Raw genomic sequence first — 57,671 nt, 5'->3', positions numbered from 1 at the left:
CATCCCCCGCCGCACTGATGATCCGGGAAATAACTCCCCCCGGCGTGATCTTGAACGCATTATCGCTATCTTCCCCAGCGACATACACATTCCCGGAAGCCGTCGCCGCGATATCTTGTGCATCCAGGAGCGGATTCACGCCGTCGCCCGCCGAGTCGATGATCTCGGTGATGACGCCACCGGGCGTAATCTTGAATGCATTGTCAGTTCCGGCCCCCGCGACATACACATTTCCGGCCCCATCCACATCAATCCCGACCGGAGCATCGAGCGTATTCACCCCGCCCGCTCCCGACGCGTCAATGATCTCTGTAATGACGTACTGCCCGCGCGCCTCACCCGCCCCCACCGTAAATACGGCGAGAAGCGCTGTGCATACCACAAGAATAGATCGCCTCGTCGGCAATGGAACACAAATCATGCCGTCCCCCTTTCTTAACTTGTCGCCCTGTCGGCCTCAGCAGCCGCTTCTTCGTCGCCGGATCTCTCTTATCCCCAGCGGTACGACGAGGACGGAGAACATCACGCCCGGCGCGCACACCCCGCACGGTGCCGGCGCGGGAGCATCACACGCATCGCCGATCCCATCTGCATCGCTGTCCGCCTGATCGGCATTAAACGCCGCCGGACAATTATCGCAGCCGTCGCCCTTCCCGTCCCCGTCCCCATCGGCCTGGTCCGCGTTGAATACTGTCGGACAGTTGTCGGCGTCATCAGCCTTGCCGTCGCCGTCCGTATCCGGCGCGATCTTGAAGGCGTTGTCGCTGAACTGCCCCGTCAAATAGGCGTTGCCCGCGGCATCCACGGCGATGCCAAATACTTCATCAAGGCCATGGCCCGCCCTGTCGCCGGCGGCGTCGATGATCTCGGTGATAACTCCGCCGGGCGTGATCTTGAAGGCGTTGTCGCTGAATAATCCCGTCAAATAGACGATGCCCGTGGCATCCACGGCGATGCCATACATTTCATCAAGGCCATGGCCCGCCCCATCGCCGGCCGCGTCAATGATCAGGGTGATGACTCCGGCGGGCGTGATCTTGAAGGCGGTGTCGCTGAACTGTCCCGTCACATAGGCGTTGCCCGCACCGTCCACGGCGATGCCGGCAGGAGAACTAAAGATATTTCCCGCGCCATCCCCGGTCGCATCGATGATCTCGGTAATGACTCCGGCGGGCGTGATCTTGAAGGCGTTGTCGCTGACCAGGCCAATCACATAGGCGTTGCCCGCGGCGTCCACGGCGATACCGAAAGTCTGATCAAGGACGTTTCCCGCGCCGTCGCCGGTCGCGTCGATGATCTGGGTAATCACCCCGGCGGGGGTGATCTTGAAGGCATTGTCGCTGAAGGCTCCGGCCACGTAGACGTTGCCCGCGGCGTCCACGGCGATCGCGCTAGGAGCATCAAGGACATGGCCCCCGCCAGCGCCGGTCGCGTCGATGATCTCGGTAATGACTCCGGCGGGCGTAATCTTGAAGGCGTTATCGCTGACCTCTCCCGTCACGTAGGCGTTGCCCGCGCCGTCGACGGCGATTCCTGTTGCACCATTAAAGACATGACCGCCGTCGCCGGTCGGATCGATGATCTCGGTGATGGCCCCGGCGGGCGTGATCTTGAAGGCGTTGTCGCTGAACAGACTCGCCACGTAGACGTTGCCCGCGGCGTCCACGGCGATGGCGCTCGGACCATCAAGGCCTTGGCCCTCCCCCCCGCTCGCGTCGATAATCTCGGTGATAATGAGCTGCGCGCTCGCCCTCCCCGAAATGATCGCCATGTCGACGAAAGCAAGGACGAACAAGAATTGAAAAACGCGCCGGTTTGAGTACGAGCCGATGAGCATATATATCCCCTGTTCTGGCCTGGCGAATTGTCCGCCTTACCGACGGCTCTTCCGCCGCCGCAGCCGCCAACCGATCAAACACGCCGGCAGTAGCAACCCCACGACCGGAAACACCCCCGGCGCACAGCACCCGACCGCCTGCGGCGCGCAGGCATCGCCCACACCGTCGCCGTTTGCATCCGCCTGATCCGGATTGGAGATCTCGGGGCAATTGTCGGCGATATCGCTCACGCCATCCCCGTCAATATCCGGCGCGATCCTGAAGGCGTTATCGCTGAGGTTGCCGGCCACAAAGACATTGCCCGTGCTATCCACGGCGATGCCGCTGGGAGAATCTAGAACGTGCCCCGCGCCGTCGCCGGCCGCGTCAGCGATCTGCGCGATGACTCCGGCCGGGGTAATTTTGAAGACGTTGTCAGTGTTGAAGCCGCTGACATAGGCGTTGCCCGCGGCGTCCGCGGCGATGCGGTAGGGAAACTCCAAGCCATTCCCCGCGCCGTCGCCGCTCGCGTCAATGATCTGAGTGATAACCCCGCCGGGGGTGATCCTGAAAGCGTTGTCGCTTTCGCCTCCTGTGATAAAAACGTTACCCGCGCCATCCACGACGATGCCTTGGGGACTATCAAGAATATGGCCCGCGCCGTCGCCAGTCGCGTCGATGATCTGAGTGATGGCTCCCCCGGACGCGATCCGGAAGGCATTGTCGCTGACCGCCCCGGCGACGTAGACGTTGCCCGCGGCGTCCGCGGCGACGTTGATGGGAAAATCAAGGGCCTGACCTGCACCCGCGCCGGTGGCGTCGATGATCCGGGTGATAATCCCGGCGGGCGTTATCTTAAAGACGTTGTCGCTGCCGCCGCCCGCCACATACGCGTTGCCCCCGGTATCGACCACGATGCTGATTGCAAAACTAAGGCTATGGCCCGCGCCGTCGCCGGTCGCGTCGATGATTTGAGTGATGACTCCGCCGGGCGTGACCTTAAAGGCGCTGTTGTTGTCGATGTCGGCCACATAGACGTTTCCTGCGGTATCCACGGCGATACCGGCAGGGCCGCTCAGCCCGTGCACGCCGTCGCCGGTCGAGTCGATGATCTGAGTGATGGCCCCGGCGGGGGTGATCCTAAAAGCGTTGTGGCTGGAGAGAGCCGTCGCATAGGCATTGCCCGCGGAATCCACGGCGATCTCTTGAGGGTAAACATAGGCATGGCCCTCGCCGCCGGTAACGTCGATGATCTGCGTAATGATGGACGCGGCACTCGCCCGACCGGCTCCAAGGGCCAATACGGCCAGAATGGCGACAAGCGAAAGAAGGCGGCACGGGTCTGGTAGTCGGCGCCCAAACATACGTATCTCCTCAGAGTTTCGCGCGAAGGCAGGCGCGAACGCGCCGCTGCCGCATCCCCTTGAGCGCCAACGGCACGATCATAACCGACAGCATCACCCCTGGCGCGCAAACGCCGCAGGGCGCCGGCGCGGGAGTATCGCACGCATCCCCGATCCCGTCGGCATCGCTATCCGCCTGATCCACGTTGAACACTGCCGGACAATTGTCGCACGCGTCCCCCTTTCCGTCCCCATCCCCATCGGCCTGGTCCGCATTGAAGACGGTCGGGCAGTTGTCTACTTCACCAGCCTTGCCATCGCCGTCCGTATCCGGCGCGATCTTGAACGCATTATCGCTGACGCCTCCCGTGACGTACGCAATTCCCGTAGCGCTCACAGCAATCCCCTGCGTTATCTTGAGAGGATGGCCGAGTCGATCTCCGGCGCCGTCGATGATCTTCGAAATATCCCCCGCGGGCGTGATTCTGAAGACATTGCTGCTGCCCGATCCTCCCACATACGCATTGTCCGCGCCATCCACGACCACTTCGTAGGGAGTTTCGAGGACGCTCGACCCATCGCCGTTCGCGTCCAGGACCTGAGAAATGCCCCCCGCGGGCGTGATCTTGAACACGTTGGAGCTGTTATTACCCGCAACATATACGTCCCCGGCGGCATCCACCCCCACGCCGGTCGCAACATCCAGCACGTTTCCCGCGCCGTCACCGCTGGCGTCGATGATCTGCGTAATCGCCCCGCCGGGCGTGATCTTGAAGGCGTTGTTGCTGATCGCGCCCGTTACGTAGACATTTTCCGCCCCATCAACTGCAACGAAATTGGGAGCATTGAGCGCATGGCCCTCCCCGCCCGTCGCGTCGATAATCTGAGTAATGGCCCCGGCAGGCGTGATCCTGAAAACGTTGTCGCTCCCCGACCCCGTCACATAGACGTTGCCGGATCCGTCAACTGCCAGGCCGACGGCGCTGTCGAGGGCGTGCGTCCCGTCGCCCGTCGCGTCAATGATCTCGGTGATGGCCCCGGCGGGACTGATCCGGAACACATTGTCGCTCTTGATCCCCGCCACATAGGCATTGCCCGCGGAATCAGCGGCGACCCCCGACGGCAGATCGAGCGCGTTGCCCGTCCCGTCGCCCGTCGCGTCGATGATCTGCGTGATCGCCCCGCCCGGCGTGATCTTGAAGGCATTCTCGAGACCTCCGCTCACGAACACATTACCCGCGCCATCGACCGCGATGTCGAAGGGGTTATCCAGCGCATGGCCCCCGCCGCCGGTCGCGTCGATGATCTCAGTGACGATGAGCTGCCCGCTCGCCCGTCGCACCCCGAGAACACCGATCGAAACGCTGACGACAAATCCGAGCGCAACGCAACCCCGATACGCTGCCGATCGCCTGAACATAGCGTCTCCTGTCGTTACTTCCCGGCACGGGCCCGTCTCGCCCGCCGCAGCCGCCAGCCAATCAACCACGCTGGCAGGACCAGCCCCGCCACCGGGAACACGCCCTGAGCGCAAGTGCCGCAGGCGCTGTCGGCCGGCGGCGGAGTCTCGCACACATCGCCGATGCCGTCTGCATCGCTGTCCGCCTGGTCCGCATTGAACGTCGCCGGACAATTGTCGCACGCGTCGCCTTTGCCATCGCCATCGGGATCGGCTTGGTCGGAATTGGAAACGATAGGGCAATTGTCGGCGCCGTTGGAAACGCCGTCGCCGTCGTTATCGAACGCGACGTTGTCGCACACGTTGCCCACGCCATCGCCCTCGTTGTCGGTCTGATCGGTGTTGGAGACGAACCGGCAGTTGTCGGCGGCGTCGGGCACGCCGTCGCCGTCGCCGTCGTTGTCGAAGATCAGGAATGTCGGCCCATCCAGCCCGCCGGAGGCGGCCGCGACGAAGGCGTCGATGAAGGCGCCGGTCACGCCGTTGTAGCGCAGGATGCTGTCGGTGCTTGCACTGCTGACGTACAGGTTGCCATCCGGGCCGAAGACCAGACCAATGGGGACATCCAGCCCGCCGGAGGCGGCGGAGACGAAAGCATCGATGAAGCCGCCGGTCGTGCCGTTGTAGCGCAGGACACTGGCGGTGAGGCCGCTGCTGACGTACAGGTGGCCGTCCGGGCCAAAGACCAGGCCGATGGGCGCATCCAGCCCGCCGCCGGCCGCGGGGACGAAGGCGTCGATGAAGGCGCCGGTCGCGCCATTGTAGCGCAGGACGCTGTCGGTGCTCTCACTGCTGACGTACAGGTTGCCATCCCGGCCGAAAACCAGGCCGCGGGGGAATGTTAATCCAGCGCTACCAGTCGGGACGAAGGCGTCGATGAAGACACCGGTCGCGCCGTTGTAGCGCAGGATGCTGCCAGTAACGTAACTGCTGACGTACAGGTTGCCGTCCGGGCCGAAGATCAGGCCTTCGGGCCCATCCAGCCCGCCGGCGGCGGTCGGGACGAAGGCGTCGATAAAGGCGCCGGTCGCGCCGTTGTAGCGCAGGACGCTGTCGGTGATGCCACTGCTGACGTACAGATTGCCGTCCGGGCCGAAGACCAGGCCGAATGGCGCATTCAGCCCGCCGCTGGCGGCGGGGACGAAGGCGTCGCTGAAGGTCCCCGTGTCGCCGTTGTAGCGCAGGACCTGGTTGGTGATAGAACTGCCGACGAGCAGCCGGACCGGCTGGGCCGAGGCGCCGGCAGCCGCGCCCAACGCTAGGACTGCCGCCCACGTGAGGGCACACTGGCTACCCATTCCAGAGACGCGATTCTTTGTCATCATGTGATTGGCTCGCTACCGGGTTCGTCTGGCCAGCCGCCGCCGCAGCCGCCAGCCAATCAACCACGCCGGCAGGACCAGCCCCGCCACCGGGAACACGCCCTGAGCGCAGGTGCCGCAGGCGCTGTCGGCCGGCGGAGGTGGCGGTGGCGGCTCGCACGCATCCCCCGTGCCGTTCCCATCCGCATCCGCCTGATCCGCGTTAAACGTCGTCGGGCAATTGTCACAAACATCGCCCTTCCCATCCCCATCCGCGTCGTCGCAGGTCTCGACATTGGGCACGTACGTCCCGCCCATACCCTCGCAGGTCGTCTTGTCGAGCTGCTGACAGGAAGCGTCGGGCAGGCAGCACGCACTGGGGCACGGACTGGGCGAGCAGGTGTAGTTGCCGCCCCAAAAAGAAGTTCCGCCAAGGACGTTGCATTGGCTGGGGAGCTGGTCGGCTACACAGCCGGTACCCGGCACGCAGCAAGAACCGTCGAAGAAGGTGGCCGGCGTGTTGATCGTGAGGAGAACGGCAAAGACCGACTTGCTCCCCGCGGGGATGGTGCGCGTCCACTGAAAACCACCGGTGAAGTCGTCGGGGCCAAAGGGAAGGCCGCTGTTGACGAAGTTATCCACTGCCCCGTCGATGAGTTCGTCCAGGACGGAAGGGCCATTGAAAGGCCTGACGAGATAGGCAGAAGCGCCAAGGGCGCGGTATTCAGCGGCGTTGCTGCCTGACAAATCGGTCAATCGCATGTAGTCGTTGGCGTGGACGAGCACGGCGGTGTCGTTGTTGCTGGTGGGTTGGAGGTCGATATCGGCCATGTGGAAGAGATGGAAGGTGAAGGCGGCGCCAGTGTTGTTGGTGATGATCATTTCAATCTGAACCCTGGCTTCGCCGGATTGGACCTCGGTAATAAAGGTGGATAAAGAGGCGGCGAAGTTCTGCCCGTTGACGTTGTTCCAGGTAATGGTGGCACCGTTGCTGATGTAGACCTCGTTGTTGGGGACCGAAAAAAGGCTCTCGGAGGCGTCCCCTTCAATGCGGTACCAGAAGCCTTGGGCGGCGAGGTGATCGGTGCCGATGGGCACTTCAAAATCGCATACCGGTGCAACACCGAAGGCCGTGTTGCTAAACGTAAACGCGACATTGCCGTCGGTGATCGTGCCGCCGACGGCATAGACGTTGTTCGCCGCGGCCATGACCAATGACGGCCCCAGGAGGGCGCGAAACAGCTTCAAAGCGCGATTCGTCTTCATGGCTCGATCCTCCCACAACAGGAAATGTTCGGAACCGCGAGGTCCGAGCCCGAATTATACCCCCACGCCTTCACGCAACAACCGCCCGCGACGGAGCCTGCGCCGCAGCCGCCAGCCCATCAACCACGCCGGTAGTATCAGACCCGCTACCGGAAACACGCCCTGAGCGCAGGTACCGCAGGCGCTGTCGGCCGGTGGCGGCGCGGCCTCGCAAGCGTCTCCCGTCCCATCGGCATCGGCATCCGCCTGATCGGCGTTAAACGTCGTCGGGCAATTGTCGCACGCGTCGCCCTTGCCATCGCCATCGCCGTCCGCCAGGTCCGCGTTGAACAAGGACGGACAATTGTCGACGCAATCAAATTTGCCATCACCGTCCGCGTCGGTGTCAGCAACGCCGCAGCCGCAGGCGCCGGGCGCGAACTTGTCGGCGTCATCGTCGCAAGACTCGCACGCATTCGCCGCGCCATCGCCGTCGCTGTCGGCGCAGCTCTCGCTATTGGGCACGTAGGTCCCGCCCATGCCCTCACAGGCGAACTGGCTGAGCAACTGACACGACGGGCCGGGCAGACAGCAGGCGCTGGGACACGGACTGGGCGAGCAACTGGCGATGCTGCCGAAACTATCCGTGGCGCCCTGGGCGATACATTCGCTGTAGATCTGGTCGGTCACACAGCCGGTACCCGGGATGCAGCAAGTCGTCATGTTGAAGACCGCCGGCGTGTTGATGGCAATAACAACGACAAAGACCGATTTGCCGCCGGCGGGGATGGTGCGGGTCCATTGAAAGCCGCCGGTGAAGTCGCCGGGCCCGAAGGGCAGGCCGGAGTTGTCGAAATTGGTCACGGAACCGTTGCTGAGTTCGGCACCCACGTCCGTTGCGCCGTTCGCTCGAACGAGAAACGCCGCGGTGTCCAGGGCGCGGTAATCGGCGGTGATGGCGCTCCCGCCCGTGGTCATTTGCATGTGGCCAGCCTGGAGGAGCACCGTGGAATCGTCATTGGCGGTGGGTTGTAGGTCGATATCGGCCATGTGGAAGAGATGGAGAGTGAGAGCGGTGCCGGTGTTGTTGGTGATGGTCATTTCAATCTGTGCGGTGGCGGCACCGGCGGCGACTTCGTGAATAAAGGTGAGCGAAGAAGCGGCGAAGCCCTGTCCATTGACATTGTTCCAGATGAGAGTCGCGCCGTTGCCTGAAGGAAACTCGGTGTTCGGGACGGGAAAAAAAGTCTCGGACAGGGCTCCTTCGATGCGATACCAGAATCCCTGCTCGAAGAGATGGCTCGTAGGAATGGGCACTCGAAAGTCACAGTCAGGGGTGCCATCAAAGGCCGATGCGTTGTAGCTGAAATCGACCATGCCGTCCGTGATCGTGAAAGGGACCGCATAAGCATTCGCCGCGGCCAGGCTCAGGCAGCTTGCGATCACCAAGGTGAGATGCGAATACATACTTTTCAAGATTAGCTCCTTATCGCCGGCCGTCGCCGGCGCAATTTCCACCCCATGATCGTGAGCGGCGTGAACAATCCGACCGTCGGAAACACGCCCGGCGCGCAGGCCCCGCAGCCGCCGTCGGGCGGCGGCGCACCGGCCTCACATGCATCGCCGATACCGTTCCCATCGCTGTCCGTCTGATCCGCGTTAAACGTCGCCGGACAGTTGTCGCACGCGTCTCCCTTGCCGTCGCCATCGCCGTCGGCCTGGTCGGCATTGAACGCGCTGGGACAGTTGTCGCAGACGTCTCCCTTCCCATCCCCGTCGCCGTCCGCCTGATCGTTGTTGGCGACGTCCGGACAGTTGTCGCAGGCACTGCCCCGATTGTCGCCGTCGGGGTTCGCCTGGTCGGCGTTCGACTGATTGGGACAATTGTCCAGATTGTCGCCCGTGCCGTCTTTGTCTTTATCCAACAAGGCGAAATCGATGAACTGGGCACTGAGGTTGAGCAGCTTCGGCTCAACGGCGTGGGTGTTGCGATCAATTTCGAAAATGCCGAAGAGGCCGGTGACCAGCAGATTGCCCGTGGTCAGCTCGTGGACACCATTCGCCGCTATCAGCTGGAAAGGCGTGAAGTGGTTCGTCACGGCAGCGTTCGGGGCATATTCAATAATGCCGCGCTGGTTTCCGGAGTTGGCCGCGGCCAGCAGTCGGCCGTTAGACGCGGTCGCAAGCTCCCGCGGATGCTGGTGAACCAACGCAAAACTACCGAGGGACGCGCCGGTATTGGCGTCGTACCGCAGAATCTCCTGGCCGCCCGAGTCGCTCACCAGGAGTTCGTCCGTATAAAAGCGGAGCTGGTTCGGAAGTCCGAGCCCGCCCGCGCCGTTGGCGACGAAGTTGCCGACGTAAGCTCCATTCGTGTCGAATTCGGCAACTGCGCTCTGGTTCGCCCCGGCGTTGACGCCGACCAGCAGATTTCCGTTGGGGCGCAGGGCCAGGCCCGCCGGCTCGTCCAGAATCATCGTGTCCACGCCGCCCGCCGGCGCGAAGATGCCCACATAGTTGCCGTTCAGATCGTACGCGTGCACCGCGTCGGTATTGATATCGGAAACCAGGATGCGCTGGCCATTCGCCGAGAGTACCGCCGAAACGGCGGTGGAAAGATGGGCCATGTCGGCGGGGACGAAGTTCGGATCGACCAGATTGCCCGTCGCCGGGTCAAATGCCATGATCCGATCGGACGTGCGGTCGGGTATCAGCAGAAGTCCGCGCGTGGCGAGCAGGGCGCGGGCCGGGTCGGCCAGGCCGCAATCCACCGTCCCGTCGCCGTCCACATCAATGTCCGGCTGATCGCACCCGCAAACGCCGGGCGCGGTCTTGAGGTTGGACATGGGGCACGTGTCACAGGCGTCGCCGAAGCCATCGAGGTCCGTGTCAGTCTGGCCGGGAGTATTGGCGGCGGTCGGGCAGTTGTCCCGGTGGTCCGCAAGGTTGTCCGCGTCCTGGTCGGCATACGGCGCACCGATCAACAGTAGGACGAAGCGGTAATTCGTCTGTCCCGCACCTCCGCTGCTGACGCGAACGAAGTACGTACCGTCAGCCGGCGCCGCCGCGGAGCCGGCGGCATTGCCGTTGGCACCGGCGACGTTGTCACCCGTGCCGTTCATAAGGACCGTCATGCCATCCGTGTCCAGGATTTCCAGCCCGGTATCGGTTTCAGTGCCGTCGTTGTCGGGGTCGTCGTCCATGATGACGACAAACGTGTCGTTCATGACGGCCTGAAACTTGTAATAGTCGACGGTGCCACCCACCAGATCGCCGACCACGAGCGCCCGGCTGATCACATTGGCCTGCATGCCGTTGTCGTTGGGTTCCGACTCCACCGTGGTCTGAGCGGGATCAACGATCGCGTGATAGAGACGATAGTCGTCAATGGTCCCGTTGTTTCCAAACTCGGTGACTTCGTAGAACACGTTGCCGGTCGCGGGCACAACGGCACCGGCGACCACGGACGAACTACTAGGGCCGTCGTCGTCGTCCATTTCGATTTCGGCACCCGCATTGTCGAGTACGCGCAGGACCGAATCCCTGTTCGCCGACGCAATCGTGTCCACGTAGGCGAAGACCAAATGGCCGGCCGTCACCCGCGGCACCCGCCAGTTGTCCGCGTCGCCGAGGGCGGGGCCGGGAGGTCCAATGTTGCCCGCGCCGATCTCATAGGGACGGAGGAGAGTGGCCGTGGCGGTCGTGTTGTTCTGCTCCACTTCACTGATGAGGGTGAAGCTGGTACACCCTGCCCAGAAAGGCAGCAAGACCAACAGGAACCCGCCGAGGTGGTGAAAGCGGTGCGAATGGCAGACCCGATTGTGCGCTGTCGACGACATGTTTACGCTCCAGTTCATCCTGCGGAGACGGCGCGCTAACGCACGCGCCGCGTACGCGTCAGATTTAAACCTTGCAGTGAGACGGCTCCGAAACGAGAGGCACCAGATTCGGTAGCGCCGTCCAGCCCGACCGCTTTAGCGGCGCGCCGTACAGTCCCCTCGTGCCCTGACATATTACCTGCTCAATGAATCCGCTGGAAGATATTTGGCCGGCCCGCGAGCGCCCCAGTTGGAGAATCGAGATTTGGAGCGGCCCAGAAAAAGAGGGGAGCCGCCCCCGCAATGCGGTCGAGCGACTCCCCTCGATATTCACCTTCAAAAGGGCCAAGAGAGCCCAGCCCCGCCGTCGATTATCGGCCGGTCCCGAGCCTGCGCCATCGGCGTAAGCGCCAACCGATCAGGCAGGCCGGCAGGAACAGCCCCGCTACCGGGAACACGCCGGGCGCGCAACAGCCACCCCCCGCCGGAGGAGGCCCGGACGTCTCGCAAGCATCGCCGATGCCGTCGTTGTCGGAGTCCGCCTGATCGGCATTGAACGTCATCGGGCAGTTGTCGCAGGCGTCCCCCTTGCCATCTCCATCACCATCAGTCTGATCGGCGTTGAAAGCGCCGGGGCAGTTGTCGCACGCGTCGCCCTTCCCGTCGCCGTCACCGTCCTCCTGACCGGAATTGGAAACGGTCGGGCAATTGTCCACGTTGCCACAATCGCCGTCGCCGTCCGCGTCATTCTCCGCGTCGTTCGGGCAAGAGTCGCAGGCATTCCCGTCCCCATCTCCGTCCGTATCGCCTTGACCGGCGTTGGCGACGGTCGGGCAGTTGTCGACGGGGCAGGTGTTTGCGGCAAATCCTGGGTTGCCGCGGCCGTCGCCGTCCGTGTCCGTGCAGGTATCACATGCGTCTCCCGTGGCATCGACGTCCGCATCCGGCTGCCGACACGTGTTAAGGATCAACGACCACGAACTGAGGTTGCCCGGTTGGGCATTGGTATTGTCATCCGTGATGGTCAGCGTCCAGGTGCCATTGGGGTCTTCCCCCACGAACGCGCCCATCGCCTCCTCGGGCACGAGCGTGGTCTCAACGGCGCCGTCAGCGAAACCGGTGTCCGTTACGGGTCCGGGCGGATTGGTATCACCGGCCGAATCGTCCCAGATCGTTCCGTCAAAGACGCTGTCATTGCTCGTGCCGCCATTGTCCGTGCTGATAGTTACGATCGTACCCGTGGGCGACTCAAGGGTAATATCCAGATCATCGTACGACGTGTGCGTGATGAATGTCCGCATGTTCACATCGCAAAGGAACGTGTCCAGCCCGCTCACCACAATGTCCGACATGATGGTGCTGTTGTCAGCGATGGCCATGCCGGTATTGTTGGTCACCGTGGATTGAGTGTTCGTGGGCGCGCCGGGAATCGTATAGACATTGAGGGACCACGAGGTCAGCGTGCCCGAGAAGCCGTTGGTGTTGTCGTCCGTCACCGTCAGGGTCCAGTCCCCATTGGGGTTTTCGCCGACAAAGGCCGACATCGCTTCCTCGGGAACGAGAGGCGTCGCTACGACGGTGTCAACATAGCCGTTATCCGTCGCCGGCCCCGGCGCGTTCGAATCGCCGCCGTCATCATCCCAAAACGTCCCGTTGAACACGTTGTCGTTCGAGTTGCCGCCGTTGTCGGTGGTCAACGTCACCACCGTCCCCGCCGGGGAGGTCAGCGTGATGTCCAGATCATCATTCGTGAGATGCGCGATGGTCGTGACCACATCCACATCCCAGATCTCAGGATCGACGCCCGAAACCGTGATGACCGACATGATCGTCTGATTGTCCCCCACCGCCGCCATATTGTTGTTGTTGAAGCTCGTTAACAGCGAAGGGCACCCCGGAGGAGGCGGTGGCGCGGCGCCCGCCAATACCGAATCAGGCGTCACCAACCCCCCGATGACCACTACCGCCAAGGTCAATGCGACAACAGCCCGAGCCAATCCGACTTCAAATCCTTTCTTCATCGTAAAAAGCTCCTGAAAATAGAATGTTCAACTGAGCGAGGTCCGAGCCCGGATCATACCCCCGCGCGTCGCCCCGACAAGCACGGGTAAACACGCCGACGCCTCTGAATCACTACGGCGAGCCCCACGATCACCAGCCCCAGAACCCCCGGCTCCGGCACCGGCGGATCGAACGCCACGTTCAGCGACCCGTCCGAATCCGCATACGCGATCGCCGGCCAGCTCGTCCCGAAGTCATCAAACGCCAGCGACGGCCTGCGAATCTTGTTCCCCGGCGCATCCATGGAAATCGTCCCATCGACCGGGCTCACCGGTAGCTGCCACATGACACTGTCGCGATACGCGAACATCAGCTCCTCCGCCCCGCTGCCTGTGTTCTTCCGCTCGTACGCAATCGCCGGCAGACCGTCGGAAAAATCAAACGCCAGGGACACGTCTTCGTAGCGAAACGTGTTGGTCGATGATGCCAATTCCGTCGTCTGCATCGAAAACCCGTTGAACTTCGAGTAATACAGCTTCGAGACCCCGGCGTTGTCCCGCGTCGAGTACGCCACCGCCATCCGCCCGTCCGTCGGGTCCATGGCCAGATCAACGCCCGTCACGTTGTCCGCCGCGACGTGCGTCACCGCCGACCAGCTCCCCCCGCCGAACGGCTCCGACGCCAGCACCAGCCCCTGATTCCCCGCGCTCAAGGTCACCCGCGCCGCGAGTTGCCGCAGCCCCCGATCGTCCGCCAGCATCGCCGCGTCGAGGATGCTCGTCACGCCCGACAATGTCGTCATGCTGGCATTCGAAAACAGCGTCCCGGAATATCCAATGTCAAAGAGATTCCCCGTCGGCGTCGTCCGGCTGTACATCCCCCGCAACGAGCCCGCCAGATCGTGCGACAGCGATACGATCGGGTTCGTCGAGTTCGCCCCCGTCGCCGTCAATTCCTGTGCCGCGCCCAGGTTGAAGCTCGCCTGCACCGACCCGTTCTGATTCACCCACGCCACGCTCGGCCGCTCCGAGCGGTCAAAGCTCAGGCTCGTCCGCAGCCCCGACCCTACGGCACTCGCCAGCTCCCGCGTGTTCCACTGGCCGAATCCCTGGAGCTGCGAGTAGCGCACCGAGTGCGCCCCGCCTACCTGCGACACCGACGACCACGACACGGCCGCCGAGCCGTAATGATCGAACGCCAGCACCGGCGTCGAGACATACGAACTCGCCAGCGGTACGCCGACTTCCGATTCAAACCACGTCGGCGTCCCGTTGATCCCGTACGCCGGACCCGCCAGCGCGATCGCCACCACCAGCGTCCCCGTCCAATTGATTCGATTCATGCTTGTCCTCCTCGCGTGAAACCCGCGCAATGGCCGCATTTATAACAACTTGCGGGGCCCGGAAACAAGCGGGTTGATTTCCCAATTTGTTAGGCTATTGTTAGGTGTTTGTTGGGCGAGCATGGGCCTCTGGCCCGTGCCAACCGGGCGATCCACTAGCTCTGTGGCGCCGGCTTAGCCGCTGCGGATTTCCCAAGGGATAGGTTTCTGAAGGAGGACCCATGTCGACCCGCGCCGCCATTCCCCTCGACGCCCTCTCCGCCCGACAGCGCCGACTCGTCGAATCCCATCTCCCCCTCATCCACCACACGCTCAATCGTCTCGACGAATGGGTCGCCCGCCTCCGCCGCACTGGTCGCTACGCCGAACTCGTCCAGGAAGGCAGCCTCGCCCTCATCGACGCCGTCCGCTCCCATGACCCGACGCGCCACGGCGCCTTCGCCCCCTACGCTATGGCCCGCATCCACTTCGCCGTCAGCCGCTTCGTCCACGAAACCCATTGCGCCATCCGCGTCCCCTACAGCACCCAGCGCCGCCGGCGACGCCGCTTCCGCGACGAAAAATCCCGCCACAACCCCAGCGCCCCGCCCCGCATCGTCCGCCTCTCCGCCCGCCACCACGTCGCCGCCCGCCCCTTCTCCCATCCCGCCGGTCCCGTCAACCCGAGCGCTGACGAGACGCCCACCCTCGGCGAGCGCATCCGCGACCGCATCGATCGCGCCGCCGCCCGCGCCGAACAGCGCCTCGCCCACGCCCCGCGCCTCACCCCCATCGGTCGCGAAGTCGTCGCCCGCTGCGCAAAAAACCGTTGGACCATCCCCGAGCCCGACGAAAAGACCCCCATCCGCGAACTCGCCCGCTCCTTGAATTGCCCGCCCAGCCACGTCCAGCGCTGCGAGGAGCGCTTCGTAAAGCGCGCCCGCGAGATCCTCAAGCGCGACCCCGCCCTCGCTCAACTCCGCGCCCTCACGCGCCGCGCCCCCGAAGGCCTCTCCCACCGCCCCACGCCGCACGAATTGGCAGTGATTAATTCTGATGGTGTGGCACCGGCTAATAGCCGGTGTAGGTTGGGCGAGGCTCCCGCCGAGCCAGCGTAGGGCGGGTTCCACCCGCCGCCCCTCTGAGATTTCTAATCTCAAATTCCGCGGCCCTATCCCACCTTCGCACCTTCTACCCTTCTCACTTGCGTGACAATTCGCTGGTGCGAGAATCCCTTCTCGCATCTTTTCCGTCCCTTCGGTCCCTGTGGTCCCTTCCGTCCCTTACGCCGCCGCGCCTGGCCCAAATGCCGCGCGATCCTCGACTACGGCGCAACCATTCAAATTGAATGCCCTTTCCCACCTTCGCACCTTCTACCCTTCTAACCTTTCTCGATCTCGCTCGTGCCCTTTCCCCGCCCCAAAGCGGGCGGAGGATCTTTCTTCTATTCATCATGTCCCCACACGTTCCCGGCTCACCGCCTCCCCCCGGGCCGCACCCGCCCCCGCTCATCGACTTCCCGCCTGTCCCTCCGGTCTCTTTTGTCCTTTCCGTCCCTTCGGTCCCTCCCTCTTCCCTACGCCAACGGCGTTCCGCCCTCTAGCCCAGGGTCGGTCGCCTCGGCGACCTACCCTGGGTCCGCGCAAAAAAAATCTCCCCCTACCCCAACGGGGTTGCGGCCTTTCCGATCCGCCCCATCGGGGCGATGGAACGTAGCCACGGTCGTAAGACCGTGGAACGGGAGTTCACAAAAAAACACCCCGCCCCGAAGAGGGCGGAGGATTACTCTTCTATTCACCATGTCCCCGAGCGCCACCGCCTCACCGCCTTCCCTCCGCCTCACCCGCCGCCGCTTCCAACACGAGGACCTTTTTTTGCTCCTCTGGAATCAGCGTGCCGCATTCGGGACATCTTCAGGCACGACCACTACCTCGGATGCTGCAACCCAGGCGCAGCGACTACATAATGAGTAGCCGGACTTCTTTGAACACGAACACATGCACATGCACTCGTAACCCACGGGGCACGATTTCGACGCGCGGCTACGGCTGCCGGATGGATCACTGCATGAGCATTGGCGCAATACCACTTGTGCTGGCCGACCCGATGGCTCTCCGGCCGGATCGCGCGCGGTCTCTTGATCCGAACGCGGAGAAGCCACAACAACGGCGTCCTTAAAACCGAATTCCGCCTTGAATGATTGCTTCGCGCCGTGTACATCAATTCTCATCAGCGCTGCCTGTTCGTCGTACTCCAGGTCCAGATAGCCCACGATGTGAAACACGGCGGCGAACTGCTCGGCGTGCGCGACCGGTTCGACTGGGAACCGGTGGACAACGGTGCCCGTTTTGGCCTCCTGGCTGAACGTGACCCGATCGTCCCTCTCCGCCAGAGAAAATCCGGCGAGTTTGCTCCTGAAGCCAACGGTCTTGTTGTCCCCCACTTCGATGATGATCAGGCCATCGGAGCGAATCCACACGACGCCTAGGCCGTCATACGGCAACTCCAGATTGCCCATGAGATCGCTCGACCGCGGTTTCGTCGATGGGTTGTAGGCGGACGCCCGCGGCGACGGCCCTGACAAAAACAGGATTGCAGCGGAGCTTGCAACAACAAAGGCGCCCACAATGGTCTTATGGAAATAGTTCGGATGCATAACGAAGACCTCCGTTGATTGCGTGAGCTAATCTCGTCAGTTCATCGAGGACTGTCCCGAATCACCTGCAAGAGGAGCCGTCTGCCCTGTCAATATAGACCGCTCATTACTTATAGCTTTTGAAATCTGGTTGTTATTTTCGTTCATCGTGACGCAAGGCACAGCTCCGCTTTCCAATCGATGCGATAGAGAAGCGATGAGATGTTCGAGCAAACTTGTCATCGCTTCTCGGCCGGCCCGATTGAGTCTGCCGTTTAGGTCGTGATAGTTCATGACCCAGAGAATAGGAGTCGTCCTACGGGCACTCTCCTCTTGCGAGACGGTAGGTTTTTGGCTGGAGATGTCCCACGCCTCAATTCGGATACTCAGGTGGCCGCGGCTGTAGCCAATCGTAAACGCTTCGTAACTCGCGACATTCGTTACTAGGAGTACCCCACGATGGCCCAGCCCCTTAAGCTGCGAGCAGACGAGCGATGGCTCAAGTTTGGCCTCGGCAGAGAGCTTTAGGTTGAGGCTCGATAACTCAATTAACGCGTTACTCATTCTGCTCGTGAGCGCTTCACTCACGCATTGGTACTCTGGAAAGCTCGGCGCATCCACCGAAGGGGCAGTTTCGTTCAACCTCCAGGTACAGCCGCCAGCGGAGCAGATGCGATCAGCGGTTGCCCAGATAATCGTGTCTTCTCCTATGCTAAAGGGCTTTTTCCCCACTTGAGTCACTGATTGCAAGTTGGTATCGACTGTCGTTGTTGAACATCCGCCACTCAAGAACATGATGTTAAGCAACAGCAGGCCAGAAACTCGAATTGTGAACGACTTGATCATTTCAATCTCCCAAATAATTTCCATCTCCCGTCACACGCTGCCATCCTCCCTGCGCCGATGTGGCGGCGGGGAGGCGGAACTCAACAGCGAAAGCAGCAATTCGCCAACCGTACGCCCGTTTCCCTCGCTCACTCCCGCCAACCGATCGATCGGTCGCGCCGACCCGCGCCAAAACGCCGTTAGCGCCCCGTCTACCGAGACGTCTTCGCTGCATCCAGGATGATCCATGCTTTTCGTGACTATTGATCTTTGCTCACCGAATCGTTTTCGATCACCAAGAACTCAACCGGCCGTTTGGCAGGACGCAGTTCGAGTCCGAGGGACTCGCGGATAGCCCGAATAAGCGAGTCCGGCTCATTGAGTTTCCCTTCCAGACGGATATCGTACCGGCCCTCAAGGCCCGTTTCGTCGATGACAGGTTTCTTAATCTGCGAACCCAGCCCTCGCGTCAGCGTCGCGAGGGGTTCATTGATCAGCTCAATGCGTTTTGGCGAGAATTTTGTAGACGTTCCACCCTCGCCCATGATGCTCGACGCGAGTTTCGCTGGACTGTCCTTTATTTTTTCCAATACGTAAACGTCTGTTTCGCGAGTTTCACGACGCGTCTTGATCCGAAAGGTCAATTCCACTGCTCGGCGAAGTAATTGATAGAGTTGCTCCTCCTGATCATTTGGCGCCGATGCGATGACGTCAAAGGTGCCCTTCGGCAGATCGGCCTTCACATCTATTTGGAATCTGGGGAAATCGTAGATATTGGAAAACAGGAAGCCCGGTTTACACCCCGTCATGGAGAATCTCCCGCCGCCGTGACCGCCACTCCCCATTTTCACTTTCGATGGGCGAATGAGAATCTGAAAGAGGGCGTCCAGTGCTTCTTTTTCGTTCGAATCGATCCGATCGTCTTCAACCTCACGAAACGCTGGCAGATTGAGCGGTTGGCCGGCGAGCAGCGATTCAAGGACCCTTACTGTCACGGCGTCTGGATCTGCCATGGCTATCGTGACGCCTTTGCCATCAACCAATACGGTCAGGGGAATTCCTCGAACGGCGTAATCGCGGAACAGGGAACCATTCGTATCCAAGCCGATCCAGCCCTCAATAGGACGGCGCTTCAGGAAAGGAACGATCTTCTCTTCCGATTGTTCGGTCACGGCTATGAATTCGATTGGACGATCTTTGAAGTGATTGCGAAGATCGTTCAGGTGCGGAATCGACGCCACGCAGGGCGCGCACCAAGTTGCCCAGAACTCCAGTACGACGCATTTTCCTTTGAGCGAAGACCAGGACGGGGCAGCGCCATCGGAAGCCTGAAGGAATTTTTCAATCGACAGCGCAGGAGCCACTTTTCCGATGAGGTCGGCTTGGCGCACTTTCTTGTTCGCTGGGTCTGACGCTACCTTCGCTGGGGGGTCGTCCACCGCACCGACCGCGGCGCACGAAAGGAAAATCGCACCCACCGCGACCCTTGCGATTCCACTGAACTTTGCGGCAGTGTTCATTGAACTATCTCCTTCGAAACTCGGAAGAGTCACCTATTCGTCTTTGGCCGGTCTTGCTGCTTCGCCGCGACGTGCGAAGCCGGAACTCAACAGCAAAAGCAGTATTTCACCAAACGTACGCCCGTCTCTCTCGCTCGCCCCCGCCAACCGATCGATCGGTCGCGCCGACCCGCGCCAAAACGCCCGCATCGCCCTGTCCATCGCCCGCGCTGAGACGTCTTCGCCGCATCCAATATGATCCGTTCGTCTCATGGCACATCCTCCAAAAAGCCGGCGTTGGCGCCGACCACTCGCCGCTCATATCCCGGTCTCAAGCCTCAAGCCCCAAGCCCCAAGCCTCAAGCCTCAAGCCTCAAGCCTTTTACATAGTCCCCCCACCCCCGCCCGCGCAACGGCCGGTTTGCATAATTCTTTTGTTTTTCCCTAACCCCTTGCCCCGCCAGCACTAAGGGTCGCCGATTCCCCGCTCCTGGCTCTTCCTCAAGCCTCAAGCCCCAAGTCTCAAGCCTGTTCTCAGGGTGCGCTGAGCAAGTGTAGTGGTCAGGGGCAAAAGAAAGGGGCGAGGGCGGTGTCGATCATGGCTTGTAACCGAAACCACGATCGTCTCGGTGTCTCTGTGGTGCAATCTTGTTCATCCTCTAAATCCAGTCCATCCACTCCCCGTGTTCCGTTTTTTTCCACTATTTTCCGTCAAAAAAATGGAGGCCCCGATGTCGTCCCTGGCCAAAAAACTCCTTGAGGACCTCCGCCGCCAACTCGACCTCGTCATCGTCCACTCGCCCGCAGGGTCAAGACGCGCGAATTCCGCGCTTCGACGACTCCGCGCCCGAAGAATCTCCGACGTAAGACCCGGTTCTGTTTTAGGAGGCCCGCTTCGCGGTCTGCTCCACCGCCAGCGGATCGCCGAACTTCTGGCGCTGCGAGACCGTCAGCAGGCTCGCGAGCTGCCGCTTCATCCTGTCAAAGGTCTGGGAGATCGGCGCCAGCAGCCGTTGCAACTCCGCCTGCGCCGCCACGAGCTTGGCCCCATCCTTCTCGCCCACGATCCGCCCCTCCCACTGCGCAATCGCCTCCTTCTTGTGCTCGCGGTACGTGATCGCCTCCTTCTTCGACTTCTTGAGGATCGCCTCCGCCTGAACCCGCTGCCGCTCCTCGCACTCGTAGGCATGGCAGAACCACTTCACATACTTGTCCCACGCCGATTCGTCGACCGCGGCCGTTGCCTCGTCCGGCTTCTGGCCCGAGCGCGCCGCTTCGACCAGCGCGTTCTTCTCCGCCTCGCGCGCTCGGTGCTCGGCCATCGAGCCGGCATGAACCGGATCGTTCTGCAAGCCCCAGTCGGCCGGCGACCAGTTCCCCGCCTGCCACTTCTCCACCATCTTCTTCATGTCGTCATGTCGGTGAACAAACGCCCGCAGGTCCGCCTGGAGCAGCTCCCGCTGTTCCGCGGTCATCGATTTGTCCAGCCGCGACGCGACGCGCTGGATCACCTGCATCCCCTCGTCCATCATGGGGCGCATCCGATTGGACCATTCCTGCACCTGCTCCGGCGTGAATGGCTCGTTGTTCGCCCGCGTCTTGGCCACTTCCAGAACGATCGGCACGATGTCCTTGAAATGCCGCATCGCGAACGTCATCGTCTCCTGGCGAAAGGCGCTGTCGAGCTGCGTCCGCTGATCGTGCGTCAGCATGAGCCGCTCCTGCACCGCGTTGAGGAAGACCTCCTGCCGCTGGTGCGGATTCCACGGCGCGATCCGGCCGACGTCGCGCATGAGCTGCCGCGCGAACTGATCCGGCTCGGAATTCCAATTGTGCTGGCTGAAAATCTGGTCCGTCGCGTCTTCGAGCACCTGCGACTGGCTTTCCCACGGGCCGATTTTTTTCGCGGCCTCCATGACTTCGTTGGCCTGCTTCAGTTGATCCGGCGGCAGCGGCAGCGGCCGCGGCTCCTGGCCGCGCAGGGGAATCGCGCCCCACAGCGCCAACGCCAGGACGCATACGGCCCGTCGAATTCCATGCTTCACATCAGAGTCCATGATTGCCTCGATTTCGAGCCCGATGAATCGCCTCGCGCAGCTTCTCATGCACCTCCAGCGGCCGCGACACCATCCGCCACGCCGCCCCGCCCCGCGCGCCCGGCGCGCCGCCCGCCGTCTGAAACAGGATCGTCCCAATCCGCGTCAGACGCTCCAGAAATGAAAGCGTCAACTCCGTATGCTGAATCCGCTCCAGCGAACACTCGAACACCTCGACATTGACGATCCCCCGAATCCGCATCACCCGCCGGTTCGTCAGGATGTAGAGCCGCGACACCCACTCGAGCAGCGCCCACGCCAACCGCAGACCCGCGATCCCAAAGCCAAGCTGGTACAGATACCATCGATAGGTCGACTGAATCGGCAGCGCCCCGCTGGCCGCCAGGAGCGCCAGCAGGAACCCCGTCGCCACCCACCGCAGCGACATGAACACCACGAACCACGGCGACGGCTTGATCGCAAAATGCACGATCTCGTCCCCGTCGAGAAGATGCGCCGGCACCGCCTGTTCCACGGCCAGACCCAACGCGTCCCCCTGCGCATTGGCCACCAGGCTCGGCCGCTTTTTCGGCGGGTCTTCCAGCACAATGCTCACGCGTAAAGCTCCGGTCGCAAGACGCCAATGTCCGGCCAGTTCCGGTAGTGCCCGTCATAGTCCAGTCCATACCCCACCACGAAGACATCGTCGATGTCGAACCCAACGAAGTCCGGCACCAGGTCTTTCGGGGCCTTTCCCGTCTTCCGCAGCAGTACGCAAATCCTCAGGCTCGCCGGCTTCCTTGGCCCCAGTTGATCGCGGACGGAACGCAGCGTCCCGCCGCTATCCAGAATATCGTCCACAATGAGTACATGCCGACCGGCGATGTCCTCGCTGAGGTCCTGCACGAGTTGCGTCCCGGCGGTCGTCGTCGTGGCGCCGCGATAGCTGCTCAGCGTCATCAGACCGATCCGCATCTTGAACGGAAGCCGCCGCATCAGGTCCGCGAGGAAGATGATGGAGCCGGCCAGGATCGGAACGATGATCAGGCCCTCGCTCTCCTCGCCATAGGTCCGGGCGATGCCCTGCGCCAGTTCGGCCACGCGGCGCTCAATCCGTTCTCGCGGGATCAAGATCCGCGCCAAGTCCTGTTCCATTTCGCTATTATAGATCGAAATGAAGGACTCCACCAAACCCGGTCGGAGTGCTTCGGCAGCCGCGTCAGACCCACCGGCTATTCCGCAGGGGCGGCCTCGCGCGCCCGAATTCCCAAAACGGACCCCCTCAGAAACATAAGCTCATCGAATACCAGCTTCGGCGATCCGTCCGCCTTGAACAAGCCGCAGCCCGGCGAGTCCGGCGCGCGATCCGCCGGGGACGCCCACGTCACCGTCTCCACAAACGGCTTCGAAAAGGCGATGCGATACAGCTCGCGCGCCCATTCGGCCTGCACCGCTTCCGACCAGGGCCCGCGCCACTCTCCGCTTTGCGCCGCGCCGGCGGATGATGGCGCCGCCGTGGCGGTGATGTGCAGCGGCTTGCCGAGGTTTCCGAACCGGTCGATCAGCGATGAAATCTGCATGAAATCTCGCACCCAATTGCCCGCCCCGTCGCCGCTGAAGAGCAGCTCCAGGCCGAACGCGTCGAAGTGAATGCCGCTCTGCACGGCGATCTCTGCGTACAACAACGGCAGCGCCGTCTGTGCATCTTCCGCGTAATACTCGCCCCACGGCAGTTGAATCCCCAGCAGGATCGAACTCCGCGGCGACGCCTGCCGCGCCATCGTCGCCGACAGCCGCGTCAACTCCATGAGCTGTTCAAACGTCAGCTTGAACGGATTGTGCGCGTGAATCCCCGTCGCCACTTCCCACGCCTGCACGTACGGACCGAACGTCTTGACCGTATGTCGAACGTGGCGCATGACCATGTCGCGCAGCTTCTCGAACTCTTTGGGGCCGACGCGAACCCAATCCGGCAGATCGCCCAGCGAAAATGAAACCAGAGACGATCCCCAGACGTGCAGCCGCTTTTCCCGCGCCCAGCGCAGCCACGCCTCCATCGCCCCCATCGCGTGCTTGCCTTCGCGCGGCTCGCACGAACCCCACCGAAACGGCACGCTGATGAAATCGAACGCCTCCACCAGTTTCGGCCCGTAGGCCGGAGGAACCGTCCCGCTCTGCCCCCCCGACGGAAAACACTGCGCCGCCTCCAGCCGGATGCCCATCGGGCGTCGCGAGAGCTGGCCCGCCGCGCGCCGCCGCTTGAGGAAAACGTCCGCATGAAACGCCCCGATGGATTCGCCGACCTTCACCCCTGCCGCCAGGGCCTCGTCCGCCTGCCGCGCGGCACTCGCGTCGTCGGCCGCCGTCATCGCCGCCACGAGCTGATCACGCGCCGCATCCACCTCGTCATACAGCGCCTGCCCCTCGTTAAAATCGTAGAGCCCCCAGTCCTCGCGCTTCTGGCTGATCCGCATCAGCTGACCGCGCGCCAGCTCGACGTGCAGGTGATATGGCTCCTTGCGCTCCAGGAGCCGCGGCGTCTCCAGCATCACCCGTCCCAGGCCCTTGACCGGCCATAAGATCGCCAGTGCCGCCGCCCCCCGCGTCTTCGGCTCGCACACCAACTGCCCCCCGGTGAACTTCAAATCCGCCCGGATCGGCGTGCGATCGCTCCCGAGAAGATGGGCCCCCTGAAGGTCCAGACCTTTCGCCGGCGCGCCATCGACAAAGACCCTGAAACGGAGCATGACTTACCTATGATAAGGCGACCGATCGATCCGGTAAATCGACCGCTAAGTGCCGGTGGGATGGGGCGCAGCAACCCGCCATACGCCCGTCGCTCGTGACATAGGCTGCTGGAAAGCCGTCAAACCGCTGGGACCGTGCAGGATTTTACGATCCGCCAATCACGGCGGACACAAGCTCGGTTTCGAAAGCAGCTCCACCACAAACAGATCGACGTCTATGTCGGTGCTCAGCTGCCCGTCGGCATCCATGTCCGCGCAGACGCAGTCGGGCGTAACGGGACCGCCGAAGTAGTTGACGACACAATCGGTGAACTTCTGGATGTCCTGTCCGTTGACCCGGTTGTCGCTGTTCATGTCGCCGAGGCAACGACAATCAGGGATGCAGTCGCAGCAGACGGTGATGCTACCGTCTTGGTTGACGACCCGCTCCTTGTGGCAGACATAACCCTCAGGACAAGCGCTGATGCACTCGACATCGCTGCCCGTGGCAATGCGGATCGTGCCGGTCGTGGACCCGGACTTGCCGGCGAGAGGGCCTCCGGGGTTGCCGACGAAGTCGATTCGATAGGTGATGTCGAAGAAGCTGTCGACGGCCCATTGACCGCCGGGAAGCTGCGTCAGCGTGGTGTGGCCCGGGCTGGGCAGCCCGAAATCGCTGCCCCCTACGATGCGGAGAAGGTCGAAGTCGGGATCCCCGATGATCTGTCCAAACCACCGGAACATGTCCGTGTCGAAGGACTGAACCGGATCGAAGGGCGTTCTCGGCGCGGCGTGAATCTCCAATCCAACGGGTATGTTAATGTTGCGGTTGAAGCCGGCGAGGCCGCCGGTGCCCTGCATGATCAGGTTCAAGGTTGAATTGGCGCAGGATTTCTCACCGCCGAGCGAGCCCCCCGGTGCATAGCAGATCGGACCGATGGGAACCGGGAAGGAACATACGCTGTTGGCGGCGCAAGAAAAGTTGTGAAGCGTCGGCGCGCAGTCGATCGAATCCGGCTCGACGCCGTCGAGGATCTGCATGGGCTGGCCGGTGGGGCTCTTGTACTGGCAGCCGTCCGGCGGAAGATGGACCGTCCCCGTGCCATCCTCGGGAACGACGCACGGATTCACAAACGGGGCGACCACCTCCGCGTGACACGCCTCGCTCGGGCGACATTCACACTCCGTAACGAGGAACTGGCCCGACGAAGGATTGACCCGTATGCAACGCGGAGAGCATCCCTGGAATGGGCCGCAGAACGACTGTTTGCAGGCGGAGCCATCCGGCAGCGGCTCGCAGGGGATCGGCACGCATTCGCAGCAGACATCGAATGTGCCATTAGCGTAGACGATCGTGTCGCGACGGCACTCGAACCCCGGCGGGCAGTCGCCCTGACAGGAAGGCCCGCCGCCCGTCATGATGCGAATCGTCCCGGTGGTGGACCCGGACTTGCCGGCCAGCGGGCCGCCCGGCGCGCCGACAAAGTCGATGCGGTAAGTGATGTCGAAGAAGCTGTCGACAGCCCATTGACCGCCCGGGAGCTGTGTCAACGTTGTATGGCCGGGGCTGGGCAAACCGAAATCGGTACCCGCCACGATGCGGAGCAGGTCGAAGTCGGGATCGCCGATGATCTGGCCGAACAATCGAAACATGTCCGTGTCGAAAGATTGATTCGGCTGACCGATCATCCGCGGTGCGGCGTGAATCTCCAGTTCGACGGGCAGATTGATATTGCGGTTGAATCCGCCGAGGCCACCGGTACCCTGCATGACCCAGTTCAGTACCGAATCGGCGCAGGATTTTTCGCCGCCCAGAGAGCCTCCCGGTGCATAGCAAATCGGACCGATGGGAACAGGGAAGGAACAAACAGTGCTGGCGGCGCACGAGAAATTGGAGAGAGTCGGGGCGCAATTGATCATGTCCGGCTCTAGACCGTTGATGATTTGCATGGGCTGGCCGGTCGGGCTGATGTAAGCGCAGCCCTGCGGCGGAAGATGGACCGTTCCCGTGCCATCCTCCGGAACAATACAAGCGACCGTACCGCCTGGAGCCGGCTCGGCGTGACAAAGATTTTGGCCCGCACAGACGCAATCCAGGATGGTATCTTCGCCCGTGAAGGGATTATGGTGTATGCAGTGAGGCAGGCATGGGCTGCCGGCGTCATCGCAGATGTCGGGCTCGCAGACCCGGCCCGCCGGGTCTGGTATGCAGGGCGGCCCCGCCTGGACATCCCGGTCCGCGACGATGACGCTTGAAAGCATGAGTGACGTGAGAACAATAGACCGCGCGATGAGACGATTCGACGGATGCACGTTAATTCTCCTCAATAAACTAGAAGCAGAACGAAGAACAGTCTGCGTGAGAGAAGGGGGACGCTCCAGAATTCCGCTCCTGCAAGTCCCTTTATGTTACTAAATTGCAGGAGTCCGAGTCAACGACAACCAAGGTCATTTTCAAGGCGAATCCGGAATTCAAAGGCCGAGGTTCTTGAATTCCCAGATATGTTCCGCGAGCCTGATTCGACCTCGCGAATCAACGCTCACGCCCTCTGCCGCCAACCGCCGGGCCTGCAAACGCGGCCCCTCCCCGCCGCGCAAACTGATCCGCCCCGCCGCATTCACCACGCGATGCCACGGCACGCCATCGGCGAGCGGTGACGCGCGGAGCACCCGCCCAACGAGTCGCGCCCGCCGCGGCAGCCCCGCCGCCTCCGCCACCTTTCCGTAGGTAGACACAAATCCCGGCGGTATCCGCCGAATCACGCGGAGGATCTTCAGCTCCGCTGCGCTCGGCGCCTGCTCATCGTCGACAGAACCAGCCGATTTCTTTCGCCGCTTCCGCATGCGCCACCCGCCGATCGCCCGTGCAATTTATCCCTATGACGCGATTGTCACGCCCATTTCACCCCCCATTAAGCTCCTGGGGAAATACTTCCTTAGATTGGCGCGCATCAGACAGGTTTCCTTTTCCGAAATCAGATCGCGACAACAACGGAGATTGATCATGTTCAAAAGGACTTCACAAGACATCAAATGGGTCGTAGCCATCGCCGGGACATTCTCCTTAACCGCCTCCGTCGTCGGCCAAGAGACGGTGACGAAGGTGACAGTGTATCGCTCGGGCGACGATTTCGGGATGGCCACGCGCTGGGAAAAGACATCGAGCGTGGTCGGCCGCAAGGTGGTCACGACCACCCATGAGGACATCGGCAAGGTCGAGGACGTCGTCGTTGATCCGCGTTCGGGTCGTATTCTCTACGGCGTCGTATCATTCCATCCGACCGTCGGCGTCGGCGAGAAACTTTACCCGATTCCCTGGGATTCGCTGGAAATGCCCGCCGACAACTCCACGGTCGTCCTGAAGGTAGAGCGCGACCGGCTCAGGAACGCGCCCAGTTTCGTACGCACTGAATGGCCCAATCTCACCGACGAAAAGTACGTCACGACAACCTACCGGTATTACAACGTGCCGACTTATTGGGAGACCGACAGGCGCACGACTCGTCTCGTATCCGAGCGAACAACGGACGGCGATGTGAAAATCTATCGCGAGCGCTGGTATTCGCCCCCCCGGACTGCGTACAGAACGACGCAGCTCGTCGGCCGTACCGTCCGCAATCGGCAGAATGAAGACCTCGGCAGAGTCACCGATATCTCGATCGACCCCGACACCGGCCGCATCCTGTACGCCGTGATCGATTCGAACGGTCGCTACTATTCGATTCCCTGGCCGGCGTTCATCGAGACGAGCGACAACTCGTACTTGATTCTGGATGCGGACAAGGACCTGTTGACCGAGCAGGTCAGTTTCACAGCGGACCGCTGGCCGAACATGGCCGACGAGCAATGGGCGACGACGACGTACCGGTACTACCGGGTCAAGCCCTATTGGACAAAGGTCGAGTACGACGACGACGAAATCGAGATCAAGCGGAGCGATGGCAAGGAAATCGAGATCGAACGCGACGACGACGATGACGACGATTAGGTCTTAGTGAACCGCTTTAGCCCCCGGTCAATGACCGGGGGCTTTCGGTGCTTATTCCGAATTCCGAGATCCTGTCCACTTAAATCCCCACCGGATTCAGCGGCCCCTCCCCCCGCAACACCGACACCACGTTCGCCGCCGCCGTCTGCGCCATCCGATTCCGCGTCGAGACCGTCGCCGAGCCGATGTGCGGCAGGAGCACGACGTTCTCCAGCGCCATCAATTCCGCCGGAATCATCGGCTCATTCAGGTACACATCCAGCCCCGCCGCCGCGATTCGACCCTGCGCCAGGGCCGTCGCCAGCGCGCCCTGGTCCACGATCGCCCCGCGCGATGTATTGATGAAGATCGCGTCCTTCTTCATCCGCCGAATCGCCCGATCATCGATCAGCCGCCGCGTATCGCGCGTCAGCGACAAGTGCACGCTCACAAAATCGCTCTCCTCCATCACCTCGGCCAGCGTCCGCCGCTCCGCCCCCAGCGCCGCCATCGCCGGCTTGTCGCTCCTCGCGAAATACAGCAGCTTCATGTCGAACCCTCGCGCCCGCCGCGCCACCGCCGTCCCGATCCGCCCCGCCCCGACAATCCCCAGCGTCTTGCCATACACGTCGGCCCCCAGGAAATCGAGCATGTTCCAGCCCCGCCACACCCCCGCACGCACCAGCCGCTCCGCCTCCCCCACGCGCCGCGCCGCCGCCAGCATCAGTGCCCACGTCAAGTCCGCCGTCGCCTCGGTCAAGACGTCCGGCGTATTCGTCACGACGATCCCCAGCCGCCCCGCCGCCGCCAGGTCGATGTTGTCGTACCCCACCGCACAATTGGCAAAGATGCGGCACCGCGGCCGCGACGCTTCCAGGACCGACTCATCGATTCGGTCGGTCGCCTGGCACATGACCGCGTCATACCGGCCGACCTCTCGGCAGAGCTCATCGGGCGTCAGCGCGCGTGGCAACGGGTTCATTCGAATGGTCAGGCCCGCCGACGCGAGCAGCGCGATCCCCGCCTCAGGCACGCTGCGCGTGAGGTAAACTCGATGGCCCCTCGTCGTCGGTTGGTCGATCGCCATCGTCACAGCATACTGGGGCGGATCGGCCCGGCAATTGTGCTGGCTCGGCCCGCGTTGGACCTGTATCCTAACCCCGCAGCGAACACCTCGGGCCCGAAGCGCCCGGAAACAGCCCCGCGAATCGGCGTCATCTATGGAAATGTGGGACCTGCTCAGGGGAATCATCAGCCGGCGCGAGTGGACCGACCTCGTCGAGCTGCTCGTCATCGGACTGGGCGTCTATGCCATCATGCGTTTCCTGCGCGGCACCCGCGGGGCGAGGCTGCTGCGCGGCTTTATTCTTCTCCTGGTCGCGAGCATGTTGCTGGTCTCCTTCATCGCCAACGTCTTCGATCTTCAGCGCATCAAGGTTCTCGGGCCGATCTTTGTGCAGGCCCTCTTCCTCATTGCGCTGGTCGCCTTTCAACCCGAGCTGCGCCGCGCCCTCATTCGCCTCGGTGCGACCACCTGGTTCGGTCCGTCGTCGCACGAATTCGATCGCGTCATCGATGAAGTCGTCGACGCCGCCGCCAATCTCTCCAAGAACAAAATTGGCGCGATCATCGCCTTCGAACGCGCCTCCGAATTCGGCGGTCTCATGGAAACCGCCTGTCGGATGGATGCCGAAGTCTCCAAGCAGCTTATCCAGACAATCTTCTGGCCCGGCTCCGCCCTGCACGACATGGGCGTGGTTATCTCCCAGGGCCGGATCGCCGCAGCCGCGGTACAATTCCCCTTGACCGACTCCGACGACCTCGATCCGTCGATGGGCTCGCGCCACCGCGCCGCCATCGGGCTGTCACAGGAATCGGACGCGCTCGTCGTCGTCGTCAGCGAGGAGACCGGCGTCATCAGCCTGGTCGAAAATGGAAAAATGGAACGCCCCCTGGCGCCGGAACAGCTTCGACAGCGCCTCCGCGATCGGCTCAGTCGCGCCCCCAGCGAGCCGCCCGCCGCGCCGCCCGCATAAGTGCCGAGGGAATTGCCCATGTGGGACCACATCAAATCCTTTACCGCGATCGCGGTGATCACCGTCCTGATCTGGTTTGCCGCCGACCGCAACGTCTCCGAAGAGCAAGCGTTTCAAATCGCCGTCCGCGTCGTGAGCGAGGACCCCGAACGCTACGCCTCCATTGCCGCACCACCCTATCAGACCACCCTCACCGTCACGGTCGTCGGCCGCCGCCGCCTCCTGCAGGAGACGGCCGAACTGATGAACAGTACCGCCGTCTTCGATGCCGTCCTCGATCGCAGTGAGACGCTAGGGACCCAGCCGCGGCCCATCGCCTCACGCGACCTCCTGGAGCGGATCAAGCCCCTCGATGATCTGGCGTGGGTCATCAAAAGCGTCGAGCCCGCCACGGTCGACATCCTCGTGGATGAATTCGAGACCATTCCCAACGTCAAGGTGGAGCCCACTTACGGCGACCTGAAGGTGACGGCCGATCCTTCTCCCGCCGAAGTTTCCGTTCGCCTCCCGAGATTTCGCGCGGGAGAGCTGAGGCGGCGGCCCGTCGCCACGGCCGACGCCGAATCGCGCATCCGCGCCGCCGTCAAACCCGACGGCAGCTTCCAGATCAAGGCGCCGCTCACCTGCGAAGCCCTCAAGGAACTTCCCACCGATTCCCGGATCAAGATCCTCCCCGCCGAAGAAGTCCTCATCACCGGTCAGATCGAATCGCTGACCGCCACTCGGCGCAAAGGGCCCATCCAAATCACCTGGTCGATCCCGCAACAGGTACAAAAGGACTATGTCGTCGTGGTGGATCCCGAGACAAACTTCCGCCCGGATGTCGACGTTACCGGACCCAAGGACGCCATTGACCAACTCGATCCTCGGGACATCCGCGCCTTCGTCGAGGTCCTTACCGCGGACACGGAAAAACCGCGCACCAAAATCCGCCGCGCCGCCCAATTCGTTTTCCCCAAGGGCTTTGAACTGGCCGCCGGCGCACAACCGTATGAAATCGCGTTTGAACTCGAGCCGCGGATCACATCAGACATCGTGGGTTCCGATGAGTAGCTGTGCCGGTAAGTCCGGGGCCGCGTGTGTCCTCACCCGCTCGTTGACGCATCCGGCGCCGCGGCGGAAAACAGCGTGCCGCGCGATCGGCCCGCATTGCAATCTCTAACTCCGGACGGATTCCGTGGTTAGTGAAAATCAACAATCCGACCTCGCTTGTCGCGGCCGTCGCCGACGAATTTTTGTGATTTGTTCGTTGCTAACAACCGCCTTTGGGTATAATGGCACCGTTAAGCAAGTGTGGGGCTGTTGGCGCTTTCCGGACGCGGGAAATGGCTGTCAATGTTTGAGCGGCTGATCTATGCCACTCGAGCGCCGGTCAACGGACCAGTGCTCGGCTGATAATGATCGGTCGCTCAAACGGCAATGGCCGAGGTCGAAGGAAACAAAGCCCTGCTCTTGCTTATTTTTTTTGCGCCCACGGAATGACGCGATGCCGTCGAAGTGGTTTCTTGCCCTGTCGGCGTTCATCCTCCTCGTCGCCTTCGTTTTTCTTCGCCGCTCATTCGGCTCAGTTGCGGGTCGCTGCCCGCACTGCCATTCACCCCTCCCCAACCGCAGCGCCCCCCGCTGCCCGGCCTGCGGGGAGAATACGTAAGAATTACTTCAAAAGGTTTTTTCGCGCGACTGCCACGGAATAGAAAATCAAATCAAAATGAGTAGTGGGCCAACTGCGGCTGTTGCTTTCCATATTTCGGTGATTGAACGCCGCGATGCGGTAAATCATCAAAGCAACATATCAATTACTGCGCAACCGCCGAACCCAATGAAGTAGTGGCTTAATAGCAACCCCATGGTCACGAATCTCATAAACGCGCGGTCTGCTTCGATAGGCTGCGTCCGGCCCGAGCATGCCGCCTTGCTTGCAGCAACCCGCACCGCGAGCCGACGCGAGTTCGCGAAGCTATACATGATCAAAAACAATCCGGACAAAACAAAAAGAGACTCTCCCGCACGGCCGGAAAGTACAGCGGCGGCTGTCGCCGACCAGAAAACAACGGGCGGCCAAAAAGTGTGCAGTATTACTCCCCAGAGGGTGATCGGCCTGAATCCGCCGGTATGTACTTGCGGTAGTCGCGCTGGATCAAAGCCCTTCCCGCACTCCGGGCAGCGATTCTCCGGCAACCCCGTCAGGTTGTAGCCGCAGGTCGGGCAATACAGCGTCGCCATGAAACCGCTCCGGCCCCTCTACATTATACCCGTTACAGGGCCGTTCCTTGACCGCCGGATCGGGCCGCATCATACTTGGCTGCCCCACTCGCCGCTGATCATCGAATGTAGGCGAAAGCGGCCCGAGCGGCCCTCGTTTACCTTATGTCGGAAATATTCGCCCCGCGGCCCGGCAATTCACTCGGCACGGCAAACCGCATCCCACGGAACTTTAGAAAGGAACTTTCATGAGAATGCAACGACTCCTCAGACTGTCACTCTTATCTCTGGCCGCGCTCACGGGCCCGCTCGCCTTGCTGACCGGTTGCGGCGAATCCGGCTCGAAGTGGGGCGGCAGCGCTGTCCCCAAAGACATGGCCAGCACCCCACTGGTTGCCCGCGGCATCCTCTATGGAAACCCCGACAAGGCCAGTCCCCAGATCAGCCCCGACGGCCGCCATCTCGCCTACCTCGCCGAGGTTGACGGCGTCATGAACGTCTGGGTCGCCCCGCTCAATCAGCTCGACGCCGCCAAGCCCGTCACCCAGGACACCAAGCGCGGCATTCGCAACTATCAATGGGCCTATGACAACGAACACATCCTTTACGTTCAGGACGAAGGTGGCGATGAGAACTGGCACGCCTATGCCTCGAATCTCGCGACCGGCAAGACCCGCGACTTGACGCCGCTACCCGGCATACAAGCCCGCCTCAACGGCGCCAGCGAGCGCCTGCCCGGCGAACTGCTCGTCGCCATCAATGATCGCGACAAAGAGCAGCACGACATCTATCGCGTCACCATCGCCACCGGCGAGCGCAAGCTGGTTCAGAAGAATGAAGAGGGCTACGTCGGATTCGTCCCCGATGACGATCTGAACATCCGCCTGGCCTTGAAGATGACGCCCGACGGTGGCATGGACTACTTCAAGCCCGAAGGTGAAAGCTGGACGCTCTTTACTCAGGTCCCGGCCGAAGACGCCCTGTCCACCGAGCCCCATGGTTTCGACAAATCCGGTAAGGTCCTCTATCTCAACGATAGCCGCGGCCGCGACACCGCAGCGCTCGTGGCCTGGAACCTCGACACCGGCGAGAAAAAGGTCCTCGCCGCCGACGAACGCGCCGACATCGACACCGTCATGGCCCACCCCACGGAAAAGACCGTTGAGGCCGCCCGCATCACCTATGACCGCTCGCGCTGGAACATCCTCGATAACCGCATCAAGTCCGACATGCAGTACCTCTCCGGCGTGTCCGCTGGGGACGTCGATGTCATCAGCCGGTCGCTCGACGACAAGACCTGGATTGTGGCCTATCTCATGGACGACGGCCCGGTCCGCTACTACCACTATGACCGGCCGGCAAAGAAGGCGAATTTCCTGTTCACCAATCGCCGCCGCCTCGAGGGGCTACCCCTGGCGAAGATGCACCCCGTCATTATCAAGGCCCGCGACGGTCTCAACCTCGTCTGCTATCTCTCACTGCCGGTCTGGGCCGACAAGGGCGGCAAGGGGCGACCGAGCGCTCCGGTGCCGTTGGTTCTGAATGTCCACGGCGGACCGTGGGCGCGCGATCAATGGGGCCTCAATCCCACGCATCAGTGGCTGACCAACCGCGGCTACGCCGTCCTCAGTGTGAACTTCCGCGGCTCGACCGGTCTCGGCAAGAACTATACCAACGCCGGAAATAACGAATGGGCCGGCAAGATGCACGACGACCTCATCGACGCGGTGAACTGGGCCGTCGCTGAGAAGATCGCCGATCCGGCGAAGGTCGCCATCATGGGCGGCAGCTACGGCGGTTACGCGACGCTGGTCGGTCTCACGTTTACGCCCGACGTCTTCGCGTGCGGGGTGGACATCGTCGGCCCGTCGAACATCATCACCCTGCTCAACTCCATCCCGCCCTACTGGAAGCCCATGCTGGATATGTTCACTTCCCGCGTCGGCGACCATCGCACGGAAGAGGGCAAGAAGTTCCTCGAAGAGCGCTCGCCGCTCACGCACGTGGACAAGATCAAGAAGCCGCTGCTCATTGGTCAGGGAGCCAATGACCCGCGCGTCAAACAGGCCGAAGCCGACCAGATCGTGAAGGCCATGTCGGACAAGAACATCCCTGTGGCGTACGTTTTGTTCCCCGATGAAGGCCACGGCTTTGCCCGGCCAGAGAATCGCCAGGCGTTTTATGCCGTCGCCGAGGCCTTCCTCGCCAAGCACCTGGGCGGTCGATACGAGCCTATTGGTGACGACTTCAAGGGCTCCAGCATCCAGTCTCCGCACGGTTCGACGGAAGTCCCCGGCCTGGCGGAAGCCCTGCCCCAGGGCTAGTTCACGCCCAGCAAGCACAGAAGCAAATTGGGGAAGCCCGCCGAGACGCATCGGCGGGCTTCTTCGCTTTAACACCGTTTGGTTTTATAATGATCCTGTCTGTCTCGCATTCATTTTCGCAAGGTGACGAATGACTTCCCGCTGGTGTCTTGGTCTTGCCTTCGTCCTGGTCGGCGTTGTCTCGAATGCCGGTTCTGCATTTCAACCCACCTCCCGCCCCAATCGCCCCCTGGCGATCATCAAAGTCGAGCAGTCGGTCGCTGAAGTCGGCGCAGCCTGGTGCGGTTCGCGGATCCAGGGGGCCTTCGTCGTCCAGAACCTCGGAACGATCCCCCTTGAAATCTCCGGCTTTTCGTCCCCGGACGGCTGCCAAATGGACCCGAAGTCGCCGCGCCGAATCCCGCCGACCAGCCAGACGGAGCTCGTTCTTTTCGGAGTGGCGCCCTTTAACGACGGCGTTTTTGAAAAACACGCCACGCTGGAAATAAACGACCCCATCACGCCGAAGGTCACCCTCACGCTCCGGGGTATTGCCAAACCCCCGATCGAAGTTTCTCCCGCGATGGCCGGGTTCGGAAAAATCAGTGCCGGCCAACCCCGCGACATGACCATCACCCTCACCAATCACCTTGACGAGCCGGTCAAGATTGAGATGGAAAAAATCGACTCCGACGCCTTCGCGTTTGAACTCACCGAGACCCGGCATGGCGAAGAATACCAACTTAAGGTGAGCCTTAAGCCGCCCTACGATCCCGGCCGGCGCCAGGCGGCGATCAATCTCACGACGGACCTTAATTTCCAACCCAACATCCCCATCCGGGCGATGGCCTATCTCTCTCCGCGCATCGAAATCATCCCCAACAAGATCGAAATTGGCCCGCCCAATCCGGCCGCCGAAACCGCCCGAGTGCTCATGTTCGCCAACAACGGCGAAACGCCCGTTCATGTGCTCGAAGCCAGGACCGATGACCCCGCCATCGTCGTCGACGTCACGGACATCAAACCGGGCCGTTCCTATAAGATCACCGTGTTATTGCCCAAGGGATACGATCCCGGATCGAAGCCCAGAGTCATCACGCTCCATACCGACGACTCCCAACAGCCCACTGTCGAAGTTGCCGTCATCGGCCCGGCGGTTCCGACGTCCCCCTTGGCCGAAGGCGGGCTGCCCACTCCCATCGATAAACTCATCGGAAAGCCCGCGCCCCCATTCGAACTGACCACGATCGAAGGCAAGTCCGTCACCGCGTCGTCCGCGCAATCCAGCGTGCTCGCGCTGAACTTCTTCACCTCGCACAATTTCGACAACACGGAAGTCCTCAAGAAGTGCGAACAACTCCGCCAGCAGTACGAGCCTCGCGGCGTCCGCTTTATCAACGTCGCCGAACAGGGCCCCGCCGCTTCCTTTACGCAGGAGCAGATGGTCAATTCATTACAGGGACTGAAGGCCAGGGCCGAACTGGCCATCGATCTCGGAAACGTCGTCGCCGAAAAATACCATCTGGTCCTCTACCCCACGCTCGTCGTTATCGGCAAATCGGGCAAGATCGAAATCGTGCAGTCCGGCAATCCCCCTGACTTCGTCCCCAGCGTCAAGGCCCGCCTCGAAGCCCTCCTCGAACCGACGACGCTCGTTACTACGACTCCCACGTCCGGACCCACCCCTGAGGAAATTCTCCGACGGCCCGCCCTGGGGATGATCGGTCTCGCCATTCCAGCATTCTCTGCAAAGACGCTTCAGGACAAGCCCGTCGGGGACCAGGAGATCCAGGACGCCCCGGCGACCGTTCTCAATTTCGTCGCCGCCAACTGCGGCTTCTGCCGGCGGCAACTGCCCCTGGTCGAGTCGATCCGCGAGGAATACGAAAAGAAAGGCGTCCGCTTCGTCAACCTCATCCAGACGATGCGCAAGCCGATCGAGAGAGACGCGGCCGTCAAGACGATCGAAGCGACCGGCAGCAAATTGGAACTGGTCTACGAACCGGACAACAAGATCGGGGCTCTGTTCAAGGTCCGCAGCTTTCCCACGCTGGCCGTCGTCCGCCGCGACGGCCGCATCGAGACCGTGATCGTCGGCGCGAAGAAGAACATCGACGCACTGTTACGCACACAACTCGACACTATCCTCGCCGTCGACGGCAAGGCCTCGGGTTCGGCGCCATGACGCCCCATGGACCCAGCGACCGGGACGAGCGACGCGAAGCCATCGCCGCACGCAAAGGAAAAGCCCCGCGGCCGTCCTGGTTCTCCGGCAAGCGTCCCATCCTCCGCTTCGTACTTGTCTTTGCTCTTTTGACCGCGGCATTCAACATTCTCTACTACACGAAGCTCGCCCGCACCGATCTCTTTCGCTCCTACCTCAACGCCAATGCCTTCGCCGGCGCGCTCGTCCTTCGCGGCCTCGGCACGGACGCCACGGCGTCCGCCGGCGTCCTCTCCGGCGGCGCCTTTGTCATGAAAATCGCCGTCGGTTGCGACGGCCTTCAGCCCATCGCGCTGTTTTGTTTCGCGGTCCTGGCCTCGCCGCTCCCGTGGCGCTTCAAGCTGCCGGGCCTAGTCGCGGGAACAGCGGCGTTGCTTGCCCTCAACATCGTGCGCATCGTGACACTTTTTTGGGCGGGCATCCATGCCCCCCGCGTGTTCGAAATGCTCCACATCGATGTCTGGCAGACCATCTTCATCATCGCGGCCCTGTTGTTCTGGATTCTCTGGGCGCTCTGGGCCCTGAAGCGGCGCGCGCCAATCGTCCATGCGGCCTCGTAACGCCATCCTTCGCTTCCTCGCCCTCTTCATCTTGATCTATGCGCTCCTGATCCTCCCGTGGCCCGGTCTCGCGGACGCCTATGTCGCCACCACCAACGCCGTTGGCGCCCGTCTTCTCGGCACAATCGGCAAGGTCGGATCGGTCGCCTATGAAAGAGATCCGTCTCGGCGCTGGACGAGCAAACAGACGATGTACGACCGCAGCGCGAAAGTCGCGATGGCGGTGCGGCGCGGCTACGACAGCCGCCAGGATTACTTGGCGACGGCCTTGGTGGTCGCACTGATTCTGGCCACGCCGATTTCCGGGCGTCGAAAGGCGCTGGCCCTTGCGATGGGCCTCCTGCTGATCAATGTCTTTATTCTCTGGCGAATCTGGATCGGCCTGGTCGACATCTTCAGCGAGAAGCCACTCGAGTTCATCCAGCTCTCGCCGTTCTGGAAAGAGGTGGTCCGACTCGCCGTGCAGATCTTCGTTGGATCGATCGAGGCGACGTTTATCGTGCCGGTTTTCGTGTGGATCGTGGTCAGCCTGCGCCGGGCGGACCTCGATCAATTGACAAGTAAACGGCCCGGCCGCGCCTCACCGGGCACCGCCGGACCGTAATACTCAAGACGATTGGCATCGTCGATTTGCCATCGCCACCGGCATCGCAAAGATACACGGGGCGATATTTGGCGCCGTTCTAGCGAACCGCTCGCGTATACGCGCAAGGATCACAGGGCGAGGTCTCGCTCACGAGGGCCACCGCTGTGCTTGTCGCGCAGGGATCGCAGGGTTCGGCGCAGGCCACCTGGGGCTCCGAACAGGTCCCTGGTTTGAGAACGGCGACCTTGTCCTCTTCCTTGTCAAGGATGGTGCGCTCGCAGCGCTCGACGACTTCCGCCAGGACCCGAAGCCTTTTGCAGTTGATCACGAGGTCGCCGGAGACACACTGGGAAAAGCTGCCTTCGAACTCGATCTCATCGTTGTCATCCGCGTCGAGGGGCGACGGGCAGTCAAGGGGGATCGTGAATGTGGCCAGTTGGCCGCATTTGTCCGAGGGGATACAGTTGCAATCTCTCAACGTCAAGACGAGATCGAATTGCGAATCGCTCGCGGGATCCTCGATTTCCACGTCGTAGGTTCCCGCCAGGGTCCAGTTCGCCCCGTTGCATTGGATCGTCGTCTCGAGACCTTCGACGTCGGCATCGTTGCACGCCGGCTCCGGATCGTCGCCTGCGCGCGCACCCGCACCCAAGAATAGAAGCGCCGATGCGGTCAACAGTGCTAAACCGATGTTTTTCCTAAACATGGTTCTCCCGCCTTTCTGCCACATTTTTTCCGAGCCGTGGCCAGCCCGTGACCTCGAAACACAAGAGCCGTCTCGCCGCTCGCCCCCAGTCACGGGCCCACGGCCACAAAGGCCAAATAAATAAATTATAGGGCGGGGCCATCGGCGGGCAGAATCGTGCTGGTCTTCGTGGGAATCGCCGAAAGGTGGGGCCGAGCTGCTATCCCGTCCTGGGCCAAAAGTACGGCCCGGCGGCGCTCGGTTGAGCACCGCCGGACCGGTTCAATCCCGAACAAACTGACTCGTCCGACGAATTCGCCATCGGCTAGTCATCGATCTCGACTTCGCCGTCGTCGTCAACTTCGATCTCAACCTCGTCATCGTCGTCGTCGACGTATACGCGGCGATAACCGCTGTCTTCATAGCGAACCGTCGTTACTCGCGCGTCCCCGCAGGGATCACAAAGCGAGGTCCGGCTGACCAGCGTCTCGGTCCTCTCACAGGGATCGCAGGCGCTCACCAGGGCCACCTGCGGCTCGGAGCAGGTCCCTTTGTCCAGTGCGCGGACTTTGTCCTCTTCTACATCGAGCACGACGCGATCGCAGCGCTCCACGACTTCCGCGGTCACCCGCAGGCGATCGCAGTAGATCGACATGTCGCCTTCCAGCGCCTGACAGAAGGTCCCTTCGAATTCAATCTCGTCGTTATCGTCCGCATCGAGTGGACTGGGCGTGTCCAGCGGGACCGTGAAGGTGGTCAGGTGTCCGCAGCCGTCCGCGGGGATATGGTTGCAATCCCTGAGCGTCAACACGAGGTCATACTGGGTGCCGCTGGGGTCCTCGATCTCGACATCGTATTCCCCGGACAGGTTCCACTGTCCGCCGTTGCATTGGATCGTGGTCTCCAAATCTTCGATGTCGGCGTCATTGCACGCCGGCTCCGGATCGTCTCCGGCGCGCGCGGCCGGTGACAGGAAAGCCAACGAAAACGCCGCCACGGCTGTCACTCCGAATGCTCTTCCAAACATGTTCTTCCAACCTTTCTGCCACAAAAAAATCTCGGTGTGGCGGCCAGTGTCCCCCGATTGCCTTAAGCCGTTCGCCGCCCGGATTTCCTCTTACGGCCGCAGAGGACTACAACCAATACTATTGCCGGAAATTCCCGATGACCGAGGCTGTCTGAGAATTAATCTGCGCGCAAGGCGGGCCCCCATTAGAACGACGGAATTGGGTTTGTTTTTAAGAAGGGCGATCCAACTCACACGGGCACAATCGATCGCCGCATGAATCAGTGGGCATCGGCAAGGAACGCCACCACGCGCTCCATAAACACCGGCAAGTCCGCCGGTCGGCGGCTCGTAATGTGGTGCCGATCGACGACGACCGGCTCGTCGGACCAGATGGCGCCCGCGTTCGTTAGATCATCCTTGATGCCCGGCGTACTCGTCATCCGCACACCTTTGCAGACGCCCGCCGAGATGCTCATCCACGGCCCATGACAAATCGCCGCGATAAGCTTGCCTGCTTCGTTGAATTCACGGATCAAGGCGAGCACTTTTTCGTCGCGCCGAAGTTTGTCCGGCATCCACCCGCCGACGAGAACGACGCCGTCGAAATCACTCGAACGGACCTCCGCGATGGCGACATCGCTCTTGCATGGATAACCGTTCTTTCCGCGATAGACGTGCTCCGCCTCCTGGCCCGCGAGCGTCGTCACGGCCCCGGCCTCCTCCAGCCGAAGCTTCGGATACCAAAGCTCCAGGTCTTCGTAGTCATCCCCGACAAATATCAGCATTCGCTTGCCTTGAAAGAGTTTCATGACGGGATCCTCTCTGCTGGGTTGCATCATAATGCCTTGGGCTTACTCAGACGCCCTGCGAAAACATACCTCGACAGCGATTCCCGTAACGTTGACCGCCGGGCCTTGGATTCGCCCTGGCAACTCGTTAAGATGGCCCTTGGCGAAGAGGGGAATCTGGACCCGTCATTGTAAGCGAGCCGCCCTTCTGTCCTCCCTCGGAGAGGCGCTTCTGATTCCAGCGCGCATACCCCCGTGGACCGGTTGTTGCCCGTTTATTAGCAGGAGCTGACTGGCATGGCACGCACACGATTCTTCGCTCTCGCGGCGACATTCATCGCTGCTTTTTTCCTGGGAAACGCATCGCTGAATGCCGGTCAACCGCCGGAATCGATCAAGGATGCGACATTGTTGCCGGGCAATATGTCCGCCGGCGAATTTACCCTGGAGGTGGCCCCCGCCACCGCGCGCGTCGAAATTGCTGCGCTGGACGTCGCTTCGCTTCTTGCGGAAGACGAGGCCCGACCGGCACTGGATCTTCCTCCACGTTATGCCATTCCCCATCGTGTGACCGTCGGCCCGCTGACTCACGGCCAATGGCACGACATCGGAGCGGGCATGCAGCGCTGGACATTCGAAGTGGTGTCCCCCGGCGCAATCTCCATTAACCTCGGCTTTACTCGCTACGTCATGCCCGACAACGGCACCCTGGTCGTCCAGTCGACCGACGGAACCCGGCGCATTCGTCCTTTTACGGCGCGGGACAATGCGCCTCACGGAGAACTCTGGACGCCGCCCATCGCGTCCGACAGTGTTACGATCGAACTGACGATCCCGGCCGGTTCGATTCATCTCCTTGACCTCGAACTGGGCTCGATCAACATCGGTTACCGCCGCTTCGGAGACATGGTCGCCGGCGCGGAACCGGCCCCTCGTTCCGGCTCGTGCAACGTAGACGTCGCCTGCTCGACGGCCGATGCCTGGCAGAATGAAGTCCATGCCGTCGGCGTCATCTCCACCGGCGGGAGTACGTTCTGCACCGGCTCCATGCTCAACAACACGGCCCAGGATACGACGCCGTACTTTCTGACCGCCAATCACTGCGGCATCAACTCCGGCAACGCCGCCTCGCTCGTCGTTTTTTGGAATTATGAAAACTCCGTCTGCCGTGGCATCCCGGGCGGAGGCGGCGTCGGCGACGGCACCCTCACCGAGTTCACGACCGGCTCGTTCTTCCGGGCCACGTTCTCCACGTCGGACTTCACCCTTGTTGAACTCGACGAAGACCCCGACCCGGACTTTAACGTCTCGTTCAACGGCTGGAGCCGCGAGGATCGTTTCCCCCCCAGCGGCGCCTGCATTCACCACCCGAGTACCGACGAAAAGCGAATCTCGCTTTATGACATTGCGGTTCGACCGACCCGGCCGTCACACAGCTCCAGTTGGGGCTGTTCGGCATTCCCCGGCCCCGGCGACGGCACGCACATCAGCGTCTACTGGTCTCTCGGCGTGACCGAACCCGGCTCCTCCGGTTCCCCTTTGTACGACGAGTTTCATCGCGTCATCGGCCAGCTCCACGGCGGCCCTTCGGCCTGCGGACAGACCGGCGACAATCTGTCGGACTGTTATGGCCGCATCTGGCGATCCTGGACGGGCGGCGGCACCAACGCCACTCGGCTGAGTAATTGGCTCGATCCGGGCAACACGGGGGCGCTCTTTGTCGACACGCTGGCCGGCGGAGGCATGAGCGTCAGTCCCGCGGGACCGACGACGCATGTCGGCGTGATCGGCGGGCCCTTTACCAACCCCAGCGTAGTCTACACACTGTTCAATGCCTCGCCCAATTCGATCAACTACACCGTCTCGCTGACCGCCAATTTCGGGATCCTGATCGACGGCGGTACCGCTCCGCTCAACGGCACACTGGCCGCCAACGGGGGCACGGCAAACGTCACCGCCAGCCTGGGCGCGGCGATCAATTCGCTCGGCACCGGCGTCTACAATGAAACCATTGATTTCACCGATACTACAAACAGCCGCACCCTTCCGCGCCTGCACACGGTCGAGGTCGGACAGACCGGATTCACGACAACGCCTGCCAACGGCCTCGTTTCCGGCGGACCGGTCGGCGGTCCGTTCTCAGCCACACAGGCCTACACGCTGACCAGCACGCAGCCGACGGCGGTGGACATCCAGATTTCCGCGAATCAGCCGTGGATTTCCATCAATGGCGGGTCCGGACCGGTAAACGTCAACTTGAACGGAAGCGGAGCCAATACCGCCATCACCATTGGCTATTCGGCCGCCGCTAACGCGCTCGGCGCCGGGCTCTACAACGGGACCGTGACCTTCACCAACTTGAATGGCGGCTCGGGCAACACGAGCCGGCCCGTTTCACTGGAAGTGGGCCGCTTCACGTATGCCGCGACCGATCTCCCCCAAAGCATCACTGACAACAACACCATCACCAGCACGATCACCGTTCCGGACACGTACTGCATCGGTGACGTTAATGTCGAGTTGAACGTCACACATACTTTTATTGGCGACCTCCTGATCACCCTCACGTCACCCGAGGGGACCACTGTGACGCTGCACAACCGAACGGGCTCGGGTGCAGACAATATCGTGACGACGTACGACGACACCGGCGTCGATCCGCCGGACGGCCCCGGCACGCTCGCCAACTTCAACGGCACGCGAGTCAATGGCGGCTGGACGCTGACCGTCTCCGATCAGGCCAACGTGGACGTCGGTTCAGTGAATAGCTGGGCGCTCAAGATCGTGTCCGCCGGCGACGCCTGTCCCGAACGCGAAGTGATCCACAGCGTTCCGCTCACGACCAACCCGGGCTGGACGGTCCAGGGGCAGTGGGCCTTCGGTCCACCCCTCGGGGGCGGCAGTCACAGCTTTGATCCTTCCTCGGGTTTTACGGGGGCCAACGTCTACGGCTACAACCTCGCCGGTGATTATGCCAACAATCTGGCCTCCACCCAGTACCTGACGACGACGGCGTTCAACTGCCAGAACATCACGAGCGCTCAGCTTCGCTTCCGCCGACGGCTTGGAATCGAAAGCGGCACGCTCGATCACGCCAACATTCAAGTCTCCAACAATGGCACGAGTTGGACCACCGTTTGGAATCACACCAGCACCGCCATCAGTGAAAACGGCTGGTCGGCGCAAACCTACAACATCGGAGCGGTCGCCGATGGGCAAGCAACGGTCTATATCCGCTGGGGCATGGGAACGACCAACGCTTCAGTAACCTATCCCGGCTGGAACATCGACGACGTGCAGATCTGGGGCATCCCGCAGTGTCCGGCGATATCCGTCAACCCTGCCTCGCTGCCCAATGCAACGGCGGGACAGCCTTATGGACAGGCGATATCCGCGTCTGGCGGTACCGGGCCGTACACGTTCGCCGTCACAGCCGGCAGCCTTCCGGCGGGCCTGGTCCTTTCCTCCGGCGGCCTGCTCTCCGGCACTCCGACCGGCCCGATCGGACCCGCGAACTTCACGATCACGGCGACCGACGCGAACAATTGCACGGGCCAGCTCGCTTACTCGCTGACCGTCGTCTGCGCCACGATTTCGCTGTCGCCGACTTCGCTGGCAAGTACGTTTGTGGACCGGACCTACACAAAGACCATTATCGCCGGCGGAGGAGTAAGCCCATACACGTTTGGGTTGGCGGCCGGCACGCTGCCTCCGGGCGTGACGCTTTCGGCTGGTGGCGTTCTTTCGGGAACGACGACGACTGCCGGAACATACAACTTCACTGTGATGGCGACGGACGCGGCCGGATGCGCCGGCAGCCGGGCCTACTCCCTCGCCGTTCGAGTGAAGGTCGTCGATCCGTTCTGATTCGCTCCGGGCGAATCGAAAGGGTAAAATCCGTTGGAGCCCCGGTCGCGCCATTCGCCCGGCCGGGGCTTCACTATTATCCACCGGAGGAAACGACATGGCCAAAAAATCCGTCGCCGTCATCGGCGCTTCCGCTGACCGTTCCAAGTACAGCAACAAGGCTGTCCGCGCCTACCTGCGCCAGGGCTGGGAGGTCTATCCCATCAATCCAAAGGGTGGCGAAATTGAAGGGCTTGCGGCGTGCGCCTCCGTCGATCAAGTTCCTGGCAGGATTGACCGCGTTACGCTCTACCTTCCTCCCCACCTCGGCATTCAGGCCTTGCCCGCCATTGCCGGAGCCAAACCCGCGGAATTCTTCGTCAACCCCGGCGCCGAAAGCGAAGAACTCGTGGCGGAAGCCAGGAAACTCGGCCTGGAACCAATCCTCGCCTGCAGCATCATCGAAATCGGCGCCAGCCCGGGCGAGTTCCCGAACCAATAGCGCGATTGCCGAATGGAGGGATTCGAGCTATCATGAGATTTGGTGTTGCAAATGTCCCACAGGCGTTTCGATAACTCGGCCTTCGCACTCCGGCAGCAGCGCTTCCAGCGTCCCCGCCACGGGTGACGCAACTTCTTTTCTCCACTTACAATGTCCGTTTTCCGCCCTTCGGGGCCAAGATCGCTTTTTGCCCCGATCCGTTACTATTTGCGATTTCGAGTCAGGCCTTTGCCTGTATTTCAATGACTGATCGCTTTGCCTTAACTGCTCAGAGGACGAACCATGGAAACCAAAAACCGACGCTACTCCGCAATCCGGGAAATCTCCGCTCAACGCCTGCCTGCTCAAACCATCCAGGCTGACGCCCAGCCCGTCCGCGAAATCTTTGGCAAGAACGTTTTCAGCCTGTCCGTCATGCGCGCGACGCTGACCAAAGACGCCTACCAGGTCCTCATGAAGACCATCCGTGAAGGTCAACCAATGGACCCCAATATCGCCGATCTCGTCGCCAACGCGATGAAGGACTGGGCCATCGAACGCGGAGCGACCCACTACTGCCACTGGTTCCTGCCGCTCACCGGCAACACCGCCGAGAAGCACGACACCTTCCTCACGCCGACCGGCGACGGTCAGGCGCTGGTGGAGTTCTCGGGCAAGATGCTGATCAAGGGCGAGCCGGATGCGAGCAGCTTTCCCTCCGGCGGCGTGCGCTCCACCTTCGAGGCCCGCGGCTACACGGCATGGGACCCGACCAGCCCCGCTTTTCTGATGGACAGCGTCAACGGCAAGACGCTCTGCATCCCCACCGCCTTCTCCAGTTGGGATGGCACCGCGCTGGATCGAAAAACCCCGCTGCTTCGCTCCGACGCCGCGATCAATAAGCAGGCCCTGCGAATGCTCCGTCTCTTCGGCAACACGACGGCCAAGAGCGTCACCTGCACCGTCGGCCCCGAGCAGGAGTACTTCCTGATCGACCGCCGCTTCTACTTCCTCCGCCCCGACCTCATCAACTGCGGTCGGACCCTTTTCGGCGCCCGGCCCCCCAAGGGTCAGGAGATGGAGGACCACTACTTCGGCTCGATCAAGGAACGCGTCCTGGCTTTCATGATGGACGTCGAACGGACGGCCTACAAACTGGGCATCCCCATCAAGACGCGTCACAACGAAGTCGCCCCCGGCCAGTTCGAAATCGCCCCGATCTTCGAGAACATCAATATCGCCACCGATCACAACATGGTTCTCATGGAGATCATGAAGGACACGGCCCTGAAGCACGGCTTCAAGTGCCTGCTCCATGAAAAGCCCTTCGCCGGCGTCAACGGCTCCGGCAAGCACAACAACTGGTCCATGTGCGACGACGCCGGCAACAACCTCCTCGATCCCGGTCACACGCCGCACGAGAACGCCCAGTTCCTGACTTTCCTGACGGCCGTCATCCGGGCGGTGCATCGCAATTCCAAGCTCCTGCGCTCGTCCGTCGCCACCGCCGGCAACGACCATCGCCTCGGCGCGAATGAAGCCCCCCCGGCGATTATCAGCGTCTACCTCGGCGACCGGCTTACGGAGGTCGTCAATAGTCTCATCGCCGGCAAGCCGGAGGCCGGCCGCACCAGCGGGACACTCAAGCTCGGCATTTCCAGCCTGCCGCCCATCCCCCGCGACGATTCCGATCGCAACCGCACCTCGCCCTTCGCCTTCACGGGCAACAAGTTCGAGTTCCGCGCGGTCGGATCCTCGCAGTCCATCGCCTTCCCCAACACGGTGCTCAACCTCATCGTCGCCGACTCCCTGGCGGGACTGGCCGACGAGATCGAAAAGGAGCTGGCCGGCGGCACGAAGCTGGAAGCCGCCGTGCAAAAGATCGTCCAGGACAACCTGACCAAACATCAGGCCGTCCTTTTCAACGGCGACAACTACTCCGCCGCCTGGGAGGCCGAGGCCGCCAAGCGCGGTCTGCCCAACATCAAGTCGAGCGTGAATGCGCTCGGTGCGATGGTCGAGCCGGAAATCAAGGAAATGTTCCAACGCCACGAGGTCTACACGCAGACCGAGAGCGAGGCGAACTACAAGATCGCGCTGGAGGCCTACATCAAGACGATCAACATCGAGGCGCAGCTCACCGCCGACATCGCCCGCACGCTGATCCTCCCGGCCGCGCTTCGGTTTCAATCCGACATCGCGGCTGCCCTGATCGCGACCAAGCAGGCCTCGACCGCCGCCGACGCCTCCGCGCCGGAAAAGAGCCTGAAGAACGTCGCCGGCCTTACGGCCCGCCTGCAAACCGCCCTCGACACCCTCGACGAGGTCCGCAGTCGCGCCGACCACGGCGGTGGCGACATCCTCAAGCACGCGATCGTCTATCGCGACCAGATCAAACCGGCCATGAACGACGTCCGCACCGTCGCCGACCAGCTTGAATGGGTCGTCGATGACCAGTACTGGCCCATCCCCAAGTACCGCGAGATGTTGTTCATGATGTAGCCCCCCCCAATCCCCTCCCGCGATCCAGGGCCCTGAGCGGCAAAAGCCCGCCCAGGGCCTTCTTTTTTGGCAAAAAACCGTGACAGATTTCGGCGTCCCCGGCTAATGGCAAGTGATGGGTGTCGAACAACGCCCAGAAAACTGGAGCCTGGTAACAAGGAGCTAGCTCATGAACTCGCACATGAATATTGGCAAAAGGAAGTGGACACTGTGCCTCGCGGCTCTGAGTCTGACCGCTGGGACCGGCTGTGATCGCTCGCCGGAATTTCAGCGGGAATCGACAACCCATATCGTCATGGACGCGGCGACGGGCCCTGCGGCCGCGATGGCCCGCTTCATCAGCCCCTCCCTTGGAGCGAGTTTCGGATGGTGCGAATTGCCGGTCACCGAATCCCGCCTCGACAAGGCGGACTCGCTCGGCAGAACCCGCCCCGAAGCCGCGGAGCAAGTAGGGATTAGCCTGCTTCGATGAAAGCCCGAACAAGCGACGTCGACAGCGCGCCGAGGCCTGCGAGTGTAATGCACGCGGGCCTATTTTTCTGCGCTGACATGGTTCCGCGCAGTCTCAGTCGGGTTGTGAACGCGTTTTTCGCTACGCGGTCCACGAAGGGACTACTTGATTACCCCTTGGGTCACACTGCCTGCGCTGCCTCCAACATAGCCTGATATTCCGCCGCACGGGCAGCTTCAGTACTCTCGTATCCTTCTAAAAGCGCCCACACCCCGCGCCGAGCCATGACCCAAGTTCCATCCAAAGAATTCGTGACAGACTTTTGCGGCATTTTCGAATTGCTGGGTGTCGGGCGTCCTGTGACGCCTGCAAAACTGGAGCCTGGTAACGAGGAGTTAGTCATGAACACGCACAAGAACAACAACAACGGGTTGCGGGCTTGGTCGGCACTGTGCCTCGTGGCACTGGGGCTCACCGCCGGGACCGGCTGCGATTATCTGGGAACCGACTCCCAGACGACGATGGAGGCTGCGGCGAATCCGTCGGCCACGATGGCCCGCCTCTTCAATCCCGTCATCGAATCCCGCGTTGAGGAGGCGGAGTCGGCCCACCTGCTCATCGGATCACGCCTCGAAAAGGCGGAAACGTGGAGGCGCCGCCTGGAGGCCGCGGAACACTCAACCGGAAACACCCCGCTGATGATAGACCAATAGATTCCCGGTAGGTGACGCCGACAGCACGCCGAGGCCCGCGGAGGAAAATGCGGGCCTCCTTCTTGCGCCGCCTATTTCCGCTGCCGGTAGAGCGCCTGGTCCACGACGCCAGCCATCGCCGCGGTATTCAGCGCCCCTCCTAGGAGCTGATTGATCTTCGCGATGCTGTCCTTCGCGTCCTTGACCATTTCGTTGTAGCTGACGGTCACGTACTTGATGTTCGGCTGCTTGTCCATCCAGTGCATCACGTGGTCGACGTGCTTGAGCAGCATGTCGCCCATCTCCTTGTCGCTCGGCCCGCCCTCCTTGACCGTGCCGCGGCGGACCATCATCTGCTTCTGCGAGGCGAGCACCTCGTCGATATTCCGCCGCATGAAGATGATGCGGTACTGGTAGGCCGCGGGCAGATCGAGCAGGAGCTGCGAGATCATCTTGACGACCTTGCCCTTGGCGTCCGCCAGCCAGGCCGTATCCTGCTTGATCTTCTTGACCCGCTCGAACTCGTAGTAGCCTTTGGGGTTGTCCTCGTCGGCCGTGCGGATGCCGTCTGTCAGCGCACTTAGGCCCCCCGCCTCCAACATACTCATCATCATGGACGTCCCGGACCTCGGCAGGCCGGAGACAATTGTAATCACGTCGTTTGATCCCATCGTTGTTAGTCCCTTCGTCAGGCCATAATAATCGGATCGTCGCCTTCGGCAAAATGGACGCCGCCGCGTTCATCATCTATACCTTATTGTGATGTCCCCCGACGCCCTGATGGATTCGCTCACCGGCCCGCAGCGGCAGGCCGTCGCCCATATCGACGGACCGCTCCTTGTCCTTGCCGGGGCCGGCTCCGGCAAGACCCGCGTCATCACCCGCCGCGCCGCCCATATCGCCGCCGTCGCCGCCCGGCCCGATGAGGTCCTGGCCATCACCTTCACCAACAAGGCCGCCGGCGAGATGCGCGAGCGGATTTTCGCCCTCGGCGTCCCGGGTCGCATGTGGGTCCACACGTTTCACTCGCTCGGCGCCCGGCTGCTCCGCGACTACGCCTCCGCCGCGGGAATTAGCCATAACTTCACGATCTTCGACGAATCCGACCGCCGCAGCCTTCTCCGCGACGTCATCGCCGATTGCAACCTGAGTGTCGAAAACTGGCCCCCCCGCGCCGCCGAACAGGCCATCAGCGCCGCCAAGAACAAGCTGCTCACGCCCGCCCTCTTTGCCGCCGAGGCGGGCGATTTCACGACTCGCACCCTCGCCCGTATCTACGCCAAATACCAGGAGCGCATCACGGAGCAGGGCGGCTGTGACTTCGACGACCTGCTCATGCGCGTCGCCCTCATGCTCGACGAGAACGCCGAGGTACGCGAGGAACTCTCCCGCCGCTTCAAGTACCTGCTCATCGACGAATACCAGGACACGAACCGCGCCCAATACCTGATCGCCTCGCGGCTAGCCTCGACCCATCGCAACATCTGCGCGACCGGCGATCCCGACCAATCGATCTATGCCTGGCGCGGCGCCGACATCCGCAACATCCTCGACTTCGAGGACGACTACCCCGACGCCGCGGTCATCCGCCTCGAACAGAATTTCCGCAGCACGGGTGCGATCCTCTCCGCCGCCTCCAGGCTCATCGCCGAGAATACCGAGCGCAAACACAAGGACCTCTGGACCGAAGATGAGCACGGCGTGGCCGTCCGCGTCTGGTCCTGTGAAGACGAGCAACAGGAGGCCGCCAAGATCGCCGAAGATATCCGCGCCCATCTGGACGCCCGTGGCCAGGGCGGCGACATCGCGATTTTCTATCGCGTCAACGCCCTCTCCCGCGTCGTGGAGGACGAACTCCGCCACGCGAAGATCCCCTACCAGGTCGCCCGCGGCGTGGAGTTCTACGAGCGCAAAGAAATTAAGGATGTCCTCGCCTACCTCCGCGCGATCGTGAACCCCGCGGATGAGGCCGCAATCCTGCGGGCCATCAACACGCCCGCTCGCGGAATCGGCAAAACGACGATCGATCGCGTAAAGACCTATGCCCGGCAAAAAGGAGTCGGTTTCGATCAGGCGGTAGCCCTGGCGGCCGCCGAGAGTGACGCGCAAATCGGGCGGGCAGGAAAAAAGATGGCGGCCTTTGTGGCGCTGCTCGCCGAACTCCGCGCCCTGCCGCGGCGGCCCGTGCAGCCGATCATCGACGCCGTGCTTAAAAAATCGGGCCTGGAATCGTCGCTCGCCGCCGCCGGCGAAATCGACAACGAGCCCCTCGCCAACGTCTACGAACTCGCCAGCGCCGCCCATCAATACGACGCCGACAATCCCGAGGGCTCCCTGGAAGAATGGCTCCAGCAAATCTGCCTCGTGACCGACCTCGACGCGGTGGACCTCGCCGGCGGCCCGGTCACGCTGATGACACTGCACACCGCCAAGGGTCTGGAATTCCCCATCGTTTACATCGTCGGCCTGGAAGAGGGGCTGCTGCCGCACAGCCGCGCCGTGAGGGGCAGCCTTCGCGAACTGGAAGAAGAGCGCCGCCTCTGTTTCGTCGGCATGACCCGCGCCCAAGAAAAGCTCACGCTCACCCACGCCCGCTATCGCATGTTCCGCGGCATCACCGAGCGGACGATCCCCTCGCCGTTCCTCCGAGAACTGCCAAAGGACGAAATCGAACGCCAGACCTTTTCCCCCGAACGCGACCGCAGCACCGGTCATCTCGGCCGCTTCAACGACGACGCCTCGCTCCCCGCCGCCTCTGGTCTCTACCCCGGCCTCCGCGTCCGCCATGAGGAATACGGCGAGGGCCAGGTCCTGCGGATCGAGCCCCGCGGCCGTTCCACCTATGTGCGTATCCGCTTCGACGAATTCGGCGAACGCGCCTTTGCCGCCGACCACGTCTCGCTCTACATTATGGACTAGGTTTTGGGACCGGACGAAGTTCTGGACACGCTTTGAAGGGCTTCCGAAAAACTGTGCTATAATGTTTACATGATCCAGATTCACTTCAATTCCCGGGAGGAACAGCGCAAAGCCCTTGGCTGGCTGCCCGGCCGGTTCTCGTTCAAAAGCTGGCCGGATGGCCGGATGGTCGTTCCCGAAGACGCCCTCCCCCTGTTGGCGCTCGAGGGAATGTTGTTTGTCGTGGAGGGACCCGCGACGTATGAGCAAATCGTTCCGTCGGTTCGAGATCCTGCTGCCGCTCCGGTTCAATGATGGGAGCGCCGTGCCGGATGACTTGATCGCCCTATCTCTTGAGGAAATACAGGATCGGTTCGGCGCCGTCTCTTGTGAGAGCCAAACCATCCGCGGCCTCTGGCGATACGGGGGGCAATCTTATCGCGATGAGTCCGTCCGACTTTTTGTCGACGTGCCGGACGTTCCGGAAAGTATTGCGTTCTTCCGCGAATTCAAAGAACGGGCTAAGAACCGCTTCGGGCAAATCGACATTTGGATGACAACCTATCCTGTGGATATTTTTTGATCCGTAATTCGGAGTAAGTATGCGACGTTGTGCAGTCATCATGGCCGGTGGATCGGGGACGCGACTCTGGCCCCTCTCGCGCCGCCGCCGCCCCAAGCAGCTTCTCCGACTCCTTGACGGTCGCAGCCTTCTGGAGGCCGCTTTCTCGCGACTCCGCGAATTGCTACCGGCTGAGGATATCTACGTCATCGCCCTCATCGATCACATCCCTGCCATCGCCGCGGCCCTGCCCGATCTGCCTCCGGAAAACCTCATCGGCGAACCCGAAGGCCGCGACACCGCCAATGCCATCGCCCTCGCCGCCGCGCTCCTGCACAAGCAAGACCCCGACACGCTCATGGGCGTCTTCACCGCCGATCACCTGATCCGCCCGACGGACAAGTTCGTCGAGACGGTCCGCCGCGGTTTCGACGTCGCCCAGCGCGAGGCCGACGCGCTGATCACCTTCGGCATCAAGCCCTCCTCCGCCCACACCGGACTCGGCTACATTGAGTGCGCCAAGATGATCCATCCCGGTTTCTTCGCCGTCCGCTCGTTCAAGGAGAAGCCCGATCTCGCGACGGCCCAGCGCTACATCTCGTCCGGCCAATACTATTGGAACAGCGGCATGTTCGTGTGGCGGACCGCGACGATCCTGGACGAGATCCGCAAGCACTTGCCCGAGACGCAGCACGCCGTCGAGCGATTGGCCGCGGTCTGGTCCACGCCCGACGGCCCTCGCCTCGCCAGGGAGGATTACCCGCGGCTCCAGAAAATCAGCATCGACTTCGCCGTGATGGAAAAAGCCCCTCGCGTCCTCGTCCTGGAAATGGACCTCGAGTGGATCGACCTGGGAAGTTGGGCTGCCGTTGGGGGCGCCATCGGCGCCGATCGCGCCGGCAATACACAAACGGCGCCACAAGTCGCGACGCTCGACGCCCACCGCAACATCCTCGTCAGCGAGGACGACCACCTGATCGCCGCCGTCGGCGTCGAAGACCTCGTCATCGTCCACAGCCCCGACGCCACCCTCGTCTGCCGCCGCGACCAGATCGAAAGAATCAAGGATCTCGTCGCCCAACTGCAGCAGCGGCACGGAGAAAAATACTCATGACGCGAGAATGTCGCCGAAGCTGCGGCAGGGGAGTCCGTCTACTTTCGCTTTTCGCTATTCGACATTCGTAATTCCTCCTATGCCCCGCATCCTCGGCATCGACTACGGCACCAAACGCATCGGCATCGCCATCGGCGACGCCGAAACCCGCATCGCCACGCCGCTCAAGACCCTTCCCGGTCGCGGCGACACCGCCAACGACGCCGCCGCCGTCGCCGAACTGGCCGCACAGGAAGAAGCCGCCTCCATCGTCGTCGGCCTGCCCATCAGCATGGACGAGAGCGAGAGCGCTCAAACCAAACTGACGCGCAAGTTCGCCGCCGACCTCGCCCGCCTCGCCGCCAAACCCGTCCACCTTCAGGACGAGCGCCTCAGCTCTTTCGCCGCGGATGAATCGATGCAACAGGTCGGTCTCGACCCGCGGAAACGAAAACACCGGGGCGTCTCCGACCGCGTCGCCGCCCAAAAAATCCTTCAGGCCTACCTCGACGCCTTGCCGAACCATCATTAAGCTATCGCTATGGCCCGGCTTGCCTTGATCTCCTGCCTTTCATTCCTCGCCGCCACCGGCTGCATCGAACGCACCGTCTCTATCAATACAGAACCCGAGGGCGCGACCGTCCTGCTCAACGACGAAGAGGTCGGCAAATCCCCCATCCGCGTCCCCTTCACCTGGTACGGAGATTACGACATCGTCATCCGCAAGCCCGGCTACCAGACGCTCCAGACTAACCACAACATCAAGACGCCGTGGTACGAACTGCCCGGCATCGACATTTTCACCGAATGCCTGATGCCCTTTACCGTCCACGACGACCACACCCTGGACACCTTCGTGCTTCAGCCCGCCCAGCCGGTCGAGAAACAGGCGCTTTTACAGTCGGCCGATGAAATGAAAGCGCGAGCCCTCGGTCCCGTGCAGTAGCCGGAAAACTGGACCCGCGGGTGAAAGCTCCAACCTCTTATCTCCGAAACAGTTGCAGGCCAAACGAATTGGGCGAATAGCCCCCCCGGACCAATCGTTTATACTATATGCTCTAAGATGTCCTTGGGGAGTTTCGCCCCCTTCATAAGTTGGCAAAACCGTGACCCGCACCGCCTCGATTTTCACAGCCTCCCGCCATCGCCGCGGCTTCACGCTCATCGAGCTGGTCGTCGTCATCGGCATCATCGCCGTCCTGATCGGCATCCTGATCCCGGTCCTCAGCGCCGCCCGTTCGCGGGGGCGCATGACCGCGTGTTCCAACAATCTGCGACAGCTCATGCTGGCCATGCGTTCCTACCTCGATGCGAACGCCGACCTCTATCCCCATGCAACGTACATGCCCTCGATCAGTCCCTTACCTATTGAGGGCGCGACGATTTACATTGCCGACGTCCTCGCCCCGCACATGGGAGCAGAGAAGAAGGCCTTCGCGTGCCCGGCGGATGTGGGTGCGGTCCATCGCGAGGAAGAGGGCGCAACGATGCCCGACTTTCGCACTTATTATTCGACCGAGCGGTCCAGCTACGAATACCGCACCCGCCTGAACGGCCTGACGATCAAGGCTGTCCTCGACCGCCGCGCCGAATTCTCCGGCCGGCGGAGTCTCGAAAACACCTACTGGGTCTTCCGCGATTTCAATAACTTCCACGGCGACGGCGGCAAGCCCGGCGCCCGCCGATATGTGTACAACGACACCCATGTGGGAGATTTTGAGGATTAGGTAGGGCGGGTTCTACCCGCCGTTCAGACATCCGGAGTGCTAACGTGACGACAAATAACAACTCGAAGTTTCTGCTCATCAGTGGTGTGCTGGTCGTCGCCCTCGGCGCGGGGGCCTGGGGCCTCACCGCGGTCTTGTCCGAGCCGCCGCCCAGCGAAACACAGCTCTTGCTCGCCGAGGCCAGGGAAGACCCCAACAAGCTGATAGAAAAGATGCGCGATGAGAGCCTGACGGAGGAGCAGCGTGAAAAGCTCCGCCAGAATATGCGCGAGGTCTTTGAGTCGCGCATGGATGAAGCTGTCAACGAGTATTACGCCGCCAAGCCGGAGGATCGCGAGGCGATCATCAACCGGCACATTGACGAGATGGAGAAATGGCGCAAGGCCCGCGAAGACCGCGAGCGCGAGGAACAGGAAAAGGCCAGGTCCTCCGGCAAATCCGACGAGGAGATTGAGAAGGAGCGCGAAAAAGAGCGTGAAGAGCGGCGCAAGAATCGGGAAAACCGCTCGCGCGAAGAACGAAAATCTGATTCCGAGACCCGCAGCCCCGACAGCCGCGCCCGCCGCATGGCCTATCGCGACGCCATGCGCAAGCAGATGCAGGCCCGCGGCATCGAGCCCCCCCGCTGGGGCCCCGGAGGCGGAGGCGGCGGACCGGGCGGCGGCCCCGGACGAGGGTAATCCTCATCGCAAGCTTGAAATAGCCTTCAAATGACTAAAGCCCCCGGCAAGCCTGCCGGGGGCTTTTCATTTCGGCCATCCCCGAAGCGATATAATCCGCCGATGCCTGCACCCCCCAACCGCTTCCCCGGCGCCATACGACTCTTCCGCTTCGCCGGCATCGACGTTTTCCTCCACTGGACCTGGGCCCTCATCGCCGTCGTCGCCTTTCAGGCCCGACTCGGCGTCTATGAATCCGAATTCTGGAACGTCGCCGAATACCTCACCCTCTTCGCCATCGTCCTCACCCACGAATTCGGCCACGCCCTCGCCTGCCGCTCCGTCGGCGGTCGCGCCGACCGCATCCTCCTCTGGCCCCTCGGCGGCGTCGCCTACGTCGATCCCCCGCGCCGACCCGGCGCGGTCCTCTGGAGCATCGCCGCCGGGCCGCTCGTCAACGTCGCCCTGATCCCGATCACCCTTGGCGCGCTCGCCCTCGCCCCGCGACTCCTGCCGGGAATATCCAATGACCTCTCCGACTACCTCGTCAGCATCGCCGCCATCAATATCTTCCTCCTGCTCTTCAACCTCCTCCCGATCTATCCCCTCGACGGCGGCCAGATCCTCCAATCCATCCTGTGGTTCTTCATCGGTCTGCCCAAAAGCCTCGCCGTCGCCTCGGTCGTCGGCATCATCGGCGCCGCCGGCGTGATCGTCTTCGCCATCGCTTCAGGGGATATGTGGCTGATCGTCCTGGCGATCTTCGGCATCTCACGAAGTCTCGGCGGCCTGAAGAGTGCCCGTGCCCTCGCCGCCATGTATCGGATTCCGCGCCGCGACGACGCCCGCTGCCCGCACTGTCGGGAATTCGCCCCCGCCGGCGCCATCTGGCGCTGCCGCTGTGGCGGCGCCTTCGACGCCCTCTCCCCCTACGGTCAATGCCCCCGCTGCGGCAGCGCCCCCGCCGTCATCCCCTGCCCCTTCTGTAACGAGTCCGAACCGCCCTCGGCCTGGCGTGTTACGCCGACGCCGACGCGTGTGGAATGGGCGAGGGTGGTCGAAGAGTAGTTTCAACCGGGGCGCAGGGTCGTTCGCTGATGAAGCCCGGCCGACGACCACTTACACTGAAAACGACGCCGGCAACTCATGCCCGCAATACAAACAGCGCCGGTGGCGCTTCGAAAGCTGACGCCGGCACTTGGGGCACTCGCCGATGTTGAGGCCGATCTTCCCGTCGAGCTTTCCGTCCGACAGATCGAGCTCCTGCACTCGCTTCACCAACTCATCTTCCACGACCCCGAGCCGCTCGCTCAGCAGCGACCACATCGCCGCCGACATGAGCGTCAGCCGATCCAGCCGCTCCTCCAGAACGCTCGCGTCGCGCTTAGCGTCGCGCGCATCCCGCCGCGCGCCCTCATCCGCCGAAAACAAACATCGCGTAAAGTATCCGAGTGAAATCATCGTCGTCGCTCCTTTTGGACGCGCCGGGAACACGCTCCGGCGCATGATAGAATTGGTCATTCTTCACGAATGGGCCCTCGCCTTCAATTATTATCTTCCGCGAATTTCCTAATCGGTAACGCTTGCCGTCTAGAACGCCGCTGTCCCTGACGCCACCATATGGCTCGCTCAGCCCCGGGTTGCTTTGTATGCCTTGGAGAGGGCCTCGCTGTCGAACTTCTTATCGTCAAAGCAAAGCGACTTCAAATGTGCGCTTAGCCACTTGGCCCATGGCCCTCCCGATTCGGGGAACTTACTTTCCTTCCCGCCCACGATAAACCCGCTCACGACCCACCCTGTTGACTTCTCGGTCTTCACGAACAATTTCAACTGCAAGCTGTGGCGATATTTCTCCTTTATGAACTCGGTGGTCAGCAACTTTGCGCGCTGACCGTCGCTGAGTTCAACATCCTCGACGGTTTTCTTTTTCATAAGCTTGAGCCGCTTGTTGTTCTTAGCGTCTTTGATGTGGCTTTCGACCCATTTGTCTAGGTTCTTGTCAGTTGTAAACTCCTCAACAGTCATCCCGATCTGCAGTGGCGATCCTGTTTCGTCAACGATCGGCGTGGAGCACCCATCGCCATTGAAATAAAGGCGCATATGTGGCATGTTCATATCGAGCTTGCGCCAGTTCTTCGGAACGCCGACCACAGCAGAGCCCGTTGTCATTATCCTAAACTCGGGATTTTCTGCCCCTGTGGGTTGAGACTGAGCCGATCTCGGGGGCTCTGAATGGGCAATGAACATCGAAAGGAAGAAAAGGCCGTGCGCTGTGATGAAATGCATGGTCACGCGTCTCAAAATGCCGCCGTCCCCGTCAACTCCCGCCCCACGATCAACTCGTGGATCGTCTCCGTCCCCTCATAGGTGATCA

The 57,671-nt window shown here is 62.0% G+C and carries 51 protein-coding genes (2 of these 51 cut by a window edge); 22 read left to right on the top strand and 29 right to left on the bottom strand.

Annotation, left to right across the window (positions count from 1 at the left end):
• The 10 genes from VJZ71_10405 to VJZ71_10360 all read right to left on the bottom strand — a co-directional run.
• On the bottom strand, positions 1-421 hold the 5' end (the start) of the coding sequence (locus VJZ71_10405; GenBank protein HKQ48470.1) for an SBBP repeat-containing protein. The gene continues 1,046 nt to the left of window position 1, outside the view; 421 of the gene's 1,467 nt are visible here — the first part of the coding sequence; it begins with the start codon at positions 419-421; the stop codon falls past the left edge of the window.
• A gap of 36 nt (positions 422-457) precedes the next feature.
• Positions 458-1,837, bottom strand: a complete 1,380-nt coding sequence (locus tag VJZ71_10400; protein ID HKQ48469.1) for a thrombospondin type 3 repeat-containing protein — start codon at positions 1,835-1,837, stop codon at positions 458-460.
• Positions 1,838-1,873: 36 nt separating this feature from the next.
• A complete protein-coding gene (locus tag VJZ71_10395) occupies positions 1,874-3,181 on the bottom strand; it encodes an SBBP repeat-containing protein (GenBank protein HKQ48468.1) in 1,308 nt (435 codons plus the stop codon).
• 10 nt (positions 3,182-3,191) lie between these two features.
• Complete coding sequence (locus VJZ71_10390; GenBank protein ID HKQ48467.1) at positions 3,192-4,580, bottom strand: NHL repeat-containing protein; 1,389 nt, start codon at positions 4,578-4,580, stop codon at positions 3,192-3,194.
• A 14-nt stretch (positions 4,581-4,594) separates the two neighbouring features.
• Positions 4,595-5,944 carry a thrombospondin type 3 repeat-containing protein gene (locus VJZ71_10385; GenBank protein HKQ48466.1) on the bottom strand — a complete coding sequence of 450 codons (1,350 nt, stop codon included), beginning with the start codon at positions 5,942-5,944 and terminating at the stop codon, positions 4,595-4,597.
• Positions 5,945-5,956: 12 nt separating this feature from the next.
• Positions 5,957-7,186, bottom strand: coding sequence for a hypothetical protein (locus tag VJZ71_10380; GenBank protein HKQ48465.1), 1,230 nt, complete (start codon positions 7,184-7,186; stop codon positions 5,957-5,959).
• 54 nt (positions 7,187-7,240) lie between these two features.
• Positions 7,241-8,632 (bottom strand): hypothetical protein, encoded by a 1,392-nt coding sequence (locus VJZ71_10375; GenBank protein ID HKQ48464.1) that lies wholly within the window; start codon positions 8,630-8,632, stop codon positions 7,241-7,243.
• A gap of 11 nt (positions 8,633-8,643) precedes the next feature.
• Positions 8,644-11,004, bottom strand: a complete 2,361-nt coding sequence (locus VJZ71_10370; protein HKQ48463.1) for a thrombospondin type 3 repeat-containing protein — start codon at positions 11,002-11,004, stop codon at positions 8,644-8,646.
• A 350-nt stretch (positions 11,005-11,354) separates the two neighbouring features.
• A complete protein-coding gene (locus VJZ71_10365; GenBank protein ID HKQ48462.1) occupies positions 11,355-13,004 on the bottom strand; it encodes a proprotein convertase P-domain-containing protein in 1,650 nt (549 codons plus the stop codon).
• 53 nt (positions 13,005-13,057) lie between these two features.
• Positions 13,058-14,326 (bottom strand): PEP-CTERM sorting domain-containing protein, encoded by a 1,269-nt coding sequence (locus VJZ71_10360; GenBank protein HKQ48461.1) that lies wholly within the window; start codon positions 14,324-14,326, stop codon positions 13,058-13,060.
• Between the two features lie 221 nt (positions 14,327-14,547).
• Here VJZ71_10360 and VJZ71_10355 point away from each other — a divergent pair, with 221 nt between their 5' ends.
• Positions 14,548-15,423 carry a sigma-70 family RNA polymerase sigma factor gene (locus VJZ71_10355; protein ID HKQ48460.1) on the top strand — a complete coding sequence of 292 codons (876 nt, stop codon included), beginning with the start codon at positions 14,548-14,550 and terminating at the stop codon, positions 15,421-15,423.
• A gap of 770 nt (positions 15,424-16,193) precedes the next feature.
• On the opposite strand, the gene VJZ71_10350 is transcribed toward VJZ71_10355, so the two are convergent.
• The 10 genes from VJZ71_10350 to VJZ71_10305 all read right to left on the bottom strand — a co-directional run bounded on the left by VJZ71_10350 (position 16,194) and on the right by VJZ71_10305 (position 26,870).
• Positions 16,194-16,961, bottom strand: a complete 768-nt coding sequence (locus tag VJZ71_10350) for a hypothetical protein (protein HKQ48459.1) — start codon at positions 16,959-16,961, stop codon at positions 16,194-16,196.
• 36 nt (positions 16,962-16,997) lie between these two features.
• On the bottom strand, positions 16,998-17,786 hold the full coding sequence (locus VJZ71_10345; protein HKQ48458.1) for a hypothetical protein: 789 nt from the start codon (positions 17,784-17,786) through the stop codon (positions 16,998-17,000).
• Between the two features lie 239 nt (positions 17,787-18,025).
• Positions 18,026-19,285, bottom strand: coding sequence for a TIGR03435 family protein (locus VJZ71_10340; protein ID HKQ48457.1), 1,260 nt, complete (start codon positions 19,283-19,285; stop codon positions 18,026-18,028).
• A 33-nt stretch (positions 19,286-19,318) separates the two neighbouring features.
• Positions 19,319-19,537, bottom strand: coding sequence for a hypothetical protein (locus VJZ71_10335; GenBank protein HKQ48456.1), 219 nt, complete (start codon positions 19,535-19,537; stop codon positions 19,319-19,321).
• A 608-nt stretch (positions 19,538-20,145) separates the two neighbouring features.
• On the bottom strand, positions 20,146-21,321 hold the full coding sequence (locus VJZ71_10330; GenBank protein HKQ48455.1) for a hypothetical protein: 1,176 nt from the start codon (positions 21,319-21,321) through the stop codon (positions 20,146-20,148).
• A complete protein-coding gene (locus VJZ71_10325) occupies positions 21,311-21,916 on the bottom strand; it encodes a PH domain-containing protein (GenBank protein HKQ48454.1) in 606 nt (201 codons plus the stop codon). Before VJZ71_10325 ends, VJZ71_10330 begins: the two co-directional genes overlap by 11 nt.
• Positions 21,913-22,455, bottom strand: a complete 543-nt coding sequence (gene hpt, locus VJZ71_10320; GenBank protein ID HKQ48453.1) for a hypoxanthine phosphoribosyltransferase — start codon at positions 22,453-22,455, stop codon at positions 21,913-21,915. Before hpt ends, VJZ71_10325 begins: the two co-directional genes overlap by 4 nt.
• Positions 22,456-22,532: 77 nt before the next feature.
• A complete protein-coding gene (locus VJZ71_10315; protein HKQ48452.1) occupies positions 22,533-24,047 on the bottom strand; it encodes an endo-1,4-beta-xylanase in 1,515 nt (504 codons plus the stop codon).
• A gap of 159 nt (positions 24,048-24,206) precedes the next feature.
• Positions 24,207-26,339: a hypothetical protein gene (locus VJZ71_10310; protein HKQ48451.1), complete on the bottom strand. Its 2,133-nt coding sequence runs from the start codon at positions 26,337-26,339 to the stop codon at positions 24,207-24,209.
• Between the two features lie 159 nt (positions 26,340-26,498).
• Positions 26,499-26,870, bottom strand: a complete 372-nt coding sequence (locus tag VJZ71_10305; protein HKQ48450.1) for an MGMT family protein — start codon at positions 26,868-26,870, stop codon at positions 26,499-26,501.
• Positions 26,871-27,030: 160 nt separating this feature from the next.
• On the opposite strand from VJZ71_10305, the gene VJZ71_10300 reads away from it, so the two are divergent.
• Entirely contained in the window at positions 27,031-28,014 is a 984-nt protein-coding gene (locus VJZ71_10300; GenBank protein HKQ48449.1) for a PRC-barrel domain-containing protein, read from the top strand.
• A gap of 79 nt (positions 28,015-28,093) precedes the next feature.
• On the opposite strand, the gene VJZ71_10295 is transcribed toward VJZ71_10300, so the two are convergent.
• Positions 28,094-29,080: a D-glycerate dehydrogenase gene (locus VJZ71_10295; protein ID HKQ48448.1), complete on the bottom strand. Its 987-nt coding sequence runs from the start codon at positions 29,078-29,080 to the stop codon at positions 28,094-28,096.
• Positions 29,081-29,213: 133 nt separating this feature from the next.
• Between VJZ71_10295 and cdaA the strand changes: the two genes are divergently transcribed.
• Positions 29,214-30,029 (top strand): diadenylate cyclase CdaA, encoded by an 816-nt coding sequence (cdaA, locus tag VJZ71_10290; GenBank protein ID HKQ48447.1) that lies wholly within the window; start codon positions 29,214-29,216, stop codon positions 30,027-30,029.
• A gap of 18 nt (positions 30,030-30,047) precedes the next feature.
• The gene (locus VJZ71_10285; protein HKQ48446.1) at positions 30,048-31,082 is read left to right on the top strand and encodes a hypothetical protein; all 1,035 of its coding nucleotides are present in this window, start codon (positions 30,048-30,050) and stop codon (positions 31,080-31,082) included.
• A gap of 726 nt (positions 31,083-31,808) precedes the next feature.
• Here VJZ71_10285 and VJZ71_10280 read toward each other — a convergent pair.
• Complete coding sequence (locus VJZ71_10280) at positions 31,809-32,252, bottom strand: hypothetical protein (GenBank protein HKQ48445.1); 444 nt, start codon at positions 32,250-32,252, stop codon at positions 31,809-31,811.
• 233 nt (positions 32,253-32,485) lie between these two features.
• Here VJZ71_10280 and VJZ71_10275 point away from each other — a divergent pair, with 233 nt between their 5' ends.
• The 4 genes from VJZ71_10275 (at position 32,486) to VJZ71_10260 (ending at position 37,922) form a co-directional block, all read left to right on the top strand.
• Positions 32,486-34,555, top strand: coding sequence for a S9 family peptidase (locus VJZ71_10275; protein HKQ48444.1), 2,070 nt, complete (start codon positions 32,486-32,488; stop codon positions 34,553-34,555).
• 130 nt (positions 34,556-34,685) lie between these two features.
• Positions 34,686-36,719, top strand: a complete 2,034-nt coding sequence (locus VJZ71_10270) for a redoxin domain-containing protein (protein ID HKQ48443.1) — start codon at positions 34,686-34,688, stop codon at positions 36,717-36,719.
• The gene (locus VJZ71_10265) at positions 36,716-37,318 is read left to right on the top strand and encodes a hypothetical protein (GenBank protein HKQ48442.1); all 603 of its coding nucleotides are present in this window, start codon (positions 36,716-36,718) and stop codon (positions 37,316-37,318) included. The genes VJZ71_10270 and VJZ71_10265 overlap by 4 nt, the downstream gene beginning before the upstream one ends.
• The gene (locus tag VJZ71_10260) at positions 37,305-37,922 is read left to right on the top strand and encodes a hypothetical protein (GenBank protein HKQ48441.1); all 618 of its coding nucleotides are present in this window, start codon (positions 37,305-37,307) and stop codon (positions 37,920-37,922) included. Before VJZ71_10265 ends, VJZ71_10260 begins: the two co-directional genes overlap by 14 nt.
• 79 nt (positions 37,923-38,001) lie before the next feature.
• On the opposite strand, the gene VJZ71_10255 is transcribed toward VJZ71_10260, so the two are convergent.
• From VJZ71_10255 to VJZ71_10245, 3 genes are all read right to left on the bottom strand, one after another.
• A complete protein-coding gene (locus VJZ71_10255) occupies positions 38,002-38,610 on the bottom strand; it encodes a hypothetical protein (protein HKQ48440.1) in 609 nt (202 codons plus the stop codon).
• 304 nt (positions 38,611-38,914) lie between these two features.
• Positions 38,915-39,616 (bottom strand): hypothetical protein, encoded by a 702-nt coding sequence (locus tag VJZ71_10250; GenBank protein ID HKQ48439.1) that lies wholly within the window; start codon positions 39,614-39,616, stop codon positions 38,915-38,917.
• A 260-nt stretch (positions 39,617-39,876) separates the two neighbouring features.
• Positions 39,877-40,407, bottom strand: a complete 531-nt coding sequence (locus VJZ71_10245) for a type 1 glutamine amidotransferase domain-containing protein (protein ID HKQ48438.1) — start codon at positions 40,405-40,407, stop codon at positions 39,877-39,879.
• A gap of 276 nt (positions 40,408-40,683) precedes the next feature.
• Here VJZ71_10245 and VJZ71_10240 point away from each other — a divergent pair, with 276 nt between their 5' ends.
• From VJZ71_10240 to VJZ71_10220, 5 genes are all read left to right on the top strand, one after another.
• Complete coding sequence (locus VJZ71_10240) at positions 40,684-44,253, top strand: putative Ig domain-containing protein (protein ID HKQ48437.1); 3,570 nt, start codon at positions 40,684-40,686, stop codon at positions 44,251-44,253.
• Positions 44,254-44,350: 97 nt separating this feature from the next.
• On the top strand, positions 44,351-44,734 hold the full coding sequence (locus VJZ71_10235) for a CoA-binding protein (protein HKQ48436.1): 384 nt from the start codon (positions 44,351-44,353) through the stop codon (positions 44,732-44,734).
• A gap of 282 nt (positions 44,735-45,016) precedes the next feature.
• The gene (locus VJZ71_10230) at positions 45,017-47,215 is read left to right on the top strand and encodes a glutamine synthetase III (GenBank protein ID HKQ48435.1); all 2,199 of its coding nucleotides are present in this window, start codon (positions 45,017-45,019) and stop codon (positions 47,213-47,215) included.
• A gap of 169 nt (positions 47,216-47,384) precedes the next feature.
• Positions 47,385-47,687, top strand: a complete 303-nt coding sequence (locus VJZ71_10225) for a hypothetical protein (protein HKQ48434.1) — start codon at positions 47,385-47,387, stop codon at positions 47,685-47,687.
• 380 nt (positions 47,688-48,067) lie between these two features.
• Entirely contained in the window at positions 48,068-48,379 is a 312-nt protein-coding gene (locus VJZ71_10220) for a hypothetical protein (protein HKQ48433.1), read from the top strand.
• Positions 48,380-48,450: 71 nt separating this feature from the next.
• Here the strand turns inward: VJZ71_10220 and VJZ71_10215 are convergent, their stop codons facing one another.
• Positions 48,451-49,014, bottom strand: coding sequence for a sulfotransferase (locus VJZ71_10215; GenBank protein HKQ48432.1), 564 nt, complete (start codon positions 49,012-49,014; stop codon positions 48,451-48,453).
• A gap of 106 nt (positions 49,015-49,120) precedes the next feature.
• On the opposite strand from VJZ71_10215, the gene VJZ71_10210 reads away from it, so the two are divergent.
• The 9 genes from VJZ71_10210 (at position 49,121) to VJZ71_10170 (ending at position 56,365) form a co-directional block, all read left to right on the top strand.
• Complete coding sequence (locus VJZ71_10210) at positions 49,121-51,277, top strand: UvrD-helicase domain-containing protein (GenBank protein HKQ48431.1); 2,157 nt, start codon at positions 49,121-49,123, stop codon at positions 51,275-51,277.
• A gap of 69 nt (positions 51,278-51,346) precedes the next feature.
• Positions 51,347-51,571: a hypothetical protein gene (locus VJZ71_10205; GenBank protein HKQ48430.1), complete on the top strand. Its 225-nt coding sequence runs from the start codon at positions 51,347-51,349 to the stop codon at positions 51,569-51,571.
• A 10-nt stretch (positions 51,572-51,581) separates the two neighbouring features.
• Positions 51,582-51,839 carry a hypothetical protein gene (locus VJZ71_10200; GenBank protein HKQ48429.1) on the top strand — a complete coding sequence of 86 codons (258 nt, stop codon included), beginning with the start codon at positions 51,582-51,584 and terminating at the stop codon, positions 51,837-51,839.
• 19 nt (positions 51,840-51,858) lie between these two features.
• Positions 51,859-52,932: a mannose-1-phosphate guanylyltransferase gene (locus VJZ71_10195; GenBank protein HKQ48428.1), complete on the top strand. Its 1,074-nt coding sequence runs from the start codon at positions 51,859-51,861 to the stop codon at positions 52,930-52,932.
• 79 nt (positions 52,933-53,011) lie between these two features.
• Positions 53,012-53,443: a Holliday junction resolvase RuvX gene (gene ruvX / locus VJZ71_10190; protein HKQ48427.1), complete on the top strand. Its 432-nt coding sequence runs from the start codon at positions 53,012-53,014 to the stop codon at positions 53,441-53,443.
• Between the two features lie 9 nt (positions 53,444-53,452).
• Positions 53,453-53,857, top strand: coding sequence for a PEGA domain-containing protein (locus tag VJZ71_10185; GenBank protein ID HKQ48426.1), 405 nt, complete (start codon positions 53,453-53,455; stop codon positions 53,855-53,857).
• A gap of 160 nt (positions 53,858-54,017) precedes the next feature.
• The gene (locus VJZ71_10180; protein HKQ48425.1) at positions 54,018-54,638 is read left to right on the top strand and encodes a type II secretion system protein; all 621 of its coding nucleotides are present in this window, start codon (positions 54,018-54,020) and stop codon (positions 54,636-54,638) included.
• A gap of 44 nt (positions 54,639-54,682) precedes the next feature.
• On the top strand, positions 54,683-55,318 hold the full coding sequence (locus tag VJZ71_10175) for a hypothetical protein (protein HKQ48424.1): 636 nt from the start codon (positions 54,683-54,685) through the stop codon (positions 55,316-55,318).
• Between the two features lie 102 nt (positions 55,319-55,420).
• Entirely contained in the window at positions 55,421-56,365 is a 945-nt protein-coding gene (locus VJZ71_10170; GenBank protein ID HKQ48423.1) for a site-2 protease family protein, read from the top strand.
• Positions 56,366-56,416: 51 nt separating this feature from the next.
• Here VJZ71_10170 and VJZ71_10165 read toward each other — a convergent pair whose 3' ends face one another.
• The 3 genes from VJZ71_10165 to VJZ71_10155 all read right to left on the bottom strand — a co-directional run.
• A complete protein-coding gene (locus VJZ71_10165; protein ID HKQ48422.1) occupies positions 56,417-56,758 on the bottom strand; it encodes a hypothetical protein in 342 nt (113 codons plus the stop codon).
• A gap of 168 nt (positions 56,759-56,926) precedes the next feature.
• Positions 56,927-57,583, bottom strand: a complete 657-nt coding sequence (locus VJZ71_10160; GenBank protein HKQ48421.1) for a hypothetical protein — start codon at positions 57,581-57,583, stop codon at positions 56,927-56,929.
• An 11-nt stretch (positions 57,584-57,594) separates the two neighbouring features.
• A protein-coding gene (locus VJZ71_10155; GenBank protein ID HKQ48420.1) for an acyl-CoA dehydrogenase family protein crosses the window boundary here: on the bottom strand, positions 57,595-57,671 show its final stretch. It continues 1,111 nt past the right edge of the window; the window shows 77 of its 1,188 coding nt (coding positions 1,112-1,188); its start codon lies off the right edge, out of view — the gene reads right to left on this strand; the stop codon is at positions 57,595-57,597.

The sequence above is a fragment of the Phycisphaerae bacterium genome (genome assembly GCA_035275405.1).
Lineage (GTDB): Bacteria > Planctomycetota > Phycisphaerae > UBA1845 > UTPLA1 > DATEMU01.
This window is presented reverse-complemented; position numbering and strand designations above follow the sequence as displayed.

Excerpts from the sequence above, each read along its gene's own strand:
- VJZ71_10400 (HKQ48469.1), bottom strand. The coding sequence starts at position 1,837 with ATGCTCATCGGCTCGTACTCAAACCGGCGCGTTTTTCAATTCTTGTTC.
- VJZ71_10395 (HKQ48468.1), bottom strand. The coding sequence starts at position 3,181 with ATGTTTGGGCGCCGACTACCAGACCCGTGCCGCCTTCTTTCGCTTGTC.
- VJZ71_10390 (HKQ48467.1), bottom strand. The coding sequence starts at position 4,580 with ATGTTCAGGCGATCGGCAGCGTATCGGGGTTGCGTTGCGCTCGGATTT.
- VJZ71_10385 (HKQ48466.1), bottom strand. The coding sequence starts at position 5,944 with ATGATGACAAAGAATCGCGTCTCTGGAATGGGTAGCCAGTGTGCCCTC.
- VJZ71_10380 (HKQ48465.1), bottom strand. The coding sequence starts at position 7,186 with ATGAAGACGAATCGCGCTTTGAAGCTGTTTCGCGCCCTCCTGGGGCCG.
- VJZ71_10375 (HKQ48464.1), bottom strand. The coding sequence starts at position 8,632 with ATGTATTCGCATCTCACCTTGGTGATCGCAAGCTGCCTGAGCCTGGCC.
- VJZ71_10370 (HKQ48463.1), bottom strand. The coding sequence starts at position 11,004 with ATGTCGTCGACAGCGCACAATCGGGTCTGCCATTCGCACCGCTTTCAC.
- VJZ71_10365 (HKQ48462.1), bottom strand. The coding sequence starts at position 13,004 with ATGAAGAAAGGATTTGAAGTCGGATTGGCTCGGGCTGTTGTCGCATTG.
- VJZ71_10360 (HKQ48461.1), bottom strand. The coding sequence starts at position 14,326 with ATGAATCGAATCAATTGGACGGGGACGCTGGTGGTGGCGATCGCGCTG.
- VJZ71_10355 (HKQ48460.1), top strand. The coding sequence starts at position 14,548 with ATGTCGACCCGCGCCGCCATTCCCCTCGACGCCCTCTCCGCCCGACAG.
- VJZ71_10350 (HKQ48459.1), bottom strand. The coding sequence starts at position 16,961 with ATGCATCCGAACTATTTCCATAAGACCATTGTGGGCGCCTTTGTTGTT.
- VJZ71_10345 (HKQ48458.1), bottom strand. The coding sequence starts at position 17,786 with ATGATCAAGTCGTTCACAATTCGAGTTTCTGGCCTGCTGTTGCTTAAC.
- VJZ71_10340 (HKQ48457.1), bottom strand. The coding sequence starts at position 19,285 with ATGAACACTGCCGCAAAGTTCAGTGGAATCGCAAGGGTCGCGGTGGGT.
- VJZ71_10335 (HKQ48456.1), bottom strand. The coding sequence starts at position 19,537 with ATGAGACGAACGGATCATATTGGATGCGGCGAAGACGTCTCAGCGCGG.
- VJZ71_10330 (HKQ48455.1), bottom strand. The coding sequence starts at position 21,321 with ATGGACTCTGATGTGAAGCATGGAATTCGACGGGCCGTATGCGTCCTG.
- hpt (HKQ48453.1), bottom strand. The coding sequence starts at position 22,455 with ATGGAACAGGACTTGGCGCGGATCTTGATCCCGCGAGAACGGATTGAG.
- VJZ71_10315 (HKQ48452.1), bottom strand. The coding sequence starts at position 24,047 with ATGCTCCGTTTCAGGGTCTTTGTCGATGGCGCGCCGGCGAAAGGTCTG.
- VJZ71_10305 (HKQ48450.1), bottom strand. The coding sequence starts at position 26,870 with ATGCGGAAGCGGCGAAAGAAATCGGCTGGTTCTGTCGACGATGAGCAG.
- VJZ71_10300 (HKQ48449.1), top strand. The coding sequence starts at position 27,031 with ATGTTCAAAAGGACTTCACAAGACATCAAATGGGTCGTAGCCATCGCC.
- VJZ71_10295 (HKQ48448.1), bottom strand. The coding sequence starts at position 29,080 with ATGGCGATCGACCAACCGACGACGAGGGGCCATCGAGTTTACCTCACG.
- cdaA (HKQ48447.1), top strand. The coding sequence starts at position 29,214 with ATGGAAATGTGGGACCTGCTCAGGGGAATCATCAGCCGGCGCGAGTGG.
- VJZ71_10285 (HKQ48446.1), top strand. The coding sequence starts at position 30,048 with ATGTGGGACCACATCAAATCCTTTACCGCGATCGCGGTGATCACCGTC.
- VJZ71_10280 (HKQ48445.1), bottom strand. The coding sequence starts at position 32,252 with ATGGCGACGCTGTATTGCCCGACCTGCGGCTACAACCTGACGGGGTTG.
- VJZ71_10275 (HKQ48444.1), top strand. The coding sequence starts at position 32,486 with ATGCAACGACTCCTCAGACTGTCACTCTTATCTCTGGCCGCGCTCACG.
- VJZ71_10270 (HKQ48443.1), top strand. The coding sequence starts at position 34,686 with ATGACTTCCCGCTGGTGTCTTGGTCTTGCCTTCGTCCTGGTCGGCGTT.
- VJZ71_10265 (HKQ48442.1), top strand. The coding sequence starts at position 36,716 with ATGACGCCCCATGGACCCAGCGACCGGGACGAGCGACGCGAAGCCATC.
- VJZ71_10260 (HKQ48441.1), top strand. The coding sequence starts at position 37,305 with ATGCGGCCTCGTAACGCCATCCTTCGCTTCCTCGCCCTCTTCATCTTG.
- VJZ71_10255 (HKQ48440.1), bottom strand. The coding sequence starts at position 38,610 with ATGTTTAGGAAAAACATCGGTTTAGCACTGTTGACCGCATCGGCGCTT.
- VJZ71_10250 (HKQ48439.1), bottom strand. The coding sequence starts at position 39,616 with ATGTTTGGAAGAGCATTCGGAGTGACAGCCGTGGCGGCGTTTTCGTTG.
- VJZ71_10245 (HKQ48438.1), bottom strand. The coding sequence starts at position 40,407 with ATGAAACTCTTTCAAGGCAAGCGAATGCTGATATTTGTCGGGGATGAC.
- VJZ71_10240 (HKQ48437.1), top strand. The coding sequence starts at position 40,684 with ATGGCACGCACACGATTCTTCGCTCTCGCGGCGACATTCATCGCTGCT.
- VJZ71_10235 (HKQ48436.1), top strand. The coding sequence starts at position 44,351 with ATGGCCAAAAAATCCGTCGCCGTCATCGGCGCTTCCGCTGACCGTTCC.
- VJZ71_10230 (HKQ48435.1), top strand. The coding sequence starts at position 45,017 with ATGGAAACCAAAAACCGACGCTACTCCGCAATCCGGGAAATCTCCGCT.
- VJZ71_10225 (HKQ48434.1), top strand. The coding sequence starts at position 47,385 with ATGAACTCGCACATGAATATTGGCAAAAGGAAGTGGACACTGTGCCTC.
- VJZ71_10220 (HKQ48433.1), top strand. The coding sequence starts at position 48,068 with ATGAACACGCACAAGAACAACAACAACGGGTTGCGGGCTTGGTCGGCA.
- VJZ71_10210 (HKQ48431.1), top strand. The coding sequence starts at position 49,121 with ATGTCCCCCGACGCCCTGATGGATTCGCTCACCGGCCCGCAGCGGCAG.
- VJZ71_10205 (HKQ48430.1), top strand. The coding sequence starts at position 51,347 with ATGATCCAGATTCACTTCAATTCCCGGGAGGAACAGCGCAAAGCCCTT.
- VJZ71_10195 (HKQ48428.1), top strand. The coding sequence starts at position 51,859 with ATGCGACGTTGTGCAGTCATCATGGCCGGTGGATCGGGGACGCGACTC.
- ruvX (HKQ48427.1), top strand. The coding sequence starts at position 53,012 with ATGCCCCGCATCCTCGGCATCGACTACGGCACCAAACGCATCGGCATC.
- VJZ71_10185 (HKQ48426.1), top strand. The coding sequence starts at position 53,453 with ATGGCCCGGCTTGCCTTGATCTCCTGCCTTTCATTCCTCGCCGCCACC.
- VJZ71_10170 (HKQ48423.1), top strand. The coding sequence starts at position 55,421 with ATGCCTGCACCCCCCAACCGCTTCCCCGGCGCCATACGACTCTTCCGC.
- VJZ71_10165 (HKQ48422.1), bottom strand. The coding sequence starts at position 56,758 with ATGATTTCACTCGGATACTTTACGCGATGTTTGTTTTCGGCGGATGAG.
- VJZ71_10160 (HKQ48421.1), bottom strand. The coding sequence starts at position 57,583 with ATGCATTTCATCACAGCGCACGGCCTTTTCTTCCTTTCGATGTTCATT.